Origin of the sequence: Bacillus infantis (genome assembly GCF_020171945.1) — a bacterium.
Taxonomy (GTDB): domain Bacteria; phylum Bacillota; class Bacilli; order Bacillales; family Cytobacillaceae; genus Bacillus_AB; species Bacillus_AB infantis_A.
In genome coordinates, this window is sequence record NZ_JAIVAP010000021.1 from 1 (window position 1) to 57,671 (window position 57,671).

Below are 57,671 nucleotides of genomic sequence, written 5' to 3' on the forward strand. Positions count from 1 at the left end.
GCCAGAAATGGTCTAAGAGAATGCCTCGTCGAGGCACCAATATTCTTGAAATACAAGAAAAAACTCAAAAGGCACTTCGAATGGACACATTCGAAATGCCTTTTGTCTACAATCTGAAACAGCCAGCATTCTGCTGGCTGTTTTTCTGTGCAAAAGTATATTTACATTTACGGACATGTGGTATAAATTGGTATATAAAAAGAAAGCGGGAAAGCGTATGGTGAACTTCTTTTTATTTGCTTTGATGTGCATTTTTCTGATCATCCTGCCAGGCCCTGATACTGCGGTTGCTACAAGAAATACTCTCTCTGCAGGAAGGATGGGCGGGCTCAAGACAATTGCAGGCACCTGCTCTGCGCTGGCAATCCACACACTTGCGGCGGTTGCCGGGCTTTCTGCCCTCATAGTCAAGTCGGCTATGCTTTTTTCAATCTTGAAATATGCCGGTGCCGTCTACCTGGTCTATCTTGGAGTCAAAAGCCTGCTAACAATCAGGAATGGCGGACAGGAAAATGAAAATAACAGCGGGTCAGTGATAAAGGGGAAAACGTTTTTCAAGCAGGGCTTTTTGACGAATCTGCTGAATCCGAAGGTTGCTGTATTTTTCCTGACCTTTCTGCCGCAGTTTGTTGAAGAGGGAACCGCGCCATTTATCCCATTCCTCACTATGGGAGCGGTCTATACCGTTTTGACTGCCGTCTGGTTTTTCTTATATGTACTTTTAATCCAGCAGATCAGTTCTTTTATGAAGAAACCAAAAACTCAGAAGGCAATCGAGGGACTGACCGGGACCATTCTCATCGGGTTCGGTGTCAAGCTTGCTCTGGAGAAGGCGCGGTAGGCTCCTCATTTCCATCAAAACATGCTATTCTGTAAATAAGATCATAAGAACAGAAGGGCTGAGTCCATGTATTTAACCATTGAAGAAACGGCAGAATATCTGTCAATGCCAGCTGCTGCTGTCGAAAAGCTTGTGCAGCAGAAGAAAATCCGCGCCATTTTTGACGGAGAGCATTATCTCATCTATAAAGAGCAATTCAAGACCCATTTGGAACAGATGGAGAAGTATAAAAGGCTGGTCGAGGAAGTACTGAATGAACCGATTCCGGAAGACCGGGATATAAAAGATGAAGACTAACACGAAGTGCCTGGGCCTGCCGGGTGCTTTTCTTTTTTTAGGCTCTGTTAAAGTCTATTGTTGATAATTTGATTAAATGAAAATATCTAATTATGAAAGTATCGTTGAAATGGAAGAGTCCTATTTCCTATACTCAGAAAAAAGACTCATTTGAGTGACAAGCAAGCCTTAAAATAAGCGGAGATTTTCCGGTTAAGCTGCTGAATAGGGCACTGGTGGGTGGAAATAAGCGGAGATTTTCCGGTTAAGCGAAGCGAAGTTGCCCATTTTCTTGTTTTTTGAGTCAATAGACGTAATTTCTCCGTCTATTTGAGCTGTTTTTAACGTTTTTTCGAAATTTGGGGGAATTTCTCCGCTTATTTTTAAAACTTGTCACTGATTCCCTCGTTCAGGTCCGTGAAGATCCGCTTTTTATGGCTGGCCGGGGATTCCTCTAAAATAAATTTTCTTGAATGACTCCAAAATTAGCTTATTGAACTATCTGATGCGTTAGTTTAACAAGCAAATATGACAAAATGGAACTTCCGCAAATCAGGAAGCTCCATTTTTTATAAGTAACCTCAACATTGAACTTTAACTAACCCTTTTTTATTAGCAGAATAGTGCACCGATCAAACAACCATGATTCAGGCCTATTGACTATGCATCCCTGGTGAGACAGAAAAAAGAGAAGCTGTGACATTTCGGATAAGTTTATTGTTGTGCTGAAGGGTAAAAAGGAGTATATTTAAATGAGAATGATAATCAATTCTATTGGTTATGAGGAGTGAGCGGAATGAATCAGCAGGAGATTTTTGATGTCACCATTATTGGCGGGGGGCCAGCAGGCCTGTATTCAGCCTTTTACAGCGGCCTCAGGGAAATGAAAACAAAACTGATTGAATTTCAGCCGCAGCTTGGCGGAAAAATACATGTTTATCCTGAAAAGATGATTTGGGATGTCGGCGGCCTGACGCCAACTCCCGGTGCAAAGCTGATTACACAGCTGGTGGAGCAGGGACTGACCTTTGATCCAGAGGTTGTGCTTAATGAGAAGGTAGAATCCATCTCCCGCGGTGAGGATGGGATTTTCATCCTTTCCGGGTCTTCGGGCAGGCTGCACTATTCAAGGACAATCATTGTCGCTGTGGGCAGCGGAATTTTGAATCCCCAGAAGCTGAACATAGAGGGTGCCGAACGGTTTGAGGTTTCCAATCTAAATTATACGGTAAAATCACTGCAGCATTTCAAGGATAAAACGGTCATCATCTCAGGAGGAGGCAATTCTGCGATTGATTGGGCAAATGAGCTGGAGCCGGTCGCACGCCAGGTGTATATCGCTTTCCGGAAGGAGAATCTATCCGGACATGAGGCGCAGGTGTCCCAGCTTCTCGGGAGCTCAGCCATCTGCCTTGGCTGCACGTCAATCACAAAGCTGATTGCAGGTGAAAGCCATGAGATGATTGAAAAGGTAGAGCTGACTAATTGTGAAACAGGAGAAATTTCTTATTTGGATGTGGACGAAGTCATCATCAACCATGGCTATGAGCAGGATGCTTCATTATTGAAGAATAGCGGATTGAAGATTGATATTGCCCAGGATTTCTATATTTCCGGGAACAGCTGCAGCGAGTCGTCCATTGAGGGCCTCTATGCAGCAGGGGATATCCTTCAGCATGAAGGCAAGCTCAATCTGATTGCAGGCGCGTTCCAGGATGCTGCCAATGCGGTGAACAAAGCAAAGCAATTCATCCAGCCGGACGCCGGCAGGGCCGCGATGGTCTCGTCCCATAATGATGTGTTCAAGCAGCGCAACCGCAAAATTGTCCAGCAGATGATTAAATAATAGAGATAAAGGCAGGTACCCTGATTTGGGCGCCTGCCTTTTTTAGTATTCTTGATACCTGATTTCCGTTCCTCTTCCCACATACCATTCATAGAAGTCTGCAGCCATTTCTTTCGGTACATCATCAAGGCTGGAATGGAGGACCGGCTTGGCTCTGTTGACGGTTTCAATTGAAGCAAGGCCGAGCCACTTTTGAAAAAGATTGCTTGTTACGCTGATCTCAATCACCTTTTCCCGCTTAGAAATGAACAGTGAAGTGGACAGGCTTCCGGATTTCATCTGGATGAACTGGCTGTTCAGGGTGTATCTTGTATTCCAGTAATCCAGGGCTCTCAACAGGCCTATGATGATTAGGAGGCCAGCAGAAATGAACAGCCAGGCTCTCTCTGTATCAAGAATTTCAGGCTTGAACCATGCCAGTCCTGCAGTGGCCAGAATCCAGACCCAGCTTGGCTTTAACAGGCGGATCCAGAAAGACTTCCCTGGCAGCCGCTTCATTTCCCTGGTGACCTCGTATTGCGGCAGGATTTCAGAAATCATTTCATAGGCCCTTTTAACAGGGAGGAACGGATACAAGGTGCTGATTTCAGGCGAATCCTCACCGAGGCTTACACCGCCGGCGCTTGTCAGCTTTACTTCTGCAAGTCCCAGCAGCCTTTTGATGGGCGGCTGTTTCACTTCAATAGCCTGCACCCTCTCTTTTAAAATGGAGAATCTGGATTCATCGAGCACTCCCTGGACGATATAGATTCGCTCCTGATCAGAGGAGATTTCATACTTCCCATATTTAAGATAAGTCCTTGCCACCCCGATCCCGGTCGAAACGAGCAGCAAAAGGATTAGGATGCCTGCAAGAAGGAGTCCTGAACCCATCAATGCGGCAAAAAGACCCTGGGCCTGCTCGTCCAGGTCAAATACTTCATCGATTTTAAAATAAATGGACAAAATGGCGGAAAACAGGACAAGAAAGCTGAAGGAAGTGAATGATGCTTTGAGGATGTCCTTTTTTCCAGGGGTAAAATGGACGATCCTCCCGGCAGGAAGCACAGATTGTACAGTTTGCTCACTTACGGCTTCCGGGCCAGCTTGAGGAGTGTCCACCGGATCCGCCAGTGAAATGCCTTCTTCATGTGGACGGGAAACATATTCTTCCAGATTTTCAGCTTCTTCCTTTCGGATCACCTTGAATTCAATCGCTGAATCTGCGCCTGACATTCCTGTTTCAAACCGGATTGAAGTTAGTCCGAATATCCGGTGAAAAAGGGAGGTGCGGTAATTCACATTCTGTACCTTTGAAAAAGGGATGGTTTGATTCGATTTGGTAAAAATCCCTTCTTTTAAGTGAAAGGAAGTGCCATCAAGCTTATAGGTGCTTGTCAGCCATTTCAGGACAATTGAAACAGCGGAAACTAGCATGAAAAGGAAGAATACCAGCCTTCCGTATTTAACATACGCAGCATCAGAGCCAAATTTGATGACAAACAGAAAGAAAACGATGAATATGGAACCCTTCACCAGCTGGTAGAGATTCATCAGCATGATGAGCGGGTGATGGCGTTTCTCCTCAATCATTGTTCCACTTCCTTTATTTTGGCGAAACGGGCAATCGTATCCCGCAGCTGCATAGCCACTTCCTCAGGCAATGCAGGAATGCTGTGGGAAGAGCCCATCGTTTCAATCGAGATGGAATAGAGGCCATATCTCCTCATCAATGGTCCCTGGCTGGCAGATACAGATTGGATTTTTGTCATAGGTACCAGCTGGTGCTTCTCGGTGATCGCCCCGAATTTCAGCTTCAGGAATTCCTCGTCCACTCCATACCGCCAATTTTTATAAAGCAGCATCGGCCTGATGATAGACCAGGGAATTGAGAGAACTGTAATCACCACTAACCCGATCAGAATCCAGCCGATCCACTCTTTCCATGCAAAATAATGATCCAGATAAAATAGTGTGCCGAGAACGGCGAAGGCAATAATGTCGCCGATCATATCGGCCGTAATCCAAACTTTTACCGCGTTTTTTGATAATCTGTTTTGAGGCGGTGCAATCCGCGATTCCAAAAATACCACTCCTGAAAACAATTTAATAGAAAAATTAAGTCCTAATGTTACTTACGTCGAAGGTTCTCATAAAGATTCATTTAATTTTGCGGATAAGAGGGGGATTTCTATTTTGCAGTCTGTTTAACACGAATAATGGAATGTATCTGTTTTCAAAAGATATTTTACTTGTTAAATACGAACATTAATATAAGTTGACTTTTTATCGTTCGTGTATTAAACTCTTTAATGGGCTGGGACAGTAAATGCCCGCCGAATAATAATAATAGTTGACTCTGGATGCTTCCGAGGAAGCAGGACTTGATTTTATACACATATAAGGAGTGTTACTCATGGATAATGTATTTGATTACGAGGATATTCAATTAATTCCGGCAAAATCAATTGTGAACAGCAGGACTGAGTGTGATACAACGGTTGAGTTTGGAGGACGCACCTTTAAGCTGCCGGTTGTGCCTGCGAATATGCAGACCATTATTGATGAGCGCATTTCCATCCAATTAGCAGAAAAAAATTATTTTTACATCATGCACCGCTTTCAGCCTGAAAAGCGCCTGGCATTTGTGAGAGATATGAAATCCCGCGGATTATATGCATCAATCAGTGTCGGGGTTAAAGAAGAGGAATATACTTTCGTCCAGCAATTGGCGGAGGAGAAGCTTGTTCCTGAATATATTACAATCGACATCGCCCATGGCCATTCAAATGCCGTGATCAAAATGATCCAGCACATTAAAAAGCTTCTTCCGGAAAGCTTTGTCATCGCCGGAAATGTCGGTACGCCTGAAGCTGTTCGCGAGCTTGAGAATGCCGGGGCAGATGCAACGAAGGTTGGAATCGGGCCAGGGAAGGTCTGCATTACAAAAATCAAAACCGGCTTCGGAACAGGCGGCTGGCAATTAGCTGCATTAAGATGGTGCGCCAAGGCAGCAAGCAAGCCGATCATTGCGGATGGGGGCATCCGCACACATGGCGATATTGCCAAATCAGTCCGCTTCGGCGCTTCCATGGTCATGATCGGTTCCCTTTTTGCGGGACATGAAGAATCCCCTGGAGAAACAGTCGAAGTCAACGGGAAGCTGTACAAAGAATATTTCGGATCTGCTTCCGAGTTCCAAAAAGGCGAAAAGAAGAACGTGGAAGGCAAGAAAATGCACGTTGAATACAAAGGTGCTTTAGAAGATACGCTGATCGAAATGGAACAGGATCTACAGTCCTCCATCTCCTATGCGGGAGGAAACAAGCTGTCCGCCATCAAGAATGTGGACTATGTTATTGTCAAAAACTCCATCTTCAATGGAGATAAAGTATACTAATCAGCAAGCCGCCTGTCCTGGATAGGCGGTTTTTTGCTGCATTCATAGGATAAAAACAAAATAAGAGCAACTTTTTTGAAACCATAACATGTTTGGAATTGTCTAACTGCCGGGAAGAAGGGGGGAAGGAATTGGAGAAAATAGAAAGAGACCAATTGCTTACAGAAGCCATGGATGCATATGGGCATTATCTGACACGGCTCGCTTATGCCTTCGTGAAAGACGAAGCGAAAGCTGAGGATATCATCCAGGAGGTATATATCCGCTATTATCTGAAGCTGGAACAATTTGAAGGCCGGTCCAGCGTTAAAACCTATTTATACAGAATGACCGTGAATGAATGCAAAAACTACCTGAAAAGCTGGTCTTTCCGAAAAATAGATCTTTTTAATAGAAAAAGTGTGATGCCTTCATCCCATTTTAACCCTGAAGAGGAAGTGCTGAGGCGGGAGGGGGAAAGCTGGACTTTCCGGCTGATCGACAGGCTGCCGGCCAAATATAAGGAAGTCCTTTGGCTCCATTATTATGCAGAGCTTTCTGTAAAGGAGATCGGGGATATTTTGAAGTGCCCGGCCAATACGGTGAAAACCAGGCTGGCCAGGGGAAGGAAAATGGCGCGGCTGACAATGGGAGAGGAGGAGATTGAAGATGCCAAAGAATATTAAAAAGGAACTTGAGGACAGCATCCCGGATCATATCACCATGTCAGGCAGGCAGAAGCGGACAATTTTAACAGAGGCAGCCAAACGCCTCGAACGCAAGCCCCGACGCAGCAGCAGGCTCATTCTGCCCCTTGTCAGTGCTGCCGCTATCCTCGGGCTGTCGGGCATACTTGCCGCACCCTATGTCCAGGAGCAGCTGGAAGAGAATGAAGTACGGCAGCAGCTTGACGATTCTTTAGAAAAAGTGACGGTTCCAGATGCAAGCTATCCTTCTTTAATCAACTCTCAATATATTGGGGACACCAAAGAGCTGGTCTACACAGACGGAAAAGGGTTCTATTCCTTTAATAAGGAAACGAAAACAACAGAGACGCTGGTCAAGCCGGAAGAGGGGGCAGGCTTGTATGAATTTGCTGTGGATGCTCATTGGCTTGTGTGGGACAGCGGGGTAAAGGGTTATGCATTAAATCGGCAGACTCAGGAAATGGAAGAAATTCCAAACGAGTTATTTGGTGATTATCAGGTTTATGGAAACCTGTTGAGTTATCTTTCTGTAGGTACTGACGATCAATTCACCGGATATAAACTGCTGGATTTACTGACATTGAAAGAAAGTAATTTGCATGAGCTCACAGGAGAAGGCACAAACAGCCAGACATCCCTTGATGACGGACATATTGTCATACCAGAAACCATTGTGGGAGATGGTGAAAAAAGTATTCTTTTTACCCTCTATGACTTGAAAAGCGGGGAAGAGAAAAGGGAGTTCACAGTTCCCTATGACCGGGCTGTGAATGTAACACTGACGGATGAGAAAATCTATGCGGAGCTTTACAATGACGAGGGGCCCCCGGTTTTGGCGTATATCAGCCTGGATGACGGAAAGCTCCACAAGGTAAAGACTCCTACCTTCGATGCTTATGCCGTATACGAAGATTACCTGGCTTTGAGTATACCGGAAAAAGAAGATTCAAATTCGGTCAAACTGTACAGGGTCATTGATAATCGTGCAGCGGCCCTGCCTTCCTTCGAGCATGTAGAAGAACGGCTGGTAAAACCGAGGTTTACAGATGACGGGGTGCTTGTGGTAAACGGGGAAGGCGAGGACTTTTCTATGTATCTATTGGATACGGGTAAGGTCGAGGCAAACGGAAATTAAAAAACGGCACCCATCCAGGTGCCGTTTTCTATTTAACCGGCTTTCTCAGCCAGCTCCATCCCGTTTTTCAGGCTCTTGAACCTCAGGTAAAAGGCGCATGTCATGAACAGGGACAAGGCTCCGAAGATGACGCTCATATACTGAAGGCCGACCGCGTCAAGCAGAAATCCGGTCATAAGGAGGACAATCTGGAAGACCAGGCGGTCGAGCATGTTCCGGAAAGAAAAGAAGCGGCCGTGGAAATCCTTTGGCACCCGTGTCTGGAAGATGGTAGCGGCAGTCGGGAAGAAGCAGCCGACCGCAAAACCGAAAATCAGGAATGCCAGTACAGACAGAATAGGTATATCAGCAAAATAAAGGATCAGCTGCGATATGCCGATGATAAAGGAAAAGAAAAACAGGATGCTGTATGGCGAGCTTTTGCCGCTGATTTTTTTTACCGCAAAGGCGCCGAGCATAAAGGCAACTCCTTCCGCAGTATAAATCCACCCTTTAATGGCCGAGCTGTCCTGAAGCTCGCTGATATTGATGACCATCAGGTTGAATCCGCCAAGAAATAATAGCGGGACAAGCGTCAATACGAGTGTCATAAACACAATCGGCAGCCCCTTGATGACGGGAAAGACCTCTGAAAAACCTGCGGGCTTCTGTTTGACATCTTCCTGCTTCTTTAGTTCCTTCTTCTCGTCAAAGCTAAGGAAGCATGTGAGAATGAATAAGCCCAGATAGGCAGCAAGGGACAATAGATACAGCATGGATAATGACATGATGACCAGTAATACCCCTGCAACGGCAGTCCCGAGCACACGTGAAAGGGTTGATACATTCATGTACACTCCATTCAGCTGCAAAAGATCTTTCTCGCCGACCACCATCGGGATGGCTGCCTGGAGGGCAGGGAAATAGAATGCAGCCGAAATCTGCAGGCAGACGAGGAAGACGACCATCCACCAGACTGAGCCGGTGTGGATGGCGATCAGCATAAAGACAACACTCACAGAGCGGGCGAAGCCGGAAACAAGCATGACAGTTTTCTTGCTTGCCTGGTCCGTGATTCTGCCGGCTGCCGGACCGACGGCGAGGCCGGCAAGCAGGCCTGCTGCGAGAATAAGAGACTTCAGGAAATCCGAGGCTACCTTTTCCTGCATAAATTCAAGGTTGCCGATAATCCCAAGCCACAGGCCGAGTCCTGCAATGAACTCCCCTGTCAGTAAAATCCACACATTCTTATTTTTCCACATATCTGCAGCCCCACGTTTCTGATTATTTCGTTTCTCTAAAGATACTACAGAATTGAAATTTAATGAATGGGTTTACAAAAACTTCTTGCTTTATACAAAAATAAAGAAAAAATTAGAAATGGAAGTCTTTTTGCGCTTGTGCCCTGTCTAACATGTAGAAATAAAAAAAGGGGGTATCTCCTTGGATACAGCAAAATTAATTAAGAAAGCCCGGAAAGGGGATGATGAAGCTTTTTATGAGCTGGTGCAAGCGCACAAAGTGCAGCTGCTTAAAATTGCCTATTCTTATTTGAGAAACGAGGAGGAAGCGCTTGAAGCCTTGCAGGAGGTCACATTCAGGGCATACCGATCCATCCGCAGCCTGAAACAGGCAGATTATTTTTCCACCTGGCTGATCCGGATCATGCTTAACTACTGCCATGATCAAAGCAGAAAGAAGAAAAGAGCAGCACCTTTGGATCTAACAGAATCATTGGCAGAGACCTACAATTACAGCCAAGCGCTTGAAATTGAGGAAGCATTGGAAAAAATAGATTCAAAGTGCAGGGAAGTTATTATCCTGAAGTATTATCATGATATGAAAATAAAAGAAATCGCGAACCTGCTTGAAAGTCCGGAAAGTACCATTAAAACATGGCTGTACAAAGGGCTTAAGGCTCTTCGTGAGCAGCTGGGGGAAAGAGGTGAAGCCAATGTTCAGTAATGAAGAGAGGGAGCTGGACCGTTCAAGGAAAGAACTGGACCGTTTAATGGTTTCAAATGAGCTGGCAGACCAGGCCATCATGGCTGGAATCAGGCAGGCTAAAGCGGCAGGAAGGAGAAGGAAAAAGTATGCCTCTCTTTTTACGGCCGCGGCCGCGGCTCTCATTTTGCTGTTTTCTGTTAAAGGAGGCAGCACGATGGCTGAGTATTTCTCTAATTTGCCGGGCCTTGAGAAAGTCATGGAGCTTGTCAGCGGCGACAGAGGTCTGACGGCAGCTGCTGAAAATGAATATATACAAAGAATCGGGACATCTGCTGAACAAAATGGTATAAAGGCAACGCTGGACTCTGCGATTTACGATGAACAGGCATTGATTCTTTTTTACAGCTATGAGGCAGAAAATAAAACTGCAGATGTTTACACGACAGATATAAACCTGCTTGACCGGGAAGGAAATAAGCTGCCATACCAAGCGAATCATGGGACTTATTGGACTGCGGACAGAGAAGATTTGCATGAAATCCGTTTTCAGCTGGATGATGCGGCAGACCTTCCTGATGAATTAAGCCTTTCAATGGGTTTCACAGTGAATGACAGCCGCCAGTCTGAATCGGTCGTTCTGCCGTTTGCACTGGATAAAGAGAAGCTGGCTGAGAAAAAGGTGTACAGCCTGAATAAAACAGTAACGGTTGAAGGGCAGAAGATGACTGTAAAGGATGTCAGCATATATCCATCACAGACAGCGGTGAGAATTGCATTTGATCCGGATAATACGAAAAAAATCTTTGGGTTTAACGATCTCCATATCGCTGATGAAAATGGGGGCAAGTGGAAGGTCAATCATGTAAGAGATGTAAAAGTGAATGACAACGAATCTGTCATTTATTTAGAAAGCAGTTATTTTGCAGATCCGAAAGAATTGTATCTGCGCTTTAACTCCATCCGGGCTCTTGATAAGGATGAACTCATTGTCCGGGTGAACCCTTCAAAGAATAAGATCATAAAGGCGCCGGAGGATGGAAAGCTGAAATCAGCAAGTGTTTTTAAAGATGAGCTGCAGCTTAAACTGGAAGCACCTTTCAGCTTTTTGGATACAATGATTTTCATGCATGCAGCCGATCTGGAAGGCAGGACTATTGGAGAGGGGCTGTCTTTTGGGGCAGGCGGTTCGCCAGTCGATAAGGATATCACCTATTATGTTCCGTATCCAAAGGAAGAAGCCAGTGAGCAGGATATCCTTCTCGAGCTTCTGGACTACCCTGCATCCATCAACGGGAATGCAGAAATAAAATTAAAATGAAAAAAGGGGTATCCTCACATCTGGAGGATACCCCTTTTCTAACTACATTGCATCAGCAGCTGACCGTAAAGCATGATCTTTCCTGCCATGCAGGAAATAATACAGTACAGCAGACAGCAGGATCAGGGCGCCCATCATGATATACAGGCTGCTGTAGCCTGTTATGGGAATGACAAGGCCGAGCAGGTATGGGCCGAATCCAAGGCCTGCGTCAAGGAAAATAAAGAAAGTCGAAGTGGCAAGACCCAGCCGGTGCGGAGCCGTCAGCTTGACGGCGATCGCCTGTGTGCTTGACTGCATATTTCCAAACCCAAGGCCGATCAGGACACCTGATAAGAGCAGGACAAAGCTTGACCCTGCTGTGCTTAACAGGAGCATGCCGGCTGCGAACAGGATGAATGCCGGATACATGACATAGTTGGCGCCCTTCAGGTCCATCATGCGCCCTGTAAACGGGCGGGACAGCAGGACGGCGACTGCATAGACGATAAAGAAGAAGCTTGCAGCGTCCACAAGATCAAGCTCCATTGCATAGAAATTGATGAATGATAGGACACTGGAATAGCAAAACGCGATAGCGAGGGTGATGACCGCAATCGGCAGCGCTTTTGGTTCCACAAAGTCCGAAACCCTGAAGCCTTTTGCTTCTGCGCTCTTCGGAGAGCCTGTGACAGGCGGGACAGTGACAAGAAAGGCAGTCGCAAGGCTTATAATCCCCAATGCCAGGCAGAAGCTGAATATCATTTCAAAGCTTGTATGCTGGCTCATATAAATCCCGATGAACGGTCCGACGGCTGTTGCCAGTGTCGCGCTCATGCTATAGTAGCCGATCCCCTCGCCTTTACGGGCTGCCGGAATGATCTGCGCAACGATTGTACCTGTAGCGGTGCTGGCCATGCCAAGCGTAATTCCGTGAACGAAGCGGTTGGCCAGAAGAAAGGCAACCCCGGCATGGACAAAATATAAAAGAGTCGTCAGCGTAAAGAAAATCAGACCGATGAAAAGCATTCTTTTGCGGCCGACCAGATCGATATAGCGCCCGATGAACAGCCTGCCGATGAGCGTCCCGATAATAAAGATCCCTGTTACAAGTCCGGCCTGGCTTGTCGATGCATCATATTCATTGACGGCATAGACAGAGATGGTGACCATCAGCAAATAAAAGACAAGTGTTAAAAAAAAGTTGATGGAGGATACAACGATGAAGTCCTTCGTCCAAAGTTTTGCTTCTGAGCTGTTCAATGTGCTTCCCCCTGTTCCATTAAGTTGCTGCGGATGCCTTCCATGATGCGAATGGCTTCGAGCTGTTCTTCTTCTGTAAAACCTTTAAGGATTCTCTGCTCGAATTCATCAATGGTCAGCCGCACTTCACAGTAGACTTTATGGCCGAGCTCTGTGAGCTGCATCCTTTTTTCACGGCGGTCTTTGCTTGGCATCTGCTCCACAAAGCCGAGCTCCTCCAGCCGGGTGATTGTCCGTGTGACGGTCGGTTTTTCAACTCCCTGGTAATGGGAAAGCTCAACGAGAGTGGCTGAGCCGAAATTGGCAATATAATATAAAATCGTCCATTGCGCCCTCTGAAGCAGATGCTGTGCAAGAAGCTGGTTAAGCTTATTTTCAAACGGGCGGTAGAGCATCAATAGCTGATGAAAGAACTTCTGAAACGTTTTAATGGCAAACACCTCTATACATTTAGTTATCAATGGTAATAGTTACTTTAGGTAACTATAATAATATAACAGAAAAGGTCTGCCTCTGTCCAGGGTACAGGCCATAATTTTACAATTATCAGGCAGATCGGCAGGAAAGAGAAATAGGGTTTTCCCTGTCTCTATGATAAAATTTCAATATCAATAATGGACGAGGGGATATAGTTGAACATTCAATTGGACAGCAAAAAAATAAAAGAATCGTGCGGGCTGGTTTCTTTTAGGAAAGGAGATTCTTTCTACCGCTCCAGGAAGGTAGTATTCAGCCGCTTTGAGCCGGATTACTGTGAGGCAGATGTGATGGCTGCCGAGGATTTCCATGTCAGCATCCAGGGGGACGGGAAAGGCGGCTATCATGCGGACTGCAGCTGTCCGAGGCTTGCTTCAGTCAAAACAGACTGCCAGCATATTGCGGCCGTCCTGCTGGCGATTCTTGATCATCAGAAAAATGGCACAGCCCCATTTATGGATGTGGAGGGAGAGGGGCATGAGTCGCTGGCAGAAGGGCTGCTGACAATTTTCGAAAAAGAGCCTTCCCGCTCAAGCGGGGAACAGCTGCACTTCGAGAACAGGCAGCCTGCAGAGGCCTGCTTTACATGCATGCCGATATCTCTTGCAGATGGAAGCACCATGCTGGGAATCGAAGCCAGCATAGCCCTGCACCCGGTCAGGGACATCAGGAAATTCCTTATGGATGTAAAAGAAAGAAGCCAGAGTATAGTTTCCCCCTTCTTTACATACGAACCTGCCGGGCATTATTTCCGGAAAGAGGATGATGCTGTTCTCCAGGAGCTGATGCGGATCATTGAGGATGAGCAGGCCCATAAAGAAGGGCAGACTTTAGACGGGGACCCGTCTATCCTATTAATCCCGCCTACCTCCTGGAGACGGCTCCTTTCCCTTCTCACAGCTGCCCCGAATGCTCAGCATAAAAATGAAGGGCATGTATACGAAGGCATCAGCTTGCCGGGCGACCCGCTGCCATTGACGTTCCGTTTTGAGCTGAACGAAAACAAAGGCGGCCGGCTTGTGGTGAAGGGCATGGACAAAATATTGATTCTGCAGGCATATCAGTCTGTCTTGTACCGGGGAATGATATATCAGCTTGAAAATGAGGACTGCAAGCGCCTCGCAGACCTGAAGGGGATGCTCGCTGCTTCAGGGACAGACCGGATTCCCATCCAAAAGGAGCAGGTCGGCTTTCTGCTGGAAAAGGTCGTACCAGGATTGAAAAAACTGGGAGAAGTGCATCTTCCGGGCGGTATGAAGACTCAGCTCATTCAATCTCCGCTGACAGCCAAGCTCTACTTGGACCGCCTGAAAAACAGGCTCCTGGCAAGCCTTGAATTTCAGTATGATCAAGTCGTCTTTAATCCGCTTGAGGAGAAGGAGTTCCATACAGATTTCCTTCTGATCAGGGATGAGGAAAAAGAAAGAGCTATCCTCGAAGTGATGGAGGAAAGCAGCTTTGCCAGAACCGACAGCGGCTATTATCTCCAGAATGAAGAGCTGGAATATGAATTCCTGTACCGGCAGCTTCCAAAGCTTCAGACGATGGTCAAGGTCTATGCGACAACCGCGATCAGGAACCGCATCTTCAGGGAAAGCCTCCATCCGCGCATTTCCGTTAAAGTGAAAAAAGAACGGACCAATTGGCTGGAATTCAAATTTGCCATGGATGGAATCCCCGAGCATGAAATCCGCGGCCTTTTGGCTTCTCTTGAGGAAAAAAGGAAATATTACAGGCTGCGGGATGGGGCGCTGCTTTCTCTTGAGTCCAGGGAATTTGATGAGATCAGGCGGTTTTTGAATGAGGTTCCTGCCCAGGATGAGAATCTGGAAGAGGGACTGAACATGCCTATTGTCCCGGCGCTCCGCCTTATGGGATCGCTGGAGGAAGGGGAAGTATTCAGCTTTGAAGATTCTTTCCGGAGCTTTCTCGAGGAGGTCCGGACCCCTGGCAGCCGCCAATTTGCCGTACCTGAAAGCCTGGAGCCTGTGCTGCGTGACTACCAGAAGCAAGGGTATCAGTGGCTGAAAACGCTGGCGGGCTATGGTTTCGGCGGAATCCTTGCAGATGATATGGGTCTGGGAAAGACGCTCCAGGCTATCGCCTATATCCTGTCCGAGCTTCCGGCAATCAGGAGGACCCGGCAGCCTGCCCTGATCGTATGCCCATCCTCCCTGACCTATAACTGGCAGAGTGAATTTGAAAGATTCGCACCGAAGATCAAGAGCATAGTGATGGACGGAAGCAAAGCTGAAAGGGAGAAGATGCTGGCAGAAGCAGGAGAGCTGGATGTCCTGATTGTGTCATATCCGCTGCTCCGCAAGGACATCAGCAGCTATGAGAAACAGCATTTCAGCACAGTCTTTTTCGACGAGGCACAGGCGTTTAAAAATCCTGTCACCCAAACGGCAAGGACGGTTAAAAAGATCCAGGCAGGAAACCGGTTCGCGCTTACAGGGACACCGATTGAAAACTCTTTGGAGGAGCTATGGTCGATTTTTCATGTGATCTTCCCGGAGCTATTCCAGGGACTCCGCGAGTTCAGCTTTCTGGGCAGAAAAACGATCAGCAGGAGGACCAGCCTTTTCCTCCTCAGGAGATTAAAGTCGGATGTGCTTTCAGAGCTCCCGGAAAAAACAGAATATCTTGAGTCGGCCGAGCTGCTGCCGGATCAGAAGAAGCTGTATGCTGCCTATCTGGCCAAGCTCCGCCATGACACACTCAAGCATCTGGACAAAGACACCCTCCGAAAAAACAAGATTCGGATCCTTGCCGGGCTCACCAGGCTGAGGCAGATCTGCTGCCATCCGGCTCTGTTCGTGGACGGCTATAAGGGAAGCTCTGCGAAATATGAGCAGCTGCTCCAGATCATTAAAGAATCACGTTTGTCCGGCAGGAGGGTGCTGATTTTTTCCCAATTTACGAAAATGCTCGATATGATCGGCAGGGAATTGGCCAGGCAGGGCATCGGCTTTTTCTACCTGGATGGACAGACTCCCTCAGAGGAGAGGGTCAAGCTGTGCGGGCGCTTTAACAGCGGTGAGCATGACTTTTTCCTGATTTCCCTGAAGGCGGGCGGGACCGGCCTGAATCTGACCGGCGCCGATACGGTCATCCTTTATGACCTCTGGTGGAATCCGGCAGTCGAGAACCAGGCTGCAGACCGGGCCTACAGAATGGGCCAAAGGCATAATGTACAGGTGATCAAGCTGCTGGCCCGCGGCACCATTGAGGAAAAGATGAACGAATTGCAGGATAAGAAGCGGAATCTCATTGAAGAGGTCATCGAGCCTGGCGGAAAAAGTCAGGGAATGCTAACAGAGGATGATATCCGGGAGATATTGAACGTCTGACAATTTTAAAAATAAGGACACAGGAGAAAAGCTTATGGCTAAAACAATCGCTGAAAAATTGAATCTATTAAAGTACAAAAAGGCAGCCGTTCTTCATATGCCTGAAGGAAAGAACTATTTACCTGAACTGGAGGGTTATAGTACCGGGCTTGCAGAAGGTACTTCCTATGACCTGGTTTTTGCATTTGTACTCGATATGCCTTCCCTGCAGGAAGCTGTTTCTGAAATCATAAATGGCCGTTATCTGGAGCCTGGCGGCTATTTGTACTTAGCTTATCCGAAAAAGGGCAATAAGGTGTACGACAGCTTCATCCATCGTGATGAACTGCTGGCGGGACTCGGAGCCGATGAGGATGGCTATCTTAACGGAAGCAGCATCAAATTCTCCCGGATGGCGGGGCTTGATGAGGTGTTTACGGTAGTGGGGCTTAAAGAAGATTCGGATGGTAAAAATAAAGCCTCTGCCAGGGCAAGCCAATGTGTCGATGATTATGTCGATCAGATTCCTGAAGTAGAGAAAGATCTGGACGGCCGGCCTGATCTGCTCTCATTCTACCAGTCCCTTACCCCTGGATACCGGAAGGACTGGGCCAGGTATGTCTACAGTGCCAAGCAGGAAGCAACAAGGGAAAAAAGGCGGGAAGAGATGAAAATGATCATGGAGGAGGGATATAAAAGCAGGGATTTGTACAGGAGAGACCGCTCGTAAGAATCTCCTGCTGTCTGTAGGCCTAAAAGCAGCAGGCGGGCATGAAATCTATTTCTCTATAAGCCTTCGCACACGGCTGATGATTTGCAAAGCATGGACCATAACAGCAAGATTGAAGACGAAACCGGGAGCCTTATCCTGTAAAATGGCAGTACAAAGCTGAAGACAGGAGGGGAAAGGTTGGAGAAAGTTTCTTTATCTTTTGAAGAAATGTGGGAGAAAATCCTTGCCTGTGACCGGAAGTATGACGGCCTCTTTTTTACAGCAGTGAAAACAACCAAAATCTACTGCAGGCCATCCTGCCGGTCAAGGAAGCCGAAAAAGATCAATGTAGAATTCTATTTTAGTAAAGCAGAGGCGGAGCAGAAAGGCTATCGGGCCTGCAAAAGGTGCCAGCCGGAAGTGGAGCATTCCCCTCAAACCGGTCTGGTCCGGAAGGTCTCTTCTTTCCTGCTTAATCATTATGGGGAAAAATTGACACTGCAGGATATTGCAGAGGATGCAGGGGTGAGTGCATTCTATTTGGAGCGGTTGTTCAAAGAGGAAACGTCTGAAACACCACGGGAATACCTGGAAAAGGTTCGGGTGGATAAAGCCGCCAATCTGCTGGTCCACTCCGGGCTGACGAATTTGGAGATATGCTTTGAAGCAGGCTTTCACAGCCCTTCAAGTTTTTATAAAAGCTTCCGGAGACTGAATGGCTGCACGCCAAGTGAATACCGGAAACGAAAGCAGGTGCCTCAGGAATGAGGTGGAAAGACGATCAATCTTCAATGCAGCTGGAGCTGCCTGCTCATTTTTCTTTCGGTGAAGCCCTCGTCTTCCTGGGCAGATCAAGCCAGGAGATCCTTCATTATGTTGAAGACTCTGCGGTTTATAAAGGGATTGTCTTTGATGGGGAAGTGATCCTTCTGAAGATAAGCTCTACAGAAACCCATCTTCATGCCAGCTTTCTGCTTGGGGCTCCATATGATAATGGAAGAAAGAAGGCAGCAGCCTTTATTGAAGAGTGGCTTGATTTAAAGCGTGATACAGGTGGATTTATAAGGATGGCCGCCAGGGACCCGCTCCTGAAGGGTCTGGCAGAACGGTATGCCGGGCTGCGGATCATAGGAATCCCTGATTTATTTGAAGCGCTTGTCTGGGCGGTAATCGGCCAGCAGATCAATCTCACCTTCGCCTATAAACTGAAAAAGGCTTTCACCGAAAAGTATGGGACTTGCTTTCGTTATGAGGGCCGGTGCTTTTGGTTATTTCCTGAACCAGAAAAGATTGCTGCCCTTGAACCGGATGAGCTGAAGCAGCTGCAGTTTACAGGGCGGAAAGCAGAATACATTATTGGAATTGCAAAGCTGATGGCAGAAAAAAGGCTCAAAAAGGATGATCTGTTAGGCCAGCCGGGAGCAAGGGATGTATTGATGTCTCTTAAAGGAGTCGGGGCATGGACCGCAGATTATGTAAGGATGAAATGCCTGCTCGACCCTTCCGCTTTCCCGATAGGGGACGCGGGGCTTCAGAACGCCTTAAAGCAGCAGATGGGCTTAGACAGAAAGCCATCCATCCAAGAAATTGAAAAAGCCGCTAGCAGGTGGGATGGCTGGCAGGCTTATGCAGTCTTTTATTTATGGAGGTCTTTATATGAATAAACGATACCGGGCCGATTACGAATCACCGATCGGCACCATTGAAATTGCCGGCAATGACCAGGCCGTTTTATCAATATTATTTACAGATCGTGAAAAAGCAGAATACCAGCTGGAAAAAGAGCATCCTGAAGCCATTAAAGAATGCTGGCAGCAGCTGGACGAATATTTCAAAGGGGAACGCAGGGAATTCACTTTTCCATATATGCTGGAGGGGACTGATTTTCAGCAGCGTGTCTGGAATGCTTTAACTTCCATTCCTTATGCCAGCACAGGCACTTACAAGGATATTGCTTCTCTGATTGAAAACGAAAAGGCGGTCAGGGCAGTAGGGACAGCAAACGGAAGAAATAAGCTGAGCATTGTGCTTCCCTGCCACCGGATCATTGGCACAAATGGGACGATGACCGGATATGCCGGGGGGATTTGGAGAAAAGAGTGGCTTTTGGAGCATGAGCGGAAGCATTTCAGCATGAAGAGCTGAGAAAAAGCTGTCAGGCAGCCTTTCCTCTTATGTTAATATTTTGAAAATAATGATAATATATAGGGAAACGCTATGATGGGAGGCCTTCCATGGACAGGAAATATAACGATCTAATCGGGGATATTCTTGAAAATGCAGGGGAAAAAGATAATTTCATCGGAAAGGGCAAGCCGCTGCCTAAAGAGTATTTTGAGCAGGATACTTACCAGCATTTTCAGAAAATCGCCAAGGATGCCGGCTATTTGCCGCCTTGGCTCAAGCTCCAGAAAGAAATCTCCGAAATGGTCCATTCATGCAATTCAGAGCAGGACGCTGCTGCTATCAACGAAAAGATCAGAAAGTACAATATGGCATGCCCACCGCCGATGCAGAAAAACATCATCCGTTTCAACGACCTGGAACAGGCAAAGAGAATATGGCAGGTATAGGGGACTTTAACAGCTGCTTGCGGGCGGCTTTTTATTTTGTATAAAGAGAGGATTTATGCCAGGCTATCACTCCTGCGACTTTGTTTTCCAGTAAATAACACGAATCCTTGCAGTGAAAAAGGGAAAAACCCAATGGGAGGGTGATTGCATTGCAGATTGAAAAAAAGGTGTACGATAATGACGAGGACGTGTATATCCAGGTAGGAAAATACAAGATGATTGTGGAGAAGAGGTATAATGTCCTCTCCTGGCTGAATGATTTCTTTCTTGGCGTTTTGTATTTCATTGGAAGCATCCTGTATCTGACAGATGTGGATCAAAGAATAGCTATTTCATTTTTCCTCGCTGGCAGTGTCCTGATGATTGCCAGGGCGGTTTTAAATATATTGAAGGACTTGCATATCAGGAGTATTAAGCCGGGGAGCGGGAGAGGCAGATGGAAGGAACAGGAAAACAAATAGGGGCTGGAGATCGGGAGAAGGGAATGCTGTCTCTCGATTTTTATTTTATTTGGCAAATTCCTATTCTAAACTTTCTTCTGAGCTGTCCGGTGAAGTCACTTTTAACCCGTATGAAGTTAAGATAGCAGAAAGAACCAGATAAAAGGAAAGGGGTGATCCTGATGAGGTCACTCCTTTTTAATAAATGGGGAACTGCAAATTAAAACTTTGTAAATATTTTAGTAAAAACATTGATTTATTTACTAAAAGTAATAAAATAAATGTAAGCGATTTATTCATTTGTACGGAAGGAGGCTGAGTATGGCGACAATCAAGAAAATAGCAGAAAAAGCAGGGGTATCGATTGCCACTGTTTCCAGGGTGCTCAACTATGATGCTTCCCTGTCAGTGACAGATGATACCCGCAAGAAGATTTTTGAAGCCGCAGAAGAGCTTGATTACAAGAAAAAGCCTGCCAAAAAAGATGCTGCGTTAAAAATTGCAGTCGTTCACTGGTATACAGAGAAAGAAGAACTGGAAGATCTGTATTATATGTCGATTCGCTATGGCATCGAGCAGCGCTGCCAGCAGCTGGGCATCCAGTATGCCAACTATTTTTATGATGACTTGGAAAAAGCCAAGGGGGGTGAAAGCCTTCAGGGCATCATAGCTGTCGGGAAGTTCAGCAAGGAGCAGGCAGATGCTTTGGGGGAAATAACGGACGCTGTTATTTTTGCAGACTACAGCCCGGATGAGGACCGGTATGACTCTGTTGTCGTAGATTTTGAAAAAGCGGCAGTGAAAATACTTGATTATTTAACAGGTAAAGGCCATCAAACCATTGGCTATATCGGCGGACAAGAGGTCTATAAAGACGAATCGGGCGGAATTGAAGATGCGCGTGAAAGAGCCTACAGACATTATATGGAAAGCCGCGGGCTTCTGGATGAAAGAAATATCTATATCGGAAGCTTTACGGTGGACAGCGGCTATAAGCTGATGAACAAGATGATAGAGGATAAAGGGGAGAGTCTCCCGACTGCCGTATTTGCAGGCAATGACCTTATTGCCATCGGCTGCCTGAGAGCCCTTCATGAAGCCGGCATCCAGGTTCCAGAGCGGGTGAATGTGATCGGAATCAATGATATCAGTGTATCAAAATATATATTCCCATCACTGACAACCTTGAAGGTGCATACAGAACTGATGGGTGAGACAGCTGTCGATTTATTGCTGGAAAGAAACCAGGGCAGGAAGATCGCGAAGAAGGTGTTCCTTGCAACAGAACTGATTGCCCGCAGCAGCAGTTTTTAACTTTGTGAAATAAGGAGACAACGATATGGAACAACACACATTAATAGATGACTTTAAAACGATCTATCCAGACTCTATGAATGGAGAGGCAAGGCTGTTTTTCTCCCCAGGGCGCATCAACCTTATCGGGGAGCATACAGACTATAATGGCGGCCATGTCTTTCCTTGTGCCATTACCTTTGGGACTTACGGGGCTGCGAAAAAGCGGACTGACAGGCTGGTCAGAGTATATTCAAAGAATTTTCCGGAAGCAGGCGTTATCGAATTTTCCCTGGATGGGCTGGAATATAGGAAAGAGCATGGATGGGCGAACTTTCCAAAAGGCATGATTGCTTATATAGAGGAAGCTGGATGGGAGCTTCCATCCGGAATGGATATAATCGTGTACGGAAACATTCCGAATGGCGCCGGGCTTTCTTCATCTGCTTCACTGGAAATGCTGGTTGGAGTGATCGTTAATAAACTCTTCGAATTGGATATCGACAGGATCGACCTTGTGAAGCTCGGGAAAAAAGTCGAGAACGAATTCATTGGGGTTAACAGCGGCATCATGGATCAGTTTGCGATTGGCATGGGCCAGGCTGGAAGTGCCATCCTGCTTGACTGCAATACCTTGAAGTATGAATATGCCCCCATCAATCTGGAAGATTATCAGATTATGATCATGAATACCAACAAGCGCAGGGAGCTGGCAGATTCAAAATATAATGAACGGCGGAGCGAGTGTGAAGCAGCGCTTGTTAAGCTTCAGTCTAAGCTGTCCATCTCTTCGCTCGGGGAGTTATCAGAGGAAGAATTTGAACAGCATAAGCAGCTGATCGGGAATGAACTCCTGGAAAAAAGGGCGAAGCATGCGGTTTATGAAAATCAGCGGACGCTAAAGGCATTCAACGCTTTACAGGAAGGGCGCCTTGAAGACTTCGGAAAGCTGATGAATGAGTCGCATCAATCGCTTAAGGATGATTATGAAGTGACCGGAAAAGAGCTCGATGCATTAGTGGAAGCTGCCTGGCAGCAGGAAGGCACGCTTGGTGCCCGTATGACCGGTGCAGGGTTTGGCGGATGTGCAATCGCCATTGTGGAGAAAAGCAAAGCTGCTTCTTTTATTGAAGAGGTTGGCAAAAAATATATGGACAGAATCGGCTATGCTGCAGATTTCTACGCAGCAAGTGTCGGGGATGGAACCAGGGAAATCATTTTGGAGGTGCAGGGATGAGTATTTTAGTTCTTGGCGGTGCAGGATATATCGGTTCACATGCTGTTTATCAGCTGATCGGCCAGAAGTATGAAGCGGTAGTTGTCGACAGCCTGGAGACAGGCCACAGAGATGCGGTCCACCCGGATGCAAAGTTTTATCAGGGAGACATCCGCGACAAGGAATTTCTGCGCAGTGTGTTCAAAAAGGAAAGCATTGACGGCGTCCTCCATTTTGCGGCCAATTCACTTGTCGGCGAATCAATGGAAGACCCGCTGAAATACTTCAACAATAATGTGTACGGCACACAGGTGCTGCTCGAAGTGATGACTGAGTTCGATGTGAAGAATATTGTCTTCTCCTCGACCGCTGCCACTTATGGAGAACAGGAGACAATGCCGATTACGGAAGAAATGCCTGCCAATCCTACAAACGCTTACGGCGAAACCAAGCTGACGATGGAAAAAATCATGAAATGGTGTGAAGCGGCCCATGATTTGAAATACGTATCACTCCGCTATTTTAATGTGGCGGGTGCAAGGCCGACAGGAGAAATCGGCGAAGATCATCAGCCTGAAACCCATCTGATCCCGATCATTCTCCAGGTGGCCCTCGGCCAGCGGGAGCATATTTCAATCTTCGGCGATGATTATGACACAGAGGATGGAACCTGCATTCGGGACTATATTCATGTCGAGGATCTGATCGCCGCCCATCTGCTGGCCCTGCAATATCTGCAGAATGGCGGAAAAAGCGAGATTATCAATCTTGGAAGCGGGCAGGGCTTTTCTGTTAAGGAAATGATCGAAGCGGTCAGAGAGGTGACCGGGCATGAGATTCCGGCTAAAGTGGTTCCGAGAAGAAGCGGGGACCCAAGCACCCTCATCGCTTCCTCGCAGAAAGCAAAAACAGTGCTCGGATGGAATCCGCAGAGAACAAGCATCAAGCAGATCATTGAAGATGCGTGGAGCTGGCATCAGGCGCATCCGCACGGCTATAACGATTAAGGAGGGCTTGGAATGGATGTATATACGAGCATAGAGACGCTGGTCAGCAAGGCAGCTGCACTGGGCATGATTGAGCAGCGCGACAGAATATATGCACGAAATCAAATTATGTCTTTACTTGGGCTAGTCGAGTATCCCGAACATGCCGAAGCAGTGGAAAAGGCCATTCCTGATTTACTGGAAGACCTTGTCGGTTTTGCAGTTTCTGAAGGCAGGATAGCCGGCCTTGAAAGTGATAAAGATATTCTCTCAAGCAAAATTATGGATGTGCTTGTACCAAAGCCTTCTTCTGTGAATAAAGAGTTCTATGAGAAGTATGAGGACAGTCCTGCAGAGGCTACCAGGTATTTTTACGATCTCAGCCAGAACAGCAACTATATCCAGACCAAAAGCATTGCAAAGAATATCAATTATAAAATCGCCACCGATTATGGCGAGCTGGATATCACGATCAATCTGTCCAAGCCTGAGAAGGATCCGCAGCAGATAGCACGCGAACGGGAGATGAAAGTGGTCTCCTCCAATTATCCGAAGTGCCTGCTATGTGCAGAAAATGAAGGATATGCAGGGCGTCCGGGGCATCCGGCGCGCTCCAACCACCGGATCATCGACCTGGAGCTGTCTGATGAACCGTGGTTCCTGCAGTATTCCCCGTATGTATATTACAACGAGCACTGCATCGTCCTTTGCGGGGAGCACCGTGATATGAAAATCGACCGCAGCACTTTTGCGAGACTGCTCGAGTTTACAGGGAAGTTCCCGCATTATTTCGTTGGCTCCAATGCGGATCTGCCGATTGTCGGCGGATCCATACTCAGCCATGATCACTATCAGGGCGGCAGCTATGAGTTTGCTATGGCAGGTGCAGATGAAATAGGCTCGTTCCAGCTGAGCCGTTTCCCCGATATAAGCGCCAGTATGCTGAGATGGCCGCTGTCTGTTATCCGCCTGAAAGGCAAAAAACAGGAAGAGCTTGCAGATGCAGCAGAGATGATTCTTGAAGCATGGGTTCAATACAGTGATGCAGAAGCTGAAATTGAGGCATTTACAGGAGAGACGAGGCATAACACTATCACACCGATTGCAAGAATGCGGGATGGACTTTATGAATTGGATCTTGTCCTCAGGAACAACCGCATGAGCACTGAGCATCCGCTCGGCATTTTTCATCCGCATGCCGATGTCCATCATATCAAAAAGGAAAACATCGGCCTGATCGAAGTGATGGGGCTGGCCGTTCTGCCTGCGCGTCTGGAAAAGGAAATCAGTGAGATAGAAAAGTTCCTGCTGGATCAGCCTTCAGAGGTAAAGGATTACCACCTGCCATGGGCTGCTGAAATGAAAGAGAAGTATGCGGCTGAGTTAACCGGTGAAACAGCCGGATCTATTATACGTAAAGAAATCGGGTATAAGTTTGTAAGGGTCCTTGAAGATGCAGGCGTGTTCAAGCAGACTGAATCTGGCCTGGCGGCTTTCAGCCGGTTTGCTGGCTTTCTGGCAGAGCTTGATTGAGTGCAAATCCGGAACACATATTTAAAAGAATGGGAGTCTTGCAAATGAAGGCAGTTAAAGAGAAGTTTGCAGAGCTGGATGGACGGACAGTTTCCATCTTTACATTAGTAAATAGGCAGGGGATGGAGGTTTCCTGCCTCGATTATGGGTGCACTATCACAAAAATCCTTGTGCCGGACCGGGATGGGCAGATGGAAAATATAGTCCTGGGCTTTGATACTCTGGAAGAGTACCAGCAGCATTCCCCATACTTTGGAGCAGTCTGCGGGCGCCATGCCGGGAGGATTGCCGGCGGGGAATTTGAGCTGAATGGCAAAACCTATAAGCTGGCCAAAAATAACGGCGGAAATAATCTTCACGGCGGAGTAGAGGGGTTTGATAAAAAGCTCTGGGATGCAGAAATCTCCGAAGGGCCGGATTATGCAAGTGTCATTTTCAGGTATGTCAGCAAAGATGGCGAAGAAGGCTATCCAGGAAATCTTGAGATGAAGGTTACTTACACATTGAATGACCGGAACGAGCTGGAGATCAGCTATGAAGGGACCAGTGATGAAGATACGATTGTCAATGTAACGAATCATTCGTATTTTAATCTGAGCGGAGATCTGAAAAGGGATATCCTCGATCATGAACTGACGCTTAAAAGTGACCGGTTTGCGGAACTGAATGAAGCGCTCATCCCGACCGGCAAGCTCGTGCCTGTCAATGGAACGGTATTTGATTTTACAGAGGGCCGAAAACTCAAGGATGGGAACACTTCGGATAACCCGCAGAATATACGGGTCGGCAGCGGCTATGACCATCCATTCCTCCTCGCTGAAAACGAGAATGAAGAAATCAGCTTATATGACGCAGAAAGCGGCCGGCGCCTTGTAGTTGAAACCGATCAGCCTGCAGTTGTCCTTTATACAAGCAATACACTGGAGGGGCCATTCTCCATACGCGGTGTAACAGCAGCCAATCATTTGGGCGTTTGCCTGGAGACCCAGGGGCTGCCGGATGCAGTGCATCACCCGGAATTTCCATCCTGTATTTTGAAAGCAGGGGAAAGCTTCCGGTCAGTTACTGCTTTTAAGTTTTCACAAGAATAGTAGGGAGATAATAGGCTAAGCCTGTACAGTATATCTGTGCAGGCTTTTCTATTGGTACAGGAAGTAAAAGCATTCTTATAGAGATTTGTTCAGCATTGAGGGACGGGGATAACTGGTTACCTCAAGAAGTATTCTGAAAATCTTTCCAGTAGAATGCAACTTAATCGAATCTTCGTCGTAATATAGAGACAGACAGGTATCCCGCTGAAAGGATTTTCTATAAATCAAGGAAACAAATGCTCTTAAAGGTTCTCTAAAATGCAATCCTTTTTAAACCAGTGTTTTCTAATTTAGAAGGGAGTTATGACCAATGAAAAGGGTAAAGCTGTTCGCGGGTCTATTCTTAAGAGAACCGCTGTGGTTCAAGATTTTGATCACAGGATCTCTGCTTTTGTCGATTTTATTCAGCAGTTCTGTTTTCTCAGATGATTCAATCTTTCAAGGGGCTTCTAAAGCTGCGGCTGCCGTATTCTTTGTAGCCTGGGGGATAAAGCTGAAGGCTAGCCGGGGGGCTGCAGCCGCTATGTTTTTAGCATCTGCAGTATGCCTTGTTCTGGCAGCATCGGCAGTTTATCAATAGATGAGGATGAAAGAAATGCATATCAGAAGACCTGTTTACGGGGATACAGCGGAACTGAATGACTTTTTTAGAATGGTGATCACCGATACGTTTAACAAGGAAGGCATCGGAGGGCTTTTAGATGATATTGAGAAAGAGATTGAAGTAAAAAAAGAGTACCTGCTGGAGGATCTTTCAAGCCGGGGGGAGAATCGGTATTTTCTGCTTGCGCAGGTGGATGGAAAAGTGATCGGCACTGTTGAATTTGGACCCGCCAGCAATCTGATCCTGGAAGGCACTGGCTGGGAGTACAGCGGTTTATTTGAAGTGGGCACAGTTTTTGTCCACCCTGATTTTCAAGGCCGGGGATTCGGCAGCAGGCTGCTGGGCAGTCTGTCTTCTGTTTTTCAGGATAGAGGAATAAAGGAGTTCTGCCTCGACAGCGGGTACAAAAGAGCCCAGGAAATATGGAAGCGGAAGTTTGGACAGCCTGCGGTTGTAATGGAGAATTATTGGGGAGAGGGTTTCCATCATATGATTTGGCGGCCGCGGACGGATGAACTGCTGGGAAGCTTAATTTAAGATAGCAATCAAGGTAGCGGAACTTATTTTCATTGTTTTCGTATCAGATACAAAAGAGTGTTAAAAGAAGGAGGAGTACCGGTGAAAAAAATAGCTGGGGAATGCCCAAAATGCGGTGAAAAGGAATTGGGGAAAGGAAGGCAGAATGGCTATGCAGCCATAAGCCCTGAAAATAAAATGAGCTTTGGATCAACGGTCGAGCATATCATCTGCACTGGCTGCGGATACATAATTGAAAGCTATGTTACAAAGCCGGAAAAATTCAAGGGGACTATTTTCTAAAAGAATGCTGCCGGTGTCAGGCACCGTCTGTGGACAAAAGGCCGGAAACTGTCTTTTTGCGGTGCCTGGCACGGGGGGAGGAGCGCTGGGTATTTCGTCGGGATGTGCAAAGGGCAGCCCCTAAAGATTGAATCACCATTCATCAATATGGTAAAGTGCAATTATCATTTAAGAGGAGGATAACTATGCTACCGAATACTCAGCAGCAAATTCAGCTTGCTTCACGTCCGAAAGGGACACCTGTCAAGGATGATTTCCGTTTTGCCGATGTTAAGGTTGAGGAGCCGAAGGAAGGAGAGGTTTTGCTTCAGACGGTTTATCTGTCTGTGGATCCTTATATGCGCGGGCGGATGTCTGACGCAAAATCATATGTAGAGCCATTCAAGCTCGATGAGGCACTCCACGGCGGAGGGGTGGCTAAGGTAGTAAAGTCCAAGTCGGATGCATTTAATGAAGGTGATTATATTGTCGGAATGCTGCCATGGCAGGAATATTCCGTCGCCTCAGAAAAGGCTGTCCGCAAAATTGATCCCCAGGTTGCACCAATCTCAACTCACCTTGGGATACTGGGAATGCCGGGACTGACTGCCTATTTTGGGCTTCTTGACATCGGCCAGCCGAAGGAGAATGAAACGGTCGTTGTTTCAGGTGCGGCAGGAGCAGTAGGATCAGCAGTCGGCCAGATTGCTAAGATCAAGGGTGCCCGGGTAGTCGGAATCGCAGGATCTGATGAGAAAGTTTCGTATCTGAAGGATGAGCTTGGATTCGATGAAGCCATCAACTACAAAACAGCTGGCGATATCCGCGAGGCTTTGGAAAAGGCCTGTCCGGAAGGCATTGATGTATACTTTGAAAATGTCGGAGGGGAAATTGGCGATGCAGCCATCAGCCTTTTGAACAAATTTGCAAGGGTGCCGGTATGCGGAGCTATCTCAGCTTATAACAAACAGGGCGAAGACACAGGTCCGCGTGTCCAGGGCCAGCTGATCAAAACGAGCGCGCTCATGAAAGGCTTCACAGTCGGAGATTACGCCAGCCGCTATAAAGAAGCAGCTGCTGACCTCGGCAAATGGGTCAGCGAAGGAAAGCTCAAATACGAAGAAACGGTAACAGAAGGATTTGAGAATATCCTTGATGCCTTCCTTGGTCTTTTTGAAGGAAAGAATATGGGCAAGCAGCTGGTGAAGGTTGCGGAAGATAAATAAAGCAGAACGAAGGGAAGCGCTGGTCCTGAGTGGGCCGGCGCTTTTTATTTTTACCATAAAATGTATTATTTGTTGAATCCACTGATTTTTATGTAGAAAAAAGGAAAAATTATGTAGAATAATTCAGTTTTTATGCAGAAAAATTAAAACATTAGGTAGGATCATAATCATTGTAGATAATCTATCACTAATTTACATCGAAAATTACCTATATTTAATTCTGAAAACGCTTGCCTGTATAATTTATAATAGAGAAAAACACAAATTCCTGCATGGAGGGGTCAATTATGCCAAAGGAAGAGCTGTGCAGAGTGCTTATCGTAGATGACGAGGTTTTGATAAGGCAGGGAATCAAGCATTATATGGATTATGAGCAAGCCGGCTTTAAGATTGCGGGTGAGGCTTCCAATGGCCAGGAGGCTCTGGACATGATTGAGGCAGTAGAACCGCATATTGTTCTGACAGATATTGTGATGCCGATCATGGATGGAGAGGAACTGACAAGGATTGTGACTAAGCGCTATCCTGATATAAAAATCATCGTTTTGAGCAGCTATGGGGAATTCGACTATGTTAGAACGGCGTTCCAGAACGGGGCGGTTGACTATATATTAAAACCAAAGCTTGATGCGGAAGGACTCTTGAAGGTACTTCAGACAGCTGCCAGCAAAATTCCCACTCTTATGCAAACGGAGAGAGCCGGCAGCCATTCAATAGAATCAGTAATAGAAAAGCTGGCTGCCGGCTATGATGTGGCTTTAGACCGCTCTGCTATAGAACAAAGCTTTCCTTTCGGCGCTTATTATCTGCTGGGAACAGAGGCCAGGGGTACAGAAAAGACTGCAGCAGAGCTTGCGGATCAAGTCAAAGCAGGTATTCTTCAAAGTACGGACAAAACGGCTGCTGTGCCGTTTTTTACAGATGAAAGCATTACAGGGATATTGATTAACACAGAAGAGGAGGAGGCCCAGATTCTCCTTGCAATAGAGGCAGCTGCTGTTACTGAAAATGCAGCAGCCTTTGCGCTCAGCTGTCCATTCAGGGAGTTTTCTGAGCTTGGTGCTGTGTGGAAGAACAGTATCCTGAAGCTGCTTCCCTATTATTTTTATTTTCCTGATAAAGAGCTCTTGAGGGAAAAAGAGCTGCCTGCCGGTGATTCTGGCAGGAAGGACTTCAGCCTGGAATGGTTTACAGAGGAATTCAAAAGCAGAAGCTCTCATTCTGCGCTGGCCTATTTGAGTGAATATGCTGCTTCCCTGGCAAAAGACAGTGCTATTGAACCATTTGAGTTTAAAGCATTCTTGGGGAATAGCATTTTTAATATTACGGTCATCCTTGGAAATATGAATGTTGAAGCAGAAGCGATCCAAAAGAAGAAATATGAATACTTTAAAGCTATCGAAGATGCAGGGACTGCAAAGGAGGCACTCGAAGTCCTGTCGCGCTTTATTGAGGAAGTGAGTGTATCCCTGGTTCCAGCTGACAACCAGAACGGCATTACTATAAAGAAAATTATTGAATACATGAAAGAACACTATGCAGAGCCGATTACCCTTACTGAAGCTGCCAGGCACTTTCATTTCAATCCTTCTTATTTATCCAGCTACTTCTCAGCTCATAACGAGGGAAGCTTTATTGAGCAGCTGAACAAAATAAGGATAGAGGAGGCCTCTAAGCTCCTGCTGAAGGGGGAGGCAACAATATCAGAAATCAGCGGGCTGGTCGGTTTCTCTGATCACAGCTATTTTTGCCGGGTGTTCAAGAAAAGGACGGGGCTGTCGCCAAGCCAATATAAACGAAAATACTTTACGAGATAAGAGATGAGAGTTTATGAGACTTAACGGGCTTTTTATGAAGCAGTTCCTTTTCACAGTGTTCATTATCATTTCGGTATCCGCTGTACTGACTGTGACAGTGGTCAGGATGTCTGAACAGTTCTTTATCGATAGATTCAGCATCACTAATTCAAAGGTAATGAATCAGGTGAAGGACAGCTTTGAATCTTTCCATTATTCTATTGTCAATACTTCAAATGAAGTTCTTCAAAATGGGGCGGTCAAAAGGATACTGAGTGACCGGGAAACGGAATATGAACAGATGATTTCCTATTTTAATATGTATCAGCAGATGAACCGGATTACATCGTATCTGGATGCTTATGAGGTAGGCATTGTGGTGACGGGCAAGAATGGAATGGATTATGCGACCGACCGGCCCTACTGGCCCATAACAGACGAGGAGCTGAGAAGGAGTGCCATCCGGAAAAATACGCTCCGGAATCCAAAGAGGCTGATGTATCAGTATGACTACAGGCCGGGCAAGGAAATTGAATTGGATGACAGGAATTTCATCGTAGCATCAAGGGCAATCAGGGAGCCGATTTCAGGAAGGGACTTTGGAGAGCTCTATTTTGCCATCCAGGAGAAAGAATTCAGGAAGTTTTATGCCAGCTATACAAGCCCTGGGAATCATGTGTTTGTCACAAATAAATCGGGGGTTATTTTCTCCAGCAGCAGATCGGATCTGATTGGCCGGACATCGGCTGATCTCCGCCGCTATACTGAGGAATTGGAAGGAACTGAGCCATACAAAGTAGGGGATTTCATGGGGAAGGATCACATTATACTGATGGAATACCTTCCTTCCTTTGACTTATACCTGTTCAATATTATTGATAAGGAAGTGGCGTTTGGAGATTTGGTTGATAAAAGCGACATTGCCCAGATTGTTATTTTAATTGTAATCGTTATATTATTTATTGTATTTTTTGCTTCCCGGAGGCTGACAAATTCTCTTTCAACCCTGGCAAGTCAGATTTCAGGAGCGGCCAAGCATGATTTTGTCCAGTATGTGACTGTGGGAGGGACCTATGAAACAAAGAAAATTGCCCATGCCTTTAATAGTATGCTGGACGAGCTTCATGATTATGTCGAGGAATTGATGCAGACACAGAAGGAAAAGCGCAACGCCGAGCTGGCAGCCCTTCAGCAGCAGATCAACCCGCACTTTTTATATAATACGCTCACATCAATCCGCTTCATGGTTCAGCAGGGAGGCAGGCAGGAGGCGGAAAACACCATTATGGCGCTTATATCGCTGCTTCAAAACACAATCGGCTCTCCAAGTGAAACCGTGACGGTCAAGAGGGAGCTTGAAAATCTTAAAAATTATGCTTTTATTAATCAAAAGCGTTATGGAGACCGGATCAAAACCAATTATTTTGTTTCACCCGACTGTCTGGAGGAGCTTATTCCCAATCTAATCCTTCAGCCTTTTATGGAAAATGCATTTTTTCACGCGTTCAATCGGAAGGACGGAGGCTATATCAATGTACTGATCTGGAAGGAAAACGGCAGCTTGATTTGCGAGGTGGTGGATAATGGTGACGGAATGGAGGTTGAGGAAGATAAGCAGATGCCTGCGAAAAGTAAGCAGCAGCTCTTCACCGGCATCGGCGTGAGAAATGTACATGAACGACTGCAGCTCATATATGGGGACGATGCAGGAGTATCAATCTCCAGTAAAGCGGGAGACGGGACAACCATTCGGCTCACAATACCGCTCTCAAAAGCTTAAAATCGTCCGAATTTCTAAAAAAAGTCCAAGGACAAGCAAATGAAAACGCATTCATAAGACAAAGATATTACAAATGTTAAGAAAAATCCTCCTAATACTCCCTTCCTATAAGATGCTAGGATAAAGACAGAAAGATAACGCTTACAAAACATAGATGGAGGGGAATCAATGAAAAAGCTGCTGGCCTTTTTATTAATCGCAGTATTGATGCTGTCTGCCTGTTCTTCAGGGTCAGATACTGAAGATGCTTCAGGAGAATCGAAAGATACAAATGAAATAACAGTTTGGGCATGGGATCCTAATTTCAACATCAAAGCACTCGAACTGGCAAAAGAAGCTTATCAGAAAGAGGACTCTGAGCTAGACGTAAAGATTGTTGAAAATGCACAGGCTGACATCATTCAAAAGCTTAACACAAGCCTGAGCTCAGGGACGACAAAGGGACTGCCGAACATCGTCCTGATCGAGGACTATCGCGCTCAAAGCTTCTTGCAGGCTTATCCTGATATGTTCTACGAACTGACAGATTCATTCAATTCAGATGACTTTGCGCAATACAAGATTGCTCCGACAAGCCTTGATGGCAAGAATTACGGACTTCCATTTGATACAGGTGTAACTGGTCTCTACTTCAGAACTGATTATCTGGAGCAGGCAGGTTATACACCTGAAGATATTCAAGACATTGACTGGAACAAATATATTGAAATCGGCAAAAAAGTGAAAGAAGCTACAGGCAAGCATATGCTGACTCAAGACCCGAAAGACCTTGGCCTGATCCGTACAATGATTCAGTCCAGCGGCTCATGGTATCTGAAAGAAGATGGAAAAACGCCTGATCTGGCAGACAACGAAGCATTGAAGGAAGCTTTCAAGACATACAAGGCTATCCTGGATGCAGACCTTGTTAAGCCGGTTTCAGACTGGAGCCAGTTCGTAGCAGGCTTCAACAGCGGAGATGTTGCAACAGTTCCAACAGGCAACTGGATCACAGCTTCTATTAAAGCAGAGGCAGATCAAGCAGGCAAATGGACGGTAGCAGCCCAGCCGAAGCAGAGTGTCTCCGGATCGGTAAATGCATCAAATCTAGGCGGCAGCTCATGGTATGTGCTGAACATCCCCGGAAAAGAAAAAGCGGCTGAGTTCCTGAGTAAGACTTTTGGATCTAATGTGGACTTTTATCAAACTCTGAATACGGAGATCGGTGCGATCGGTACCTATAAGCCGGCAGCAGAGGGAGAGGCGTATAAATCCGGCGATGACTTCTTCGGCGGCCAGGAGGTTATCTCTGACTTCGCCAAATGGACAGAGCAGATTCCTCAAGTAAACTACGGATTGCACACATATGCGATTGAAGATATTCTGGCAGTTGAAATGCAGAACTATCTAAAGGGCAAAGATTTGGATAAGGCGCTTGAAGACGCACAGGCACAGGCAGAAGCGCAGATTCAATAAATAAAATAAATAAGAATTAAGCCTCGGGAATTCGCCGGCTACTCCTTTCGGTTTAATGGAGCTAACTGATTATCAGGCGGATGAACGGGGCTTTTTCCTACTCAAAACAAGGTTGGGAGCTGATGAATATGATGCCGGCAAAAGCCAGCCAGACAGTGACAGCAGAAAAGCCGGGGCATGGTCCTGGCACAGCAAGGCCAAACAGAAGGCTTAAAATAAAGAATGGTGCAGTTGGATGGTCGTTTATCATCATTGCAGCCGGATTAATTTGCTTATTTTATTTTTATCCAATGGCACAGGCATTGCTTCTTTCGTTCCAGTCAGGGACAGGCGCAAACCTTCAATTCACCGGGATTGATAATTATACCCGGCTCCTGAAGGACCCAACTTTCCTGACGACGCTTAAAAATACAGTTATCTTCTTGATCGTCCAGGTGCCGGTGATGATTATCCTGGCCTTATTCCTTTCTGTATTGCTTAACAACAAAACACTTAAATGGAAGGGACTGTTCAGGACAGCCATCTTTTTGCCGTGCGTGACCTCATTGGTTGCCTACTCGGTCATTTTTAAGTACCTTTTCAGCCAGGACGGAATCATCAATATTATGCTAATGAAGCTTGCACTCATATCTGAGCCGATATCCTGGCTCACTGACCCGTTCTGGGCAAAAGTGACGATCATTGTGGCCATCACTTGGCGGTGGACGGGATATAATATGATTTTTTATTTATCGGCTCTTCAAAATGTGGACCAGTCAATCTATGAAGCAGCCAAAATGGACGGCGCCTCTTCTTTTCAGCAGTTCTTCAGAATAACGGTGCCCATGCTGAAGCCGATCATTCTCTTTACATCTATTACATCAACAATCGGTACACTGCAGCTGTTTGACGAAGTCATGAATATCACGGCGGGCGGACCGGCAAATGCAACTATGACAATCTCTCAATATATCTATAATCTATCCTTTAAGTACACACCTGACTTTGGCTATGCTGCAACGGTTTCATATGCCATTGTTATCTTGATTGTCATTTTCTCCATCATTCAGTTTAAAGTGGCAGGTGACAGGAATGAGTAAATCGAATCGTATAATAGGCTACACCGTACTGGTGACGGCTTCTATCATTTCCATATTCCCGTTTCTATGGATGATCGTCAGTTCAACAAACAGGTCAGCAGATGTAACGAAAGGCAGGCTGCTTCCAGGCAGCCACTTTATGGATAATATGACGAACCTCCTGAATACGGTTGATCTAGTACCGGCTTTGATGAATTCAGCGAAAATCTCGATTTCTACGACGCTGCTGGCGCTTCTGATTGCTTCCCTTGCAGGCTATGGCTTCGAAATTTACCGAAGCCGGGCGAAGGATATCGTTTTCAATATCCTGCTTTTATCTATGATGATTCCGTTTGCTGCTTTAATGGTACCTTTGTTCCGCATGTTCGGAACCATTTCGCAGACCATGCCAATGATTGGGATCGACACCCTGACGGCAGCTGTCCTGCCGACGATTACAACCGCTTTTCTGATCTTCTTCTTCAGGCAGAGCACAAAGATGTTCCCGCGCGATATTCTTGAAGCAGGAAGGATTGATGGACTCACTGAGCTGGGCATCTTTTTCCGCATTTATGTGCCAACCATGAAAACGACTTATGCTGCAGCTGCAATCATTACCTTTATGGCAAGCTGGAACAGCTATCTTTGGCCGCTGGTTGTCCTTCAATCACCGGAAAACCAGACGATTCCGCTATTGATTTCAAATCTGGGCTCCAGCTATTCGCCTGACTATGGTGTGATCATGACAGCCATCGTCATTGCTACCCTCCCGTCTGCACTGATTTTCTTCATTATGCAGAAGCACTTCGTGGCAGGGATGATGGGATCGGTAAAATAAACTTTTTATAAAAAGGAAGTGCAGGAAAAATGTCTTCAACTCCATCTTTAAATTGGCTATCGGATGTCAGTGTGTTTGCAGTGAACCGCCTCCCCGCACACTCAGACCATAAATACTATAAAACAATGGAAGAAGCCAGGGCGGGTGCTTCCATGAGCATGCGCCACAGCTTGAATGGCAGCTGGAAATTTAATTATTCGGTCAACCCCTCTATGAGGCCCTCCGAATTTTACAAACAGGACTTTTCGTGTGATGGCTGGGATTATATCAGCGTCCCTGGCCATATTCAGCTTCAGGGGTATGGCAAGCCCCAGTATGCGAATACAATGTATCCATGGGACGGGCTGGCTGACATCCGCCCGCCTGAGATTCCGCAGGACCATAACCCTGTCGGGAGCTATGTAAAAGAATTCACGGTGCCTGGCACCATGGAGGGCAAGCCTCTTTATATTTCTTTCCAGGGAGTGGAGTCCGCATTTTATGTATGGCTGAACGGAGAATTTGTCGGCTACAGCGAGGACAGCTTCACTCCGGCTGAGTTTGAACTGACTCCTTTTCTGAAGGAGGGCAGCAACAAACTCGCTGTTGAAGTGTTCCAGCGCAGTACAGGAAGCTGGCTGGAGGACCAGGATTTCTGGCGCTTCTCCGGGATTTTCCGGGATGTGTATCTGTATACGGTGCCTGGCACTCACATCCGCGACCTGGATGTCAGGACAGAGCTTGATGACCATTTCACCAGAGGGACGGTGAATGGAAGGCTGGAACTGCTGAAGGGCAGTGATGCACCGTCAAGGATTTCAGCAGATTTATATGACGACTTCGGAAACCGGGTTTCCTCTGGAGAGGCAGTTGAAAGCTGCGGGAGCTGGGAATTTACGCTCGGCCTTGACTCTCCTGCATTATGGAGTGCCGAACAGCCCAACCTGTATAAGCTCTATCTTACGGTCTATGGAGAAAATGGAAGCGTAGAAGAGGTTGTACCAGAGAGGGTCGGATTCAGAAGGTTTGAAATGAAAGATAAGATCATGACACTGAACGGCAAGCGGATTGTCTTTAAAGGCGTCAACCGGCATGAATTTAATTGCCGCACCGGAAGGGCCATTACCAGGGAGGATATGCTTTGGGATATTAAGACACTCAAGCAGCATAACATCAATGCTGTCCGCACTTCCCATTACCCGAACCAGAGCCTGTGGTATGAGCTTTGTGATGAATATGGAATTTATGTTATTGATGAAATGAATCTGGAGACTCATGGATCATGGCAGAAGATGGGCCAAGTCGAGCCTTCCTGGAATATACCCGGGAATCTGCCGGAATGGGAGGATATCGTCATGGACCGGGCGATTTCCATGTATGAGCGCGATAAAAACCACCCATCCATTCTGATCTGGTCCTGCGGCAATGAATCATATGCCGGCGATGTGATCCTGAACGTCTCAAAGTATTTCAAGGAAAAAGACCCTGGCAGGCTTGTTCATTATGAAGGGGTATTTTACGACCGGAACTACAGCGAAACGAGCGACATGGAAAGCCGGATGTATGCCAAGCCGGCCGATATTGAAAAATATTTGAGCGAAAATCCCGAAAAGCCATACATCAGCTGTGAATATATGCATGCGATGGGCAACTCGCTTGGAGGCATGTACAAATATACTGATCTGGAAAATAAATATCCGATGTACCAGGGCGGCTTTATTTGGGATTATATTGACCAGTCACTGGTGAAAAAAGACCGTTTCGGCAAAGAATTCCTTGCCTATGGCGGGGACTTCGGCGACAGGCCGACAGATTATGGCTTCTGCACGAACGGCATTGTATATGCCAACCGGGAGCTGTCCCCGAAAATGCAGGAAGTGAAATTCCTGTATCAGGACTTCAAGCTGGAAGTAGAATGGGCCGGTGCCAGGATTAAAAATGAAAGCTTGTTTACTAATCTGGAACGGTATGACCTGCAGTATTCGCTGCAGCATGAGGGAAAAGAGATTTTTAAAGGCTTTTCGTCCTTGTCTGCAAATCCAGGAGAAGAAGGGTATGCAGCCTTCGAATGGCCTGACGCGATCAGTGAAAAAGCTGGTGAGTACTGCATAACAGCATCACTTATCCTTAGAGAGCCGGAGCAATGGGCTGAGCAGGGGCATGAAGCTGCATTCGGCCAGTATATTTTCGAGGTGGAAGCTGAGCCTGAATCAGCTGAAGCAGCCTGCGGCAAACTTAAGCTGATCCAGGGGGATGTAAATGTCGGCGTGCATGGCACTGATTTTTCCATCCTGTTTTCCAAGCAGGCAGGCACACTTGTCTCGCTGAGATTTGCCGGAAGAGAAATGATCTCCTACCCGGTATTTCCTTTATTCTGGAGAGCGACAACCGACAATGACAGAGGGTTTGCCCAGGGCTTCACATCAGGGGCATGGTATGCGGCCAGCCTTGCAAGGCAGTGTACAGCGGTTGAAGTAAAGGAAGAAGCGGGCTATGCCGAAATTACGTTCAGCTACCAATTTTCCATCAGCCAAAAAATGAACGTGAAGATTCATTACAGAGTATATGAAAATGGCTCCATACATGTAAGATCCGTATACAATGGCGCAGACAATCTCCCGCAGATGCCAATTTTCGCTCTTTCCTTCAAGGTGCCGGCTGAATATGAAAAGCTTGACTGGTATGCCCTTGGGCCGGAGGAAAATTATGATGACCGCAATCGGGGAGCCAGGCTTGGAAGATTCCAGAACACGGTGAAGGACAATGTCTCCGGCTATGTGATGCCGCAGGAGTCCGGAAACCGGACCGGCGTCCGCACAGTGGACATAACCAACCAGAAGGGTTCAGGCATCAGGATCTCAGCAGCAGGGGAGCCGGTTGAGTGCACAGTTTCTCCATACACGGCATTTGAATTGGAGCATGCAAACCATCACTATGAACTGCCTGATATCCATTACACAGTGGTGACGGTTGCCGGCCGCCAGATGGGTGTGGGCGGCGATGACAGCTGGGGGGCTCCTGTCCACAGCGAACATAGAATCCAGCCGGAGAAAGACATGGTATTCGAGTTTGTCATTGAGCGGGTATAAGAATTCTTTGAAGCAGGTGAACGTATGCTAATACATGCAAGCACAGAGACCAGACAGTTCCATCTGACAAATGGGCAGGTCAGCTATATTTTTCACGTCATGAAAAACGGCCAGCTTGGCCATCTATATTATGGAAAAGCACTGCGCCACCGGGAGGATTTTTCCCATTTGCAGGTTTATGATATACCAACCGCAGCGAGCTGCCATCCTTACGCGGATGATCCTGCTTTTTCCCTTGAGACTCTGCGCCAGGAATTTCCTGTCTATGGGAGCTCGGATTTCAGGGAGCCTGCCATTGTGGTCAAAAGAAATGGATTGAATCATATCCCTGACTTTCGCTTTGTACAGTTTGAAATAATGGAAGGGAAGCCCCTGCTTAAGGGGCTTCCGGCCACCTATACGGAGGAGAATGGGGAAGCGGCCACACTCCAGATTTTTTTAAGGGATGAAAAGCTTCAGGCTGAGCTTGTGCTGAATTACACCATTTTCAAGAATCATCCTGCGATCACAAGAAGCGTCCGCCTTAAAAATGAAGGTGATGAGCCTCTTGATATCGACCGTTTGATGAGTGCGTCCATTGATTTACCTGATAGTAACTTTCGCTTTCTTCATCTGGCAGGTACCTGGTCAAGGGAGCGGCATGTGAAGGAAAGAAAGCTCCAAGCAGGAATCCAGTCCATTTCAAGCATAAGAGGGGCAAGCTCTCACCATCATAATCCGTTTGCAGCATTGGCGAGGCCTGATGCGACCGAGCATAGCGGCGAGGTCTATGGCTTCAACTTTGTTTACAGCAGCAATTTCATCATTCAGGCTGAGGTGGACCATTATGAAGCAGCAAGGCTGACAGCTGGCATCCATCCTTTCGGGTTTCATTGGTCTTTGGGAAAAAAGGAGTCATTCCAGAGCCCGGAGGCAGTAATGATATACTCTGACAGCGGACTGAACGGGATGAGCCAGGCTTTTCACAATCTTTACCGGAAACATCTGATTCCTGCGCAATGGCGCACAAAAGAACGGCCGATTCTGATTAATAACTGGGAAGCCACCTACTTCGATTTTAACGAAGAAAAGCTCGTGAATATCGCAAAATCGGCTGCGGAGCTGGGAATCGAGCTGTTTGTCCTGGATGATGGCTGGTTTGGCAAGCGCAATGATGATACAACCTCGCTCGGCGACTGGGAAACTGACGAAAGCAAGCTCCCGAATGGATTGGAGAAGCTGGCAGAAAAAATAAAGGAAACCGGAATGAAATTCGGCCTTTGGTTCGAGCCGGAAATGATCAGTCCGAAAAGCAGATTGTATGAAAAGCACCCTGACTGGGCGGTAGGTCAAACCCTGGGGAGGAACCAGCTGGTCCTGGATTTCTCACGGGAAGAAATCGTCGAGTATTTATATGAGAAAATGTCAGGCATCATTAAAACGACAGGATTGGCCTACATTAAATGGGACATGAACCGGAATATCACGGAAGCCTTTTCAGCAAAACTTCCGGCCGGGCAGCAGGGGGAATTCTTCCACCGCTATATACTTGGGGTGTACCGCTTGTATGAAAAGCTGACAGCAGAATTTCCTGAGGTATTATTTGAATCGTGTGCAGGAGGGGGCGGCAGGTTCGATCCCGGAATGCTGTATTATGCCCCGCAGGCGTGGGCAAGCGATGATACAGATGCAGTCGAAAGATTGAAGATCCAATATGGGACCTCTTTTGCCTATCCTCTGTATAGCATCGGATCACATGTATCAGCCGTGCCGAACCATCAGACTTTAAGAGAGACTCCGCTGTCTACCCGGGCCAATACAGCCTATTTTGGGACATTCGGTTATGAATTGAATCCTCTTAGTCTATCAGATGAAGAGCGCAGCCAAATTTCAGAGCAGGTTTCTTTTTATAAACAGCATCGAAGCCTGTTAAGGGAAGGACATTTTTATAGATTATTGAGTCCTTTCGAAGGAAACGAAACTGCCTGGCTGACAGTGAATGAGGACAAGACGGAGGCACTTGCCGGCTGGTATAAGGTATTGGCAATGGCGAATCCGCCGAAACAGCAAACGCTGAAGCTCTCAGGACTGGACCCTTCTATTAAGTATCAGGTATCAGGAAGCAGCAGAAGCTATTATGGAGATGAGCTGATGCAATCAGGGCTGCAGCTGCCCGCTGAGTTCAACGGTGTCAATGGAAAGGCTGCCGAGCGCGGCGGAGATTTCCAATCATATGTATTTCATTTAAAAGCAGTGGATTAAAAAGGAGGGCGGGAGAACCGCCCTTTTTTTAATGCGATTAAACTGCTGATCCCGCCATCTCTTTGCCTTTAACAAATCTCCCGAATATAAAACGGACAAGCGGACCCATAATGAGAAGCTGCAGGGGCAGGGCGAAGATAAAGTTTTTAAAAGCGATTGATCCGTAGCTTTGCACCCATGACCCCCCAGTCAGATGTCCGGTGAGATAGGCTGTCATGAGTCCGTACAAAGACATAAGGAGAACCATTCCCGCTACCATGCATAATGACATAGAAACAATGCTGATAAATTTATTCGATTTATCATAGGGCAGCATAGAAGCAATCCTTCCGGCCGCAGGGCCTACGATAAATACTTCCAGTACGATTGCCACAGCAAAGCCGGCAATGTACTGAAAGATTAATGAAAGAATTGGTATTTCACCGATCATTCCATTGATTACGAGATTATAAGTCGTCATAGCGACCACCATTCCAAGGCACATCATCAGCCCGAACTGCAGGCTTTCTTTTTTCGTTGTCGGCACGTTCATCATCCCTTCTTTTGATACCCAGTTATTATAGGGAGAGAAGGAACCCCCTCGTAAGTGAACATTTTGTGAACTTTTTTATATGCCATTCATAGATGATTTATCCCGAAAGAAAGGTACTTATGATATTTTCCCGTTCTTATCAGAAAAGTCATCAGGCAATTCTCCATGCAGCCTTTAGAACCGAAGATTGCAGATGCCCCAAGTGTTTAAGGCTCTTTAATCAAACGTTTGATTAAGAAGAAAACTGTACATTTTTCCTCTTTTTTAAAAAGAACAGAAACCACCAAACTGCTAAATATAAATATCCTGTTAATGAAAATAGAGTCCAGCCCGCACCTTGCTGCAGCTGGCTGATGAAGTGTTCCAGCTCATTTACTGAAGTATCTCTTTCGATGCTTGAGATCATGCTGACAATCGGTAAGCTCAGGACAGAGAGAATTAAGATGACTGATGGAATCATCAGCTGTTTTTTAATAATAGAATAGACCGCCGCAGCCAATGTGATGAACAGAATACAATAATAGATTGCCCAGAACCAGCCGGGCATAGTCTCCCAATACATAATGATCCTCCTGATTTCAGCCTATAATATGCTCACTGTATTTGCTGCCTCTCGATCAACCCTAAAGAAAGCTCCCTCCGGATCTGGGAGATGTGCTTTTCCATGGAGAGCCTTGCTTCCTGGACCTGGCCTGATGCGATGGCCAGAAAGATTTCTTTATGCTCTTCAATGGTATCCTTCCTTCTCGAGGGATCAAGGAGCCTTTCCTTTCTAGTGGCACGGATGGTGTCATTCATATGTCCGCTTACCGTTTCAAACAGTTTGGCAAAGATAGAATTGCGGGCGGCATTGACAATGGCGAAATGAAAGTCGACATCCGCCTTAATCCCCAGCTCTGCATCATCGGTGCTCTCCATCAGGAGAAGGGCCTGTCTGATCGGCTCCAAATCCAGAGAGCCTGCCCGCTGTGCTGCAAGTCCGGCACATTCCACCTCTAAAGCACGCCTCAGTTCCAGCATTTCATACACAAGCTTAGTTTTTTCATTTTCAATAGTAAAAGAGACGCTCTCTGGCCGGGCTTCCGTATTGGCTTTCAAATAGCTCCCGCTGCCCTGCCTGATTTCAAGCAGCCCTTGTGCCTCGAGCTGCCTTAAGGCTTCTCTGACAGATGTGCGGCTCGCCTTAAAGCGGGCCGCCAGCTCCCGTTCAGTCGGAAGCCTGTCCCCGGGCTGGAAGGCACCGGAAAAAAGTATTTGCTGGAGGTGATCTATTATAGTTTCATAAGCTTTTTTTTTCATATTATTCACTCCCTAAAAATGACAGGTGAAGCGATTTCATCATACAGAAAATTAAAGGAAAGCTCAACAGTATAGAAGAAGTTATTGATTTTTTCAGATTATTTAGTAAAATTAACGAAAAGGTTGGACCAATCTTGAAATGTAACTGATTGGTAGGAACTATTATTCAGCAGGGAGAGGGATGCATGAGTACAGTCAGCGTGGAAGCGATCGGGGAACTGCAGAGTATGTTAAAAGAAGGGCAGGTATCTGTCAATCAAACAGAAAGGGAGCAGCGCAGCCGGGATGAATCCTATCATAAGGAAAGCCTGCCGGATGTCGTCGTCTTTCCGGAATCGGCGGAGGATGTTAAAAAAATCATCATGGCGGCCAGGCGGCATAAGATGCCGGTTGTCCCATTCGGGCGCGGAACCAGCCTGGAAGGGCATGTGATCCCCTATGACGGCGGGATCACTGTCGATTTTTCAAAAATGGATAAAGTGCTGGAGGTCAGGGAGAAGGACTTTCTTGTGAGGGTGCAGCCGGGCGTTACTCGGTCCCAGCTGAACAAAGTGCTGAAGAAATATGGTTTGTTTTTCCCGGTTGATCCTGGGGCAGATGCCACTTTAGGCGGGATGGCTGCGACCAATGCGAGCGGGACGACCTCGGTCAGGTATGGAGTGATGCGGGATCAGGTCCGCGATCTTGAAGTGGTGACAGCTGACGGGACCATTATACATACAGGCAATCTGGCGGCAAAATCATCCTCGGGCTATCATTTGAACGGGCTGTTTGTCGGGTCTGAAGGGACGCTGGGCTGCTTTACAGAACTAACTTTGAAGGTGTACGGCATTCCGGAAGCCATTCTGGCGGCAAGGGCCTCGTTTCCAACAATCAGTTCTGCGGTCGAAGCAATCGTCGGCATCCTGCAGGCAGGAATCCCAATAGCCAGGGGAGAGCTAGTTGATGAGGCTTCAATGAAACAGGTCAATTTATTCAGCGGGACCGGGTATGCTGAAAAGCCGACGCTGTTTCTGGAGTTTCATGGAAACGGGGCCGGCCTGAAGCAGGATGTTGAGTTCATGAAGGCAATTGCTGAGGATTGCCAGGCAGAACAAATCGACTTTGAAACCGACAACTCTTCCAGGACACAGCTCTGGGAGGCGCGCCATAATCTCGCTTATGCTTATATTCACGGGTATCCAGGAAAGAAGATGATGGTAACGGATGTGTGCCTGCCTATCTCAGAACTGGCCGGAGCTGTGGAACACAGCAAGATTCACCTCGATGCACTGGGATTGGCCGGGGGCATAGTAGGGCATGTCGGGGACGGGAATTTCCATGTGCTGCTGATGATCAATATGGATGATCCGGTGGAGGTGCAGCAGGCAGAGGAGTTCAATGAAAGGATAGTCATGTATGCATTGGAGCGGGGAGGGACCTGTACAGGAGAGCATGGGGTCGGGATTGGAAAGCAGAAGTATCAGGAGAGGGAGCATGGCGAGGCCTATGAGGTGATGAAGAAAATCAAGCGGGCCATTGATCCTGAAGGCCTCCTGAATCCCAATAAACTTGTCTAATTAGAAAGCGGGGGAAAATTGATGAAGGTTCTTGAAACAATCAGTACAATTGCCGGCAAATATTTTGCCGTATGGGTCATCTGCATGGCGGTGATTGCATACCTGCTGCCTGATCCGTTCCTTGTGTTCGGCAGCTATATCACCATCCTGCTTGGCGTTGTTATGTTCGGGATGGGGCTGACCTTGAAGGGGACCGACTTTAATCTTATTTTTAAAAATCCGGTGCCTGTTATTATCGGTGTCTGTGCCCAGTTCATCATCATGCCGCTCGGGGCATTCGCAATTGCTTACCTTTTGAATCTGCCTGCAGAGCTTGCGGCCGGCCTGGTCCTCCTTGGATCCGTACCAGGGGGAACGGCTTCCAATGTAATGGTCTACTTGGCAAAAGGGAATCTGCCTCTTTCCATCGCGATGACTTCGTTCTCAACGCTCCTGGCCCCGCTGGCGACACCCTTTATCCTGCTGCTGCTGGCAGGCCAGTGGATGCCGGTGGATGCTAAAGCCATGATCCTATCGATTGTACAGGTCATCATTGTTCCGATCGTTCTTGGCCTGCTGATCCGCCGCTTTATGCCGCAGGCTGTAGAAAAAGGCATTACTGTCATTCCGCTTATTTCCGTTATTGCCATCATCATCATTGTGGCAGCAGTGGTGGCAGGAAATGTAGCCAACATCGCATCGGCAGGGCTGCTGACCTTTGCAGCTGTAGCGCTTCATAATGGTTTAGGACTGTTATTGGGCTATTTAGCGGCTGCAGCTTTAAGGCTGGATGAAAGCACGCGGAGGGCCATCAGCATTGAGGTCGGCATGCAGAACTCAGGTCTTGGTGTGGCGCTTGCTACCGCACACTTTGGCCCTCTCGCTGCACTGCCGAGTGTAGCTGGTGCTGTGTGGCATAATATATCCGGACCGATTTTGGCTACCTATTGGTCGAAGAAGCCTGTTTCCGAAAGAGCAAAAGAAGATTACCCCATTGGTGCAGGGAATGCGAAAACAAATGTATAGCAGCGAGTGAGATTTAGGAGAAGCACTGCAGCGGCAGTGCTTTTTCTGTTTTGTGGCAAGGAAGCGGAAAGCAAAAATGCCGGCCCGCTAAATCCGCCGGGGGAAGGCGGCCTTTAACGAGCCAGCATTAGTGGTATTAGCTGTTCAAACGTCTGATTCTCTCATCCAGGTCAGGGTGAGTAGAGAATAATGAGCGCTTGCCTTTATTATTGATTTTCAAGGTTGATATCGCTGTCTGCTCTTCGCCTTTCATGCGGGCGGAGTAAGCTTTAAGCATCTGCAGGGCATGAGTCATTTTATCCCTGCCGGCAAGGTCTGCGCCTCCCCGGTCTGCGTGGTATTCACGATGCCTTGAGTAGGCGAACACGACCAGGCTTCCAAGAATCGAGAATGCGATCTGGAAGATGATTACGGCGATGAAGTGAACAATCGGTGCCATCTCTTCCCTTACAAAGCGTGATGCCACCCAGGCAGCGATACGGGCCAGGAATACAACAAAAGTGTTCACTACACCCTGAAGAAGGGTCATGGTCACCATGTCGCCATTGGCAATATGGGCTACCTCGTGGGCAATGACGCCTTCAATGGCATCGTCATCCATTTCCTGAAGCAGGCCAGTCGATACAGCAACCAATGAACGTTTTTTGGAAGGTCCGGTCGCAAATGCATTGACCTCAGGAGAATGATAAATTCCGACCTCCGGCATATGTGTGAGTCCCGCTGCCCTTGAGAGGCGGTGGACTTTCTCAACGATCTGCCTTTCAGAAGGAGATAAAGACCCTTCAGGCTTCAGCACCTGGACATTCATCATCCGCTTTGCCATCCAGCGCGACATTGCCAGGGAGATGAAGGATCCGGAAAAACCAATAACAGCACTGAATATCAGCAGGGAAGCAAAATCAATCCCGCCCTGTGCATTGATGTAATTTCCGCCGCCGATCAGAGAAAAAATAATCGAGATGGTCAACAGAACCAGCACATTGGTCAATAAAAAGTAAAATATCCTTTTACCCAATTCTTCTCATCCTTTTTATATAAAATTTTAAGGTCATTTGAACTTGTAACTTGACCTTATTTTATATGATTATGCAAGAATAAGCAAGTATAAAACACCCCGCCCAAAACTTCGTGCCAGGCACCGCCAAAAGACAAAAACGCTATTTTTGTCCACGGAGGGTGCCTGGCACGCGGAAGCACCGTTGACGGTGTCAGGGGAAAGATTTAGGATAGGGTTACAAGTATCGGGCGGGAGTTGAGTAGCGTGGAGTTGTTTCAGTTGTCGAGGGCCAGGATGGCGGAGCTTTTATTTGCCCTCAGAGGGGAAGGGGAGAAGAACCCGAAGGCCGTTTTGCAGGAAGCATGGAAGTCGGGCCACCTGACCAATATATATGGAAAGAAGCTGGAGATTTTCATAGAGACAGACATGCCGGCGATATTCGAGAAGATCATGAGGCAGAATTCGCAGGTTCCGGGCTTCAGTGTCAATGAGATTGTCTCGCTCGGAAATCAGATCGAGTATACGAATCTATCGTCCACAGCAGTGCAGAACTGGGTTAAAAGAGAAATGCGCGAGCTGGTTGGAACGCCCCAGGCCGGGAAGAAGTATACCATTGACCAGACGGCCATCCTGTTTGTTGTGGAGGATCTTAAGTCGGCGCTGGATTTTGGTTCAATCCGCAAAATCCTGACGCTTCTTTTTAATAATCCGGAAGATAGGACAGATGATGTTATTGATCCGATCATCTTCTACGCTGGATATGCCGGCATCTTTGAAAAAGTGCATCCGCAGAAGCTGGCTGAAGGCACTGCGCAATTTCAGGTAGAGCAGGAAATCCGGAGAGAATCGGCATCAATAGTGGAAGGCTTTACAGAATTGACCGGATCTCAAAAAGAGCTTGTCTCCAATGTGCTGACAACCGCTGTCCTCACTGTGCTGTCAGCCTACTATAAGACACTGACAAGAAAATATGTGAGCGCGACCCTGTTTCTTAACGGAGAATAGGGTACCGCGGTGTGTTTCTGTAAGAGTTTGTCGAACGGGCAGCATTGATGTTTGGAAGGATAATAATTAAAATTGAATAGATATCTTATCTATCCTATTTCAGTTTTAATGGAGGTTTAACGTGGCAGAACAAAAGAATGTAAATCTTGTAGTGGCCGGGCTTTTGCTGGGTATCCTGATGGCAGCGATGGACAACACGATTGTTGCCACAGCGATGGGGACCATTGTGGCAGACCTGGGCGGATTCGAACAGTTTGTCTGGGTCACCTCAGCCTATATGGTCACCGTCATGGCAGGCATGCCGATTTTCGGGAAGCTGTCCGATATGTACGGCCGCAAGCGCTTTTTTATTTTTGGACTGGCCGTATTTCTGATCGGCTCTGCCCTTTGCGGACTTGCACAGTCAATGGTCCAGCTCAGCGTATACCGGGCTATCCAGGGGGTAGGCGGAGGAGCCCTTATGCCGATAGCTTTTACGATTGTATTTGATATTTTCCCGCCTGAAAAGCGGGGGAAAATGACCGGCCTTCTCGGAGCCGTGTTCGGGACAGCCAGTGTCCTTGGCCCGCTGCTCGGAGCATTCATTACCGACTGGATCAGCTGGCATTGGGTTTTCTACATAAATGTACCGATCGGGATCGTTTCCGTCTTCCTGATCATCAAGTACTATCATGAATCCAATGACTACCAAAGGCAGAAAATTGATTGGGCCGGTGCTTTCACCCTGGTGGCTGCAGTTGTCAGCCTTATGTTCGGCCTTGAGCTCGGCGGAAAGGAATTTGCCTGGGACTCCTTCCAGATCATCGGACTGTTCGCGGGCTTTGTCCTCTTTTTCATTGTATTCCTATGGGTGGAAACGCGGGCGGATGAACCGATCATTTCCTTCTGGATGTTCAAGCGCCGCCTTTTTGCTACTTCCCAAATCCTTGCATTCCTTTACGGCGGCACTTTTGTCGTCCTGGCTGTGTATATCCCGATTTTTGTCCAGGCTGTGTATGGCGGGTCAGCTAAAAATGCCGGGCTGATCCTGACGCCGATGATGCTTGGGTCTGTGGCAGGAAGCGCCATCGGGGGGATTTTCCAGACAAAAACCAGCTATCGGAATCTGATGGTCATCTCGGTCATTTCCTTTTTTGCCGGCATGCTTCTGCTTGGAAATATGACACCGGATACAGCCAGATGGGCTTTGACCCTGTTTATGATTCTCACCGGATTTGGAGTAGGGTTTTCATTTTCGCTGCTTCCGACTGCGTCCATCCACAATCTGGATCCGAGGTACCGCGGTTCAGCCAACTCAACGAACTCCTTTTTGCGTTCGCTTGGCATGACACTCGGCATTACCATATTCGGTATCATCCAGCAAAATGTGTTTGCTGATAAACTGCAGAATGCTTTTAAAGGCATGCAGGGCGGCGGGGCGATGCCGATGGGCGACCCGCAGCAGCTGTTCGAACCGGCGGAGCGGGCGAAAATCCCGGCTCCGGTTCTTGATAAAATCATTGCAGGGATGTCAGACAGCATCACCATCATATTTATGCTGGCTCTCATCCCGATCGGTATTGCAGCAGTGACCATTCTCTTTATGGGGAAAGAACGCGTCGAAATTAACAAGAAAATAGAAAAGCCGCAGGAGTAGCGGCAGTTGGCCGGCAGGGGAAATCCTGCCGGTTGTTTTTTGTAAAAGAAAAAAAGTTCAAAACTATTTACCGCCTTGTTACGAATACATAGATATAAGCTTATGAATCAACAGAATTCTGAAAGGAATAGAGTGGTGGGAAATGCATGGGGATTTGAAGCTCATACAAAAGATAATTAAAAAGGGAAGCGAAGAGGCAGCAAATGAGCTTGTTTCCCGTTACTACCGCGAGATCTATCATTATGTCTACAAACAGACTCTTGATCAGGAGCAATCGAAGGATTTGACCCAGGAAATTTTCATTAATATGCTGCAAGGAATTCATCAGTTTGAAGGAAAGCGTGCCCTTTTCCGCACCTGGCTGTATAAAATAGCAACCTATAAAATTGTCGATTATTACAGGTCAAAACATTACAAGGCAAGCAGGGGGGTGGCGCATATAGAAGACCTGGAAATAGGCAGCCATGCAGATTCTTCCGAGTCTATCCTGCAAAAAGAAGAGATAGAAGCACTTCTGGGCGTCCTGGACCGTATGGATGCGCCGTATCAGCAGATATTCCGGATGAAGCTGTTCGGCGAGCAAACCTTTCAGGAAATTGCTTCCTCACTTCAGGTCCCAGAATCCACTGTAAAAACAAAGTACTATCGCAGTCTCAAATTTATCAGGGAGGAAGCTAAAAAGGAGGGATTTACTCATGCAGAATGATAAAGACTGGCAAATTCCCGAACTAAAGATTTCAAAAGAGGAAATAACGTCGATTGTCCAAAAGGGCAACGTCAGGAAAGAGTCATTCATTACTTTAATAAAGGGAATGTACAGAAGAATTGGTTTCAGGTTTCTTATGAAGGATTGGCTTGAAATGCTCCTGGCCGCCGGCATGCTGGCAATGCTGATGATTGGAATCGCTGCCACAGCCAGTGAAGGACAGGCTGCTGGCGGAGGAACAAGCTTATACACCTTGATCATGATTGTTTCACCGCTTCTGTATGCCTTCCTCGCCTTCCTGCCGTATATAAAAAGCAGGACCAGCGGGACGTACGAGCTGGAAATGGTCTGCAAATATAATCTTCACCAGCTGGCAGCTTTCCGGATGCTGATATTCAGCGTCTTCTGTTTTCTTCTTAATAGCATATGGGTGCTGGCTCTTGCTGCACGGTTCGCTGCTGTGGAATTTGTACAGGGCTTATTGATATCAACGGCTTCCCTGCTGATTTTTTCTGTGCTGTTCTTATATGTATTAAGCTTCTTTAAAACGAATATTGCGCGGGCGGCAGCTCTGGTTATTTGGATAGCCGGCAATATTATTCTTGTCATACTGAATAATTCCATATATATGGGCTTGCTCATATCTGTTCCCTGGTACTTATATGGGGCAGTCATCGTTCTGTTTTTCTATTTATATATGAAAAAATTGAAGGAACTGCTTATTCATAACAAAAGAAGAGGGGGTTACACACTATGCTGACAGTGAATAGCGTAAGCAAAAATTTTGGCAGCCATGCAGTATTGGAAGATGTGCAGCTGGAATTCTCAAACGGGGTATATGGTTTGCTTGCCCCCAATGGTGCAGGGAAAACGACCCTCATCAAGATGCTGACTACTCTGCTGCATCCAGGAAAAGGTGAAATCCTGTACAGCGGGCAAAATATCCTGAGCATGGGCGAGGCTTACCGCGAGTTAATTGGCTATCTGCCCCAGGATTTTGGCTATTACAAAAATTATACTCCCTATCAGTATCTCCAATATCTTGCTGCTTTAAAGGGCATATCAAAAAAGGACACAGATGAAAAAATTCCGCATCTCATGAAGCTTGTCGCGCTTGAGGGTGCGGTTAAAAAGAAAATGGGGAAGTTTTCAGGAGGGATGATTCAGCGGGTGGGGATTGCCCAGGCGATGCTGAATGACCCGAAGATCCTGATTCTCGATGAACCGACAGCAGGCCTTGACCCAAAAGAACGGGTCAGATTCAGGAACCTCCTGTCTGATTTGGCAAGGGACCGGATTGTCATCCTATCCACTCATATCGTTTCAGATGTTGAGTCGATTGCCAATGAAATCATTATGATAAAGAATGCGAAGGTCCTTTATAAGGATTCTATCGCTAATATTTGCCGAAGGCTGGAAGGGAGAGTATTTGAGACAGAAATCGAATTCAGCGAAGCAGCCGATTTTAGGAGAAACTTTTTGTCTCTGTCTGAACGGCAGGAACAGGGCCGGATGAATATTCGTTTTATGGCAGAGGAAAGGCAGTCAGCTCACTGGAAACAGGTTCAGCCTGTTCTGGAGGATATTTTTCTCTATGAGTATAGAGATGAAGCAGGCTTTACGGCTTAATGAGAATTCTGCGCTGGGAAATCCGCAAAGCCTTTTTATCGCCTTCAGTCCTTGGTCTTGTTTTTCTGTTCATGGTCTTTAATTTGTATCTTGTGCTCCACAATTCAGTAATAAAAGAAGATTTGAAAAAAACATCAGCATTCGCAGCGGCCTATGGGACAGATATTACTGGCGAGAGTCTGGATGCAATGAAGGATGATTATGACTCCCTGATGAAGCAAGTGAATCTTGCGACAGAAGAGAAAGAATCAAAGAGCTACAAGGATATGAATTCTTTTTTCGCGGATCATGCCTTTGATCCATTAGAAAATTATACAAAAAAAGAAAGGGAGCTATTTAATGACGCAGGGCTGCTGGAATACTATTATTCAAGCAGTTTATATGCTGATGAAGAATACCGGAAGATAGATCCGGTGGCCATTGCTGAGTACGATATTCAGAAGTATGGATTGACAGGTTCGGCAGCAGAGCTGGTAAGGAGCCAGTATGGAAAGTTTGAGGAGCGGTTCAAGGAAGTCCTGAAGAATGGAGAGCATATGCATCTGTTCCATTCACAGGAGGCCTTCGGTACACACTTGCTTCTGTTTAAAACCATGTTTAAAGCTTTCCTGTTAGAAGGAGTGATTCTTGCGGCTCTGATTACAGGCCATGTCATTAATTTTGAATTTGATCGCGGGACCCACCTGCTTGCATACAGCTCCAGAAGGGGGAGGAAGCTTTGGCAGGATAAATTATGGGCAGCCCTGATGTCCAATCTGGTACTGTTCACAGTCTTGCTGGCAGCCGGGCTCGCTGTCTATTTTGCAGTATTTCCCTACAGCCAGTTTTGGCAAGTTCCAATGTCGAGCTATTTTAATAAAGGGGAGCATTGGTTCATGACAGTGAAAGAGATGACGTTTTTACAGTATCTTGCTGCAGTTATCGGCCTATCTTATGTCATGATGATCATCTTCACCCTTATGGCTGCCGTAATTTCAAGATGGATACGAAACAGCTATCTTGTTTTTTTTGCCTTTCTCTTGTTATTCGGCATGATTTTTGCTGTTCAGAAGCTCTTTCCAACCAGTCATGCCAGTTACTTTATAGGCCTTTTCACACCGGTGAATCTGGTGCTGAATCCTTTTGTCTGGTTTATGCACCGCGCAATGCACGTCATTTCAGGATTTGAGCTGGCGGTTTCAGGTGTCTGGCTGATTTTCCTGGCAGCAGCTGTGATGCTGTCCTGCAAGAGCTTTAATAGATGCGACTTAACATGAAGGGGATGAACCGGGATTTGAGAATTATCTGGCAGGAAATGAAAAAGATCTTCCGACCAATCATGCTAATCATGCTTGTCTTAATTAATTTGCTGATGTACTACATTTTCATAGAATTCGATATTTCTTATTTTCCAAATGGCCGTCCAGCCAAAGATTATTATGAAGTCAGCAGTGAGATGATAGAAGATTACGGAATAGAGCTGGATGAAAAAGAGTACGAAGATTTCAAGCAGACATACCAGGAGACATTGGACCGTGCAGACTCCTATATACAGGAGCTTGACGAGGCACAGGAACTTGATGTCTCTTCATATGAAGAATTAGTAGAATTAAATAATAAGAATGATCTAAGCAGCCCTGAAAGACAATTGTACGACAAGCTTTTCTTTGAGAAGGAGATAGGCTGGGAAATTCAGACGCGGGAAGGCATCATGGAAGAACTGGATTCTGCCGGTACAGACTTTGGATACGGCTATATTCCAGGTAAGCCGTCTGAAAAGCAGAAAGCAAGGATCAATGATCTGCTAGAGGATGAATCCTTCCGTTCCATTTTCCCGGCATATCCTGTAGGTGATAATTTTCACAGCACCAGCCAAAATATCTGCCTAACAATCCTGGTGAGCATTCTTTTTATGATTCTCCCTATTACGATCAGAGATTATAAGAACAGTATGATTGATCTGCAGTATACCTCCAGGGCTGGGAGAAAATTGTTTATAAAGAAGGCAGCGGCAGGCGTCCTGTCAGCATTCTTCATTGCAACAGTCCTTCTTTGTGTCTATTACGGGTTATATTTTACCAATAATATTACAATTTTTTTGAACAGTGATATCAACAGCTTTCTTGGATATCCATACTGGTACAGCCTTACTTTCAGGCAGCTTATACTGATTGTCATCGGGCTAACCTATATCCTGGCTTTGTCCACCGCTCTTTGTGCCATATTCATTTCAAGCATCAGCAAAAATTACATCAGCGTCATCGGCCTCCAGTTCCCGATTTTTGCATGTGTTTGCTGGCTGCTGGCGCAAAGGATGCTGCTCGGGGACGCTTTGGCGATTAATCACCCGCAGCCTAGACTCTTCTTTATTTATGGCGTGATCATCATATTGCCCGCAGCAGCTATTCTCTGGAAAAAGCAGCGGGAGCAGCAGCGCGATATTTTATAAGAGGGGCCTGGCATAAGCCAGGCCTTTAAGTATGTTCATGTAAAGAAATTTTTACTTGAAAATAGTCAGGTAACTGAAACGTTTCCCACCCCCCAGCACTCTAACAAGCAGAAAGAAAGGAGGGGCAGGCGTGGATATAAAAAAAGTGAAGCAGGCGAAAAAGGGAAATAAGAAGGCCTTCCAGGATTTATTGGAGGCAGAGAAAGAGAAGCTGTATAAGATGGCTTACTTGTATATGAAAAATGAGGCGGATGCCCTGGAGGCCTTCCAGGAGACGGTATATAAAGCACTTATATCCATTCGTAACCTAAGGGAAGAGCAGTATTTTTCGACGTGGCTGACGCGGATCCTGATTAATACATGTAAGGACCTGCTGAAAAAGAAAAACAGGGTCATCCCGATGGAAAGAGAAGTACTGGAAGGGAAGACATCTCCCTATATGCCGAAAGATGGCGGTTCTGAATTACTGGAGATGATAAAGGGCTTGGAGGAGAAGTATAAGACCATATTAATCCTCAGGTATTATCGTGATTATTCAGTTAGGCAAATTGCAGAGTTCCTGGAATGTCCGGAAGGCACTGTTAAAACAAATATCCATCGCGGAATCGGGCTGCTGCGGGAGAAGATGAAGGAGGAGTGTGTCAATGAATAGCGAATTCCCCCAATTCAAGGAAGAAATAGACAAAATAGCTGTGCCGAAAGATAAGTTGGATAACATAATCAGCAAAGCTGTAATGGAAACCAAGCCGAAAAAAACATTAAGGCGCAAAGCATTATACACCATCAGTGCTGTTGCAGCAGGTTTTGCCCTGTTTATTGGATCGGCTATGTACTCTCCTGCCATCGCAAAAATCGCTTCCGAAATCCCGGTTGTGGGCACCTTTTTCAGCGGTTCGGGAGATGAAGGGCTGGAAATTGCCGGGGCAAAAGGTCTTACCCAGGTGGTCGGCAAATCGGCAACAGATAAGGGCATCACTTTAACAATAAATGAAGTCTTTTATGATGGGACCAGGCTGGCCTTTGGGTTTACACATGAGTCGCTGTTAGCGATCGGGGAAATGGAGCGGCCGGCTATTTATGTGGATGGCAAGGAAATCAACTTTAGCTCAGGCTCTTCGGGGGAATTTGTTACACCGGCAAAATACCAGGGGATTTTGGATATTAATCCGACCGAAGAGCTTCCGGAGGAGTTCACCATGAAGTTCAGGGTGGATGCAGTCGGTCTGATGCCGGGGAAGTGGGAATTCGAATTTCCGGTCAAACAGTCCGGCGAGGTGACGGTTATCCGGCCTAAAGAAACCAAAAACATTCAAGGGATGGAAGTGAATGTGAATTCGGTTAAGATCGGCCCTGCTGGTACGGATCTTTCTGTCAGTCTGACAGCTGATCTGGAACAAACAAAGCTGGATCCTTATACAGATTTGCACTTCAATATTGTGGATGATCAGGGGGTCGCGCTCAGGCAGATGTCGGGAAGCGGGCATGGCGATACTGTGGACGGAAAGGAGGAGGCAACGCTTAGTATGTTATACTCTCCGGTAAAAGAGGAGACAAAATCCTTGAGCATCATCCCCTATACGCTGCCCGCTCAGCATAGCGCTCCTGAAGAAGTAATGATGCCTCTTAGTGAAAGAGGTCTTCCGGCTATACTCGAGCAGGGAGGGGAAGACAAAATAACGGTAACGGACATAGAACGGACAAAGCAAAGCACCACCATATTTTTCGAAGTAGTCAGCGAGTTTGCCTATGATGACCAGCTGACGAGAAATCCTACAATTCTTGAGACGGCTGATGGAGAAAACCTCACAATTGAGAAGGAACCCTTTGCTGAAAGGGTGGAAGGAAACCTATATAAACAAGTATTTAAGGCAGCTGGGAGTAAGGAACTGATTTTCAAGGCCTTTGTCATGCCTGAGCCGGAAATGTTTGAAGCTTTTACTGTAGAACTGCCATGATAATAGCCAGGCACCTTTCATCGGTGCCTGGCTATTATTCACTCCACCTTAACACTCACCCGATCAATCGCATTATACCCATAACCCTTCCTGTTCCAATTTGCGGAAGCCGGCTGTGTGCGGCCATGTGTATCATACGCTCTGGACATAAGAGTGTATTCTCCTTTGCCGGCCTTCCAATCATACACCCAAGGCTGCCACTCATACCCGCTTGCTGCCGGGCTTTCAAGCCTTGCCTCCTTCCAGTTTTCACCTCCATCGGTGCTTATCTCCACTTTTTCGATTTTCCCTTTACCGGTCCATGCGATGCCTTTGACAGTATGGCTCCCGGTTTGAAGAATCTGTCCTTCCAATGGATGGCGGATGGAACTGTTGACATGGAGCCTCGTTACTGGCGCTGCTCCTTCATCAGTTTCTTTATGAGGATAATAGACATAATCGATTTTCTGGTAAGGGCCTGTAAAAGGAGTATCTGCAACGGTTATGCTTTTGAGCCACTTAACGGAAGCCATCGCATACCACTGGGGAACGATAAGCCTTAATGGAAAGCCGTGCTTGAAGGGAATCGGCTTTCCGTTGTATTCGTAGGCAACCAGTGTATCCGGATGCAGGGCTTTTTCCAGCGGAAGGCTTCTTGTAAAAGAATAAACCTCGTCAAGATCGGTTCTTTCTCCAAAGTCATAGCCCTGAAAGATGACTTCTGCTGCTCCATTCTGGATGCCTGCACCCTCGAGGAGGGAGGCAAGCGGAACACCCTTCCAGCTTCCCTGGCTGACCGCGCCTTTATCCCATTGCTCACCGAAAGTTTTGGGTTCAAAAAAGCTCCTCTTGTTCCCGGCGCATTCCAAAATGGCGGTCACGGTTCTCGATGGGAGATTCATTAATTCGGTCAGGGAATAGAGCCGGGGTGAAGAAACTAACCCATTGACAGGCAGCCAATAGGCAGATGCTGACAGTGAAGGGTAGGTAAAATGATTCCTCAGGTAAAATAGCGAGTTGCCCATCCTCCTGCCTGAAATGAATTCAATGGGCGATTCCTGATTCTCGGGCTGCAGGCTATGGGTGGTCAAATAGGGCCTTACTAAAGGTTTTTGCATAATACGGCCTCCTGATCAGTAAATATCCATTTATATGTTAGAAACAGAATGATCATGCCTTTCCTATATGTAAAAAATTCCGGCTATGAATGGAGATAATTCCTGTCCTGTGCGGGTATATGATTAAAAGATATGATTCTTGCGAAAAATGGCAGCAGGGAGGATAAATCATGAAATGGAAGGGAAGAAGAGCAAGCTCCAATGTTGAGGATAGAAGGGGAATGGGCGGCAAAACGCTTGTCGGGGGAGGACTCGGAGGTATTGTCATTGTCCTGATTATTACGTTATTGGGAGGCAATCCCGGCGAGCTTCTCGGCGGTCTGGGGATGACCGGGGAGGAGCAGTCTCCTGCGCCTTATGAAGAAACTGCCGAGGAAAGGGAGCTGGCCGATTTTGTATCAGTCGTGCTGGCAGATACAGAGGAAGTCTGGAGTGAAGTTTTCCAGGAGCGGGGGATGGAATACAGGGAGCCGACCCTTGTTTTGTATACAGGCAGCGTCCAGTCTGCCTGCGGAGCAGCAGGTGCATCGGTCGGGCCATTCTATTGTCCTGGAGACCAAAAACTTTATATTGATTTAAGCTTCTACAGGGAGCTGCGGGAAAAATTCAAGGCGCCTGGCGATTTTGCCATGGCCTATGTTGTTGCCCATGAAGTCG

The 57,671-nt window shown here is 46.8% G+C and carries 53 protein-coding genes (1 of these 53 running past the window's edge); 43 read left to right on the top strand and 10 right to left on the bottom strand.

The window, feature by feature from the left end:
• The first annotated feature begins 217 nt into the window (after nt 1-217).
• The 3 genes from LCM00_RS20650 to LCM00_RS20660 all read left to right on the top strand — a co-directional run bounded on the left by LCM00_RS20650 (nt 218) and on the right by LCM00_RS20660 (nt 2,963).
• Nucleotides 218-841 (top strand): LysE family translocator, encoded by a 624-nt coding sequence (locus LCM00_RS20650; protein WP_224905722.1) that lies wholly within the window; start codon nt 218-220, stop codon nt 839-841.
• Between the two features lie 66 nt (nt 842-907).
• Nucleotides 908-1,138 (top strand): excisionase family DNA-binding protein, encoded by a 231-nt coding sequence (locus tag LCM00_RS20655; RefSeq protein ID WP_224905581.1) that lies wholly within the window; start codon nt 908-910, stop codon nt 1,136-1,138.
• 775 nt (nt 1,139-1,913) lie between these two features.
• On the top strand, nt 1,914-2,963 hold the full coding sequence (locus tag LCM00_RS20660) for an NAD(P)/FAD-dependent oxidoreductase (RefSeq protein WP_224905583.1): 1,050 nt from the start codon (nt 1,914-1,916) through the stop codon (nt 2,961-2,963).
• A gap of 42 nt (nt 2,964-3,005) precedes the next feature.
• Here LCM00_RS20660 and LCM00_RS20665 read toward each other — a convergent pair whose 3' ends face one another.
• Nucleotides 3,006-4,535: a PH domain-containing protein gene (locus LCM00_RS20665; protein WP_224905585.1), complete on the bottom strand. Its 1,530-nt coding sequence runs from the start codon at nt 4,533-4,535 to the stop codon at nt 3,006-3,008.
• Nucleotides 4,532-5,026: a PH domain-containing protein gene (locus LCM00_RS20670; RefSeq protein ID WP_224905587.1), complete on the bottom strand. Its 495-nt coding sequence runs from the start codon at nt 5,024-5,026 to the stop codon at nt 4,532-4,534. Before LCM00_RS20670 ends, LCM00_RS20665 begins: the two co-directional genes overlap by 4 nt.
• 332 nt (nt 5,027-5,358) lie before the next feature.
• On the opposite strand from LCM00_RS20670, the gene guaC reads away from it, so the two are divergent.
• The 3 genes from guaC (at nt 5,359) to LCM00_RS20685 (ending at nt 8,163) form a co-directional block, all read left to right on the top strand.
• On the top strand, nt 5,359-6,342 hold the full coding sequence (gene guaC / locus LCM00_RS20675; protein ID WP_224905590.1) for a GMP reductase: 984 nt from the start codon (nt 5,359-5,361) through the stop codon (nt 6,340-6,342).
• Between the two features lie 131 nt (nt 6,343-6,473).
• Nucleotides 6,474-7,007 (top strand): sigma-70 family RNA polymerase sigma factor, encoded by a 534-nt coding sequence (locus tag LCM00_RS20680; protein WP_101552161.1) that lies wholly within the window; start codon nt 6,474-6,476, stop codon nt 7,005-7,007.
• Complete coding sequence (locus tag LCM00_RS20685; RefSeq protein WP_224905592.1) at nt 6,991-8,163, top strand: hypothetical protein; 1,173 nt, start codon at nt 6,991-6,993, stop codon at nt 8,161-8,163. The genes LCM00_RS20680 and LCM00_RS20685 overlap by 17 nt, the downstream gene beginning before the upstream one ends.
• A gap of 32 nt (nt 8,164-8,195) precedes the next feature.
• Here the strand turns inward: LCM00_RS20685 and LCM00_RS20690 are convergent, their stop codons facing one another.
• On the bottom strand, nt 8,196-9,404 hold the full coding sequence (locus tag LCM00_RS20690; RefSeq protein ID WP_224905594.1) for an MFS transporter: 1,209 nt from the start codon (nt 9,402-9,404) through the stop codon (nt 8,196-8,198).
• A 181-nt stretch (nt 9,405-9,585) separates the two neighbouring features.
• Here LCM00_RS20690 and LCM00_RS20695 point away from each other — a divergent pair, with 181 nt between their 5' ends.
• A complete protein-coding gene (locus LCM00_RS20695) occupies nt 9,586-10,107 on the top strand; it encodes a sigma-70 family RNA polymerase sigma factor (RefSeq protein ID WP_224905596.1) in 522 nt (173 codons plus the stop codon).
• Nucleotides 10,097-11,407, top strand: coding sequence for a DUF4179 domain-containing protein (locus LCM00_RS20700; protein WP_224905599.1), 1,311 nt, complete (start codon nt 10,097-10,099; stop codon nt 11,405-11,407). The genes LCM00_RS20695 and LCM00_RS20700 overlap by 11 nt, the downstream gene beginning before the upstream one ends.
• Nucleotides 11,408-11,449: 42 nt before the next feature.
• Here the strand turns inward: LCM00_RS20700 and LCM00_RS20705 are convergent, their stop codons facing one another.
• Both LCM00_RS20705 and LCM00_RS20710 read right to left on the bottom strand, forming a co-directional pair.
• Nucleotides 11,450-12,649 carry an MFS transporter gene (locus LCM00_RS20705; RefSeq protein WP_224905601.1) on the bottom strand — a complete coding sequence of 400 codons (1,200 nt, stop codon included), beginning with the start codon at nt 12,647-12,649 and terminating at the stop codon, nt 11,450-11,452.
• Nucleotides 12,646-13,089: a MarR family winged helix-turn-helix transcriptional regulator gene (locus tag LCM00_RS20710; RefSeq protein WP_224905602.1), complete on the bottom strand. Its 444-nt coding sequence runs from the start codon at nt 13,087-13,089 to the stop codon at nt 12,646-12,648. The genes LCM00_RS20705 and LCM00_RS20710 overlap by 4 nt, the downstream gene beginning before the upstream one ends.
• Before the next feature lie 192 nt (nt 13,090-13,281).
• Here LCM00_RS20710 and LCM00_RS20715 point away from each other — a divergent pair, with 192 nt between their 5' ends.
• The 23 genes from LCM00_RS20715 (at nt 13,282) to LCM00_RS20825 (ending at nt 41,166) form a co-directional block, all read left to right on the top strand.
• Entirely contained in the window at nt 13,282-16,479 is a 3,198-nt protein-coding gene (locus LCM00_RS20715) for a DEAD/DEAH box helicase (protein ID WP_224905604.1), read from the top strand.
• 34 nt (nt 16,480-16,513) lie between these two features.
• Nucleotides 16,514-17,188 carry a YdeI/OmpD-associated family protein gene (locus LCM00_RS20720; protein ID WP_224905607.1) on the top strand — a complete coding sequence of 225 codons (675 nt, stop codon included), beginning with the start codon at nt 16,514-16,516 and terminating at the stop codon, nt 17,186-17,188.
• Between the two features lie 210 nt (nt 17,189-17,398).
• Nucleotides 17,399-17,938 carry a bifunctional transcriptional activator/DNA repair enzyme AdaA gene (locus LCM00_RS20725; protein ID WP_404802182.1) on the top strand — a complete coding sequence of 180 codons (540 nt, stop codon included), beginning with the start codon at nt 17,399-17,401 and terminating at the stop codon, nt 17,936-17,938.
• Entirely contained in the window at nt 17,935-18,834 is a 900-nt protein-coding gene (locus tag LCM00_RS20730) for a DNA-3-methyladenine glycosylase family protein (RefSeq protein WP_224905611.1), read from the top strand. Before LCM00_RS20725 ends, LCM00_RS20730 begins: the two co-directional genes overlap by 4 nt.
• Complete coding sequence (locus tag LCM00_RS20735) at nt 18,827-19,315, top strand: methylated-DNA--[protein]-cysteine S-methyltransferase (protein WP_224905613.1); 489 nt, start codon at nt 18,827-18,829, stop codon at nt 19,313-19,315. Before LCM00_RS20730 ends, LCM00_RS20735 begins: the two co-directional genes overlap by 8 nt.
• An 89-nt stretch (nt 19,316-19,404) precedes the next feature.
• Entirely contained in the window at nt 19,405-19,743 is a 339-nt protein-coding gene (locus LCM00_RS20740; protein ID WP_224905615.1) for a DnaJ family domain-containing protein, read from the top strand.
• A gap of 149 nt (nt 19,744-19,892) precedes the next feature.
• The gene (locus LCM00_RS20745; RefSeq protein WP_224905617.1) at nt 19,893-20,204 is read left to right on the top strand and encodes a YrhK family protein; all 312 of its coding nucleotides are present in this window, start codon (nt 19,893-19,895) and stop codon (nt 20,202-20,204) included.
• 300 nt (nt 20,205-20,504) lie between these two features.
• On the top strand, nt 20,505-21,497 hold the full coding sequence (locus tag LCM00_RS20750) for a LacI family DNA-binding transcriptional regulator (RefSeq protein ID WP_224905619.1): 993 nt from the start codon (nt 20,505-20,507) through the stop codon (nt 21,495-21,497).
• A 25-nt stretch (nt 21,498-21,522) separates the two neighbouring features.
• Nucleotides 21,523-22,713 (top strand): galactokinase, encoded by a 1,191-nt coding sequence (locus LCM00_RS20755; protein ID WP_224905621.1) that lies wholly within the window; start codon nt 21,523-21,525, stop codon nt 22,711-22,713.
• Nucleotides 22,710-23,699, top strand: a complete 990-nt coding sequence (gene galE, locus LCM00_RS20760) for a UDP-glucose 4-epimerase GalE (RefSeq protein ID WP_224905630.1) — start codon at nt 22,710-22,712, stop codon at nt 23,697-23,699. The genes LCM00_RS20755 and galE overlap by 4 nt, the downstream gene beginning before the upstream one ends.
• Before the next feature lie 12 nt (nt 23,700-23,711).
• Entirely contained in the window at nt 23,712-25,211 is a 1,500-nt protein-coding gene (gene galT / locus LCM00_RS20765; RefSeq protein ID WP_224905632.1) for a UDP-glucose--hexose-1-phosphate uridylyltransferase, read from the top strand.
• 44 nt (nt 25,212-25,255) lie between these two features.
• Nucleotides 25,256-26,302, top strand: coding sequence for an aldose epimerase family protein (locus LCM00_RS20770; protein WP_224905634.1), 1,047 nt, complete (start codon nt 25,256-25,258; stop codon nt 26,300-26,302).
• A gap of 310 nt (nt 26,303-26,612) precedes the next feature.
• Nucleotides 26,613-26,882 carry a hypothetical protein gene (locus LCM00_RS20775; protein WP_224905636.1) on the top strand — a complete coding sequence of 90 codons (270 nt, stop codon included), beginning with the start codon at nt 26,613-26,615 and terminating at the stop codon, nt 26,880-26,882.
• 6 nt (nt 26,883-26,888) lie between these two features.
• On the top strand, nt 26,889-27,443 hold the full coding sequence (locus tag LCM00_RS20780; RefSeq protein ID WP_224905638.1) for a GNAT family N-acetyltransferase: 555 nt from the start codon (nt 26,889-26,891) through the stop codon (nt 27,441-27,443).
• 81 nt (nt 27,444-27,524) lie between these two features.
• Nucleotides 27,525-27,725: a transcription initiation factor TFIIIB gene (locus LCM00_RS20785; RefSeq protein ID WP_224905640.1), complete on the top strand. Its 201-nt coding sequence runs from the start codon at nt 27,525-27,527 to the stop codon at nt 27,723-27,725.
• Between the two features lie 185 nt (nt 27,726-27,910).
• Complete coding sequence (locus LCM00_RS20790) at nt 27,911-28,930, top strand: NADP-dependent oxidoreductase (protein ID WP_224905642.1); 1,020 nt, start codon at nt 27,911-27,913, stop codon at nt 28,928-28,930.
• 287 nt (nt 28,931-29,217) lie between these two features.
• Nucleotides 29,218-30,747, top strand: coding sequence for a response regulator transcription factor (locus LCM00_RS20795; protein ID WP_224905644.1), 1,530 nt, complete (start codon nt 29,218-29,220; stop codon nt 30,745-30,747).
• Between the two features lie 13 nt (nt 30,748-30,760).
• Nucleotides 30,761-32,506, top strand: a complete 1,746-nt coding sequence (locus LCM00_RS20800; protein ID WP_224905646.1) for a cache domain-containing sensor histidine kinase — start codon at nt 30,761-30,763, stop codon at nt 32,504-32,506.
• Nucleotides 32,507-32,674: 168 nt separating this feature from the next.
• Nucleotides 32,675-33,961, top strand: a complete 1,287-nt coding sequence (locus LCM00_RS20805) for an ABC transporter substrate-binding protein (RefSeq protein WP_224905648.1) — start codon at nt 32,675-32,677, stop codon at nt 33,959-33,961.
• Nucleotides 33,962-34,089: 128 nt separating this feature from the next.
• Entirely contained in the window at nt 34,090-35,040 is a 951-nt protein-coding gene (locus LCM00_RS20810; RefSeq protein WP_224905650.1) for a carbohydrate ABC transporter permease, read from the top strand.
• Complete coding sequence (locus LCM00_RS20815) at nt 35,033-35,857, top strand: carbohydrate ABC transporter permease (protein ID WP_224905652.1); 825 nt, start codon at nt 35,033-35,035, stop codon at nt 35,855-35,857. The genes LCM00_RS20810 and LCM00_RS20815 overlap by 8 nt, the downstream gene beginning before the upstream one ends.
• A 29-nt stretch (nt 35,858-35,886) precedes the next feature.
• Nucleotides 35,887-38,925 carry a glycoside hydrolase family 2 TIM barrel-domain containing protein gene (locus tag LCM00_RS20820; RefSeq protein ID WP_224905654.1) on the top strand — a complete coding sequence of 1,013 codons (3,039 nt, stop codon included), beginning with the start codon at nt 35,887-35,889 and terminating at the stop codon, nt 38,923-38,925.
• Between the two features lie 24 nt (nt 38,926-38,949).
• A complete protein-coding gene (locus tag LCM00_RS20825; protein WP_224905656.1) occupies nt 38,950-41,166 on the top strand; it encodes an alpha-galactosidase in 2,217 nt (738 codons plus the stop codon).
• A 37-nt stretch (nt 41,167-41,203) separates the two neighbouring features.
• On the opposite strand, the gene LCM00_RS20830 is transcribed toward LCM00_RS20825, so the two are convergent.
• From LCM00_RS20830 to LCM00_RS20840, 3 genes are all read right to left on the bottom strand, one after another.
• Nucleotides 41,204-41,692, bottom strand: coding sequence for a hypothetical protein (locus LCM00_RS20830; protein WP_224905658.1), 489 nt, complete (start codon nt 41,690-41,692; stop codon nt 41,204-41,206).
• 238 nt (nt 41,693-41,930) lie between these two features.
• A complete protein-coding gene (locus LCM00_RS20835) occupies nt 41,931-42,260 on the bottom strand; it encodes a hypothetical protein (RefSeq protein WP_224905661.1) in 330 nt (109 codons plus the stop codon).
• A gap of 32 nt (nt 42,261-42,292) precedes the next feature.
• Nucleotides 42,293-42,997 carry a FadR/GntR family transcriptional regulator gene (locus LCM00_RS20840; protein ID WP_224905663.1) on the bottom strand — a complete coding sequence of 235 codons (705 nt, stop codon included), beginning with the start codon at nt 42,995-42,997 and terminating at the stop codon, nt 42,293-42,295.
• Nucleotides 42,998-43,182: 185 nt separating this feature from the next.
• Between LCM00_RS20840 and LCM00_RS20845 the strand changes: the two genes are divergently transcribed.
• Both LCM00_RS20845 and LCM00_RS20850 read left to right on the top strand, forming a co-directional pair.
• Complete coding sequence (locus tag LCM00_RS20845; RefSeq protein ID WP_224905665.1) at nt 43,183-44,556, top strand: FAD-binding oxidoreductase; 1,374 nt, start codon at nt 43,183-43,185, stop codon at nt 44,554-44,556.
• Between the two features lie 21 nt (nt 44,557-44,577).
• The gene (locus LCM00_RS20850; RefSeq protein ID WP_224905667.1) at nt 44,578-45,561 is read left to right on the top strand and encodes a bile acid:sodium symporter family protein; all 984 of its coding nucleotides are present in this window, start codon (nt 44,578-44,580) and stop codon (nt 45,559-45,561) included.
• Between the two features lie 136 nt (nt 45,562-45,697).
• Here LCM00_RS20850 and htpX read toward each other — a convergent pair whose 3' ends face one another.
• Complete coding sequence (gene htpX / locus LCM00_RS20855) at nt 45,698-46,576, bottom strand: protease HtpX (RefSeq protein WP_094768018.1); 879 nt, start codon at nt 46,574-46,576, stop codon at nt 45,698-45,700.
• A gap of 246 nt (nt 46,577-46,822) precedes the next feature.
• Between htpX and LCM00_RS20860 the strand changes: the two genes are divergently transcribed.
• From LCM00_RS20860 to LCM00_RS20900, 9 genes are all read left to right on the top strand, one after another.
• Nucleotides 46,823-47,563 (top strand): DUF1836 domain-containing protein, encoded by a 741-nt coding sequence (locus LCM00_RS20860; protein WP_224905669.1) that lies wholly within the window; start codon nt 46,823-46,825, stop codon nt 47,561-47,563.
• 178 nt (nt 47,564-47,741) lie between these two features.
• Nucleotides 47,742-49,199 (top strand): MDR family MFS transporter, encoded by a 1,458-nt coding sequence (locus LCM00_RS20865; RefSeq protein WP_263623452.1) that lies wholly within the window; start codon nt 47,742-47,744, stop codon nt 49,197-49,199.
• A 154-nt stretch (nt 49,200-49,353) separates the two neighbouring features.
• Entirely contained in the window at nt 49,354-49,905 is a 552-nt protein-coding gene (locus LCM00_RS20870) for an RNA polymerase sigma factor (RefSeq protein ID WP_224905672.1), read from the top strand.
• Nucleotides 49,895-50,665, top strand: a complete 771-nt coding sequence (locus LCM00_RS20875; protein WP_224905674.1) for a hypothetical protein — start codon at nt 49,895-49,897, stop codon at nt 50,663-50,665. The genes LCM00_RS20870 and LCM00_RS20875 overlap by 11 nt, the downstream gene beginning before the upstream one ends.
• A complete protein-coding gene (locus tag LCM00_RS20880) occupies nt 50,659-51,534 on the top strand; it encodes an ABC transporter ATP-binding protein (RefSeq protein WP_224905676.1) in 876 nt (291 codons plus the stop codon). Before LCM00_RS20875 ends, LCM00_RS20880 begins: the two co-directional genes overlap by 7 nt.
• Nucleotides 51,534-52,790, top strand: a complete 1,257-nt coding sequence (locus LCM00_RS20885; RefSeq protein WP_224905678.1) for a hypothetical protein — start codon at nt 51,534-51,536, stop codon at nt 52,788-52,790. Before LCM00_RS20880 ends, LCM00_RS20885 begins: the two co-directional genes overlap by 1 nt.
• A gap of 38 nt (nt 52,791-52,828) precedes the next feature.
• Nucleotides 52,829-53,962, top strand: coding sequence for a relaxase/mobilization nuclease domain-containing protein (locus tag LCM00_RS20890; protein ID WP_224905680.1), 1,134 nt, complete (start codon nt 52,829-52,831; stop codon nt 53,960-53,962).
• A 130-nt stretch (nt 53,963-54,092) separates the two neighbouring features.
• The gene (locus LCM00_RS20895; RefSeq protein ID WP_224905682.1) at nt 54,093-54,614 is read left to right on the top strand and encodes a sigma-70 family RNA polymerase sigma factor; all 522 of its coding nucleotides are present in this window, start codon (nt 54,093-54,095) and stop codon (nt 54,612-54,614) included.
• A complete protein-coding gene (locus LCM00_RS20900; RefSeq protein ID WP_224905684.1) occupies nt 54,607-55,917 on the top strand; it encodes a DUF4179 domain-containing protein in 1,311 nt (436 codons plus the stop codon). Before LCM00_RS20895 ends, LCM00_RS20900 begins: the two co-directional genes overlap by 8 nt.
• 38 nt (nt 55,918-55,955) lie before the next feature.
• Here the strand turns inward: LCM00_RS20900 and LCM00_RS20905 are convergent, their stop codons facing one another.
• Nucleotides 55,956-57,014 (bottom strand): sulfite oxidase, encoded by a 1,059-nt coding sequence (locus LCM00_RS20905; protein WP_224905686.1) that lies wholly within the window; start codon nt 57,012-57,014, stop codon nt 55,956-55,958.
• Nucleotides 57,015-57,184: 170 nt separating this feature from the next.
• On the opposite strand from LCM00_RS20905, the gene ypfJ reads away from it, so the two are divergent.
• On the top strand, nt 57,185-57,671 hold the 5' portion of the coding sequence (ypfJ, locus tag LCM00_RS20910; RefSeq protein WP_224905687.1) for a KPN_02809 family neutral zinc metallopeptidase. The gene runs 359 nt beyond the window's last position; the window shows 487 of its 846 coding nt (coding positions 1-487); its start codon is at nt 57,185-57,187; its stop codon lies off the right edge, out of view.

Bases quoted from the DNA above. Each gene is read 5' to 3' on its own strand.
- LCM00_RS20845 (WP_224905665.1), top strand. From the start codon at position 43,183: ATGAGTACAGTCAGCGTGGAAGCGATCGGGGAACTGCAGAGTATGTTA.
- LCM00_RS20655 (WP_224905581.1), top strand. From the start codon at position 908: ATGTATTTAACCATTGAAGAAACGGCAGAATATCTGTCAATGCCAGCT.
- LCM00_RS20660 (WP_224905583.1), top strand. From the start codon at position 1,914: ATGAATCAGCAGGAGATTTTTGATGTCACCATTATTGGCGGGGGGCCA.
- LCM00_RS20805 (WP_224905648.1), top strand. From the start codon at position 32,675: ATGAAAAAGCTGCTGGCCTTTTTATTAATCGCAGTATTGATGCTGTCT.
- LCM00_RS20815 (WP_224905652.1), top strand. From the start codon at position 35,033: ATGAGTAAATCGAATCGTATAATAGGCTACACCGTACTGGTGACGGCT.
- LCM00_RS20790 (WP_224905642.1), top strand. From the start codon at position 27,911: ATGCTACCGAATACTCAGCAGCAAATTCAGCTTGCTTCACGTCCGAAA.
- LCM00_RS20750 (WP_224905619.1), top strand. From the start codon at position 20,505: ATGGCGACAATCAAGAAAATAGCAGAAAAAGCAGGGGTATCGATTGCC.
- LCM00_RS20795 (WP_224905644.1), top strand. From the start codon at position 29,218: ATGCCAAAGGAAGAGCTGTGCAGAGTGCTTATCGTAGATGACGAGGTT.
- LCM00_RS20735 (WP_224905613.1), top strand. From the start codon at position 18,827: ATGAATAAACGATACCGGGCCGATTACGAATCACCGATCGGCACCATT.
- LCM00_RS20850 (WP_224905667.1), top strand. From the start codon at position 44,578: ATGAAGGTTCTTGAAACAATCAGTACAATTGCCGGCAAATATTTTGCC.
- LCM00_RS20890 (WP_224905680.1), top strand. From the start codon at position 52,829: ATGAAAAAGATCTTCCGACCAATCATGCTAATCATGCTTGTCTTAATT.
- LCM00_RS20880 (WP_224905676.1), top strand. From the start codon at position 50,659: ATGCTGACAGTGAATAGCGTAAGCAAAAATTTTGGCAGCCATGCAGTA.
- LCM00_RS20905 (WP_224905686.1), bottom strand. From the start codon at position 57,014: ATGCAAAAACCTTTAGTAAGGCCCTATTTGACCACCCATAGCCTGCAG.
- LCM00_RS20740 (WP_224905615.1), top strand. From the start codon at position 19,405: ATGGACAGGAAATATAACGATCTAATCGGGGATATTCTTGAAAATGCA.
- LCM00_RS20770 (WP_224905634.1), top strand. From the start codon at position 25,256: ATGAAGGCAGTTAAAGAGAAGTTTGCAGAGCTGGATGGACGGACAGTT.
- LCM00_RS20690 (WP_224905594.1), bottom strand. From the start codon at position 9,404: ATGTGGAAAAATAAGAATGTGTGGATTTTACTGACAGGGGAGTTCATT.
- LCM00_RS20800 (WP_224905646.1), top strand. From the start codon at position 30,761: ATGAGACTTAACGGGCTTTTTATGAAGCAGTTCCTTTTCACAGTGTTC.
- LCM00_RS20840 (WP_224905663.1), bottom strand. From the start codon at position 42,997: ATGAAAAAAAAAGCTTATGAAACTATAATAGATCACCTCCAGCAAATA.
- LCM00_RS20725 (WP_404802182.1), top strand. From the start codon at position 17,399: ATGTGGGAGAAAATCCTTGCCTGTGACCGGAAGTATGACGGCCTCTTT.
- LCM00_RS20825 (WP_224905656.1), top strand. From the start codon at position 38,950: ATGCTAATACATGCAAGCACAGAGACCAGACAGTTCCATCTGACAAAT.
- LCM00_RS20900 (WP_224905684.1), top strand. From the start codon at position 54,607: ATGAATAGCGAATTCCCCCAATTCAAGGAAGAAATAGACAAAATAGCT.
- LCM00_RS20650 (WP_224905722.1), top strand. From the start codon at position 218: ATGGTGAACTTCTTTTTATTTGCTTTGATGTGCATTTTTCTGATCATC.
- LCM00_RS20665 (WP_224905585.1), bottom strand. From the start codon at position 4,535: ATGATTGAGGAGAAACGCCATCACCCGCTCATCATGCTGATGAATCTC.
- LCM00_RS20885 (WP_224905678.1), top strand. From the start codon at position 51,534: ATGAGAATTCTGCGCTGGGAAATCCGCAAAGCCTTTTTATCGCCTTCA.
- LCM00_RS20685 (WP_224905592.1), top strand. From the start codon at position 6,991: ATGCCAAAGAATATTAAAAAGGAACTTGAGGACAGCATCCCGGATCAT.
- LCM00_RS20835 (WP_224905661.1), bottom strand. From the start codon at position 42,260: ATGTATTGGGAGACTATGCCCGGCTGGTTCTGGGCAATCTATTATTGT.
- LCM00_RS20775 (WP_224905636.1), top strand. From the start codon at position 26,613: ATGAAAAGGGTAAAGCTGTTCGCGGGTCTATTCTTAAGAGAACCGCTG.
- LCM00_RS20875 (WP_224905674.1), top strand. From the start codon at position 49,895: ATGCAGAATGATAAAGACTGGCAAATTCCCGAACTAAAGATTTCAAAA.
- LCM00_RS20755 (WP_224905621.1), top strand. From the start codon at position 21,523: ATGGAACAACACACATTAATAGATGACTTTAAAACGATCTATCCAGAC.
- LCM00_RS20865 (WP_263623452.1), top strand. From the start codon at position 47,742: ATGGCAGCGATGGACAACACGATTGTTGCCACAGCGATGGGGACCATT.
- LCM00_RS20700 (WP_224905599.1), top strand. From the start codon at position 10,097: ATGTTCAGTAATGAAGAGAGGGAGCTGGACCGTTCAAGGAAAGAACTG.
- LCM00_RS20730 (WP_224905611.1), top strand. From the start codon at position 17,935: ATGAGGTGGAAAGACGATCAATCTTCAATGCAGCTGGAGCTGCCTGCT.
- LCM00_RS20780 (WP_224905638.1), top strand. From the start codon at position 26,889: ATGAAAGAAATGCATATCAGAAGACCTGTTTACGGGGATACAGCGGAA.
- guaC (WP_224905590.1), top strand. From the start codon at position 5,359: ATGGATAATGTATTTGATTACGAGGATATTCAATTAATTCCGGCAAAA.
- galT (WP_224905632.1), top strand. From the start codon at position 23,712: ATGGATGTATATACGAGCATAGAGACGCTGGTCAGCAAGGCAGCTGCA.
- LCM00_RS20820 (WP_224905654.1), top strand. From the start codon at position 35,887: ATGTCTTCAACTCCATCTTTAAATTGGCTATCGGATGTCAGTGTGTTT.
- LCM00_RS20720 (WP_224905607.1), top strand. From the start codon at position 16,514: ATGGCTAAAACAATCGCTGAAAAATTGAATCTATTAAAGTACAAAAAG.
- LCM00_RS20810 (WP_224905650.1), top strand. From the start codon at position 34,090: ATGATGCCGGCAAAAGCCAGCCAGACAGTGACAGCAGAAAAGCCGGGG.
- galE (WP_224905630.1), top strand. From the start codon at position 22,710: ATGAGTATTTTAGTTCTTGGCGGTGCAGGATATATCGGTTCACATGCT.